Source organism: Catonella massiliensis (genome assembly GCF_016651435.1).
GTDB classification, from domain to species: Bacteria; Bacillota; Clostridia; order Lachnospirales; family Lachnospiraceae; genus Catonella; species Catonella massiliensis.
The window spans coordinates 1,671,139-1,728,809 of the sequence record NZ_JAEPRJ010000001.1 but is presented as its reverse complement, the minus strand read 5'-3'; the positions used below and the strand labels follow the sequence as shown (position 1 = coordinate 1,728,809).

The 57,671-nt window shown below is 37.6% G+C and carries 54 protein-coding genes, 1 tRNA gene, 2 pseudogenes and 1 other annotated feature (2 of these 58 only partly in view); of the genes and pseudogenes, 49 read left to right on the top strand and 8 right to left on the bottom strand.

Annotated elements, in window-relative coordinates; genetic code table 11:
- Window positions 1–1,431, top strand: the 3' portion of a protein-coding gene (locus JJN12_RS07850; RefSeq protein ID WP_208429154.1) for a glutamine--tRNA ligase/YqeY domain fusion protein. The gene continues 243 nt to the left of window position 1, outside the view; 1,431 of the gene's 1,674 nt are visible here — the last part of the coding sequence; its start codon lies off the left edge, out of view; it ends in the stop codon at window positions 1,429–1,431.
- 47 nt (window positions 1,432–1,478) lie between these two features.
- Window positions 1,479–2,201, top strand: coding sequence for a DUF2225 domain-containing protein (locus JJN12_RS07845; protein WP_208429153.1), 723 nt, complete (start codon window positions 1,479–1,481; stop codon window positions 2,199–2,201).
- Between the two features lie 116 nt (window positions 2,202–2,317).
- Here JJN12_RS07845 and JJN12_RS07840 read toward each other — a convergent pair whose 3' ends face one another.
- Window positions 2,318–2,953, bottom strand: coding sequence for a TIGR01906 family membrane protein (locus JJN12_RS07840; RefSeq protein ID WP_208429152.1), 636 nt, complete (start codon window positions 2,951–2,953; stop codon window positions 2,318–2,320).
- 113 nt (window positions 2,954–3,066) lie between these two features.
- Here JJN12_RS07840 and JJN12_RS07835 point away from each other — a divergent pair, with 113 nt between their 5' ends.
- From JJN12_RS07835 to JJN12_RS07810, 6 genes are all read left to right on the top strand, one after another.
- Window positions 3,067–6,054 carry an insulinase family protein gene (locus JJN12_RS07835; RefSeq protein ID WP_208429151.1) on the top strand — a complete coding sequence of 996 codons (2,988 nt, stop codon included), beginning with the start codon at window positions 3,067–3,069 and terminating at the stop codon, window positions 6,052–6,054.
- A 19-nt stretch (window positions 6,055–6,073) separates the two neighbouring features.
- The gene (gene era, locus JJN12_RS07830) at window positions 6,074–6,991 is read left to right on the top strand and encodes a GTPase Era (protein WP_208429150.1); all 918 of its coding nucleotides are present in this window, start codon (window positions 6,074–6,076) and stop codon (window positions 6,989–6,991) included.
- Window positions 6,992–6,994: 3 nt separating this feature from the next.
- Window positions 6,995–7,660: a DNA repair protein RecO gene (gene recO / locus JJN12_RS07825; protein ID WP_208429149.1), complete on the top strand. Its 666-nt coding sequence runs from the start codon at window positions 6,995–6,997 to the stop codon at window positions 7,658–7,660.
- Window positions 7,661–7,662: 2 nt separating this feature from the next.
- Window positions 7,663–8,274 carry a hypothetical protein gene (locus JJN12_RS07820; RefSeq protein ID WP_208429148.1) on the top strand — a complete coding sequence of 204 codons (612 nt, stop codon included), beginning with the start codon at window positions 7,663–7,665 and terminating at the stop codon, window positions 8,272–8,274.
- 49 nt (window positions 8,275–8,323) lie between these two features.
- Window positions 8,324–9,712, top strand: coding sequence for a glycine--tRNA ligase (locus tag JJN12_RS07815; RefSeq protein WP_208429147.1), 1,389 nt, complete (start codon window positions 8,324–8,326; stop codon window positions 9,710–9,712).
- 66 nt (window positions 9,713–9,778) lie between these two features.
- Entirely contained in the window at window positions 9,779–10,192 is a 414-nt protein-coding gene (locus JJN12_RS07810; RefSeq protein ID WP_208429146.1) for a hypothetical protein, read from the top strand.
- 113 nt (window positions 10,193–10,305) lie between these two features.
- On the opposite strand, the gene JJN12_RS07805 is transcribed toward JJN12_RS07810, so the two are convergent.
- Window positions 10,306–11,265 carry a DUF4846 domain-containing protein gene (locus JJN12_RS07805; RefSeq protein ID WP_208429145.1) on the bottom strand — a complete coding sequence of 320 codons (960 nt, stop codon included), beginning with the start codon at window positions 11,263–11,265 and terminating at the stop codon, window positions 10,306–10,308.
- Between the two features lie 207 nt (window positions 11,266–11,472).
- Window positions 11,473–11,823, bottom strand: a complete 351-nt coding sequence (locus JJN12_RS07800) for a hypothetical protein (RefSeq protein WP_208429144.1) — start codon at window positions 11,821–11,823, stop codon at window positions 11,473–11,475.
- Between the two features lie 417 nt (window positions 11,824–12,240).
- Here JJN12_RS07800 and JJN12_RS07795 point away from each other — a divergent pair, with 417 nt between their 5' ends.
- The 6 genes and pseudogenes from JJN12_RS07795 to JJN12_RS07770 all read left to right on the top strand — a co-directional run bounded on the left by JJN12_RS07795 (window position 12,241) and on the right by JJN12_RS07770 (window position 18,317).
- Complete coding sequence (locus JJN12_RS07795; RefSeq protein WP_208429143.1) at window positions 12,241–13,221, top strand: hypothetical protein; 981 nt, start codon at window positions 12,241–12,243, stop codon at window positions 13,219–13,221.
- Window positions 13,222–13,265: 44 nt separating this feature from the next.
- Window positions 13,266–13,451, top strand: a complete 186-nt coding sequence (locus tag JJN12_RS07790; RefSeq protein WP_208429142.1) for a hypothetical protein — start codon at window positions 13,266–13,268, stop codon at window positions 13,449–13,451.
- A 137-nt stretch (window positions 13,452–13,588) separates the two neighbouring features.
- Window positions 13,589–13,855, top strand: a pseudogene (locus JJN12_RS07785) (DEAD/DEAH box helicase family protein); the annotation flags it as partial.
- A gap of 469 nt (window positions 13,856–14,324) precedes the next feature.
- Window positions 14,325–16,097: an Ig-like domain-containing protein gene (locus JJN12_RS07780; protein WP_208429141.1), complete on the top strand. Its 1,773-nt coding sequence runs from the start codon at window positions 14,325–14,327 to the stop codon at window positions 16,095–16,097.
- Between the two features lie 49 nt (window positions 16,098–16,146).
- Window positions 16,147–16,332, top strand: coding sequence for a cystinosin-like protein (locus JJN12_RS07775; RefSeq protein WP_208429140.1), 186 nt, complete (start codon window positions 16,147–16,149; stop codon window positions 16,330–16,332).
- 53 nt (window positions 16,333–16,385) lie between these two features.
- Window positions 16,386–18,317 carry a YARHG domain-containing protein gene (locus JJN12_RS07770; protein ID WP_208429139.1) on the top strand — a complete coding sequence of 644 codons (1,932 nt, stop codon included), beginning with the start codon at window positions 16,386–16,388 and terminating at the stop codon, window positions 18,315–18,317.
- Window positions 18,318–18,698: 381 nt separating this feature from the next.
- Here the strand turns inward: JJN12_RS07770 and JJN12_RS07765 are convergent, their stop codons facing one another.
- Together JJN12_RS07765 and JJN12_RS07760 are read right to left on the bottom strand one after the other, a co-directional pair.
- Entirely contained in the window at window positions 18,699–19,040 is a 342-nt protein-coding gene (locus tag JJN12_RS07765) for a helix-turn-helix domain-containing protein (RefSeq protein WP_208429138.1), read from the bottom strand.
- A 119-nt stretch (window positions 19,041–19,159) separates the two neighbouring features.
- Window positions 19,160–19,532 (bottom strand): annotated as a pseudogene (locus JJN12_RS07760) (IS1380 family transposase); the annotation flags it as partial.
- 565 nt (window positions 19,533–20,097) lie between these two features.
- On the opposite strand from JJN12_RS07760, the gene JJN12_RS07755 reads away from it, so the two are divergent.
- From JJN12_RS07755 to rplQ, 15 genes are all read left to right on the top strand, one after another.
- Complete coding sequence (locus JJN12_RS07755) at window positions 20,098–21,039, top strand: DNA/RNA non-specific endonuclease (RefSeq protein WP_208429137.1); 942 nt, start codon at window positions 20,098–20,100, stop codon at window positions 21,037–21,039.
- Between the two features lie 121 nt (window positions 21,040–21,160).
- Window positions 21,161–22,243 (top strand): aspartate-semialdehyde dehydrogenase, encoded by a 1,083-nt coding sequence (asd, locus tag JJN12_RS07750; RefSeq protein WP_208429136.1) that lies wholly within the window; start codon window positions 21,161–21,163, stop codon window positions 22,241–22,243.
- A 196-nt stretch (window positions 22,244–22,439) separates the two neighbouring features.
- Window positions 22,440–23,582, top strand: coding sequence for a WG repeat-containing protein (locus tag JJN12_RS07745; RefSeq protein WP_208429135.1), 1,143 nt, complete (start codon window positions 22,440–22,442; stop codon window positions 23,580–23,582).
- 236 nt (window positions 23,583–23,818) lie between these two features.
- Window positions 23,819–24,355, top strand: coding sequence for a UPF0236 family transposase-like protein (locus JJN12_RS07740; protein WP_208430357.1), 537 nt, complete (start codon window positions 23,819–23,821; stop codon window positions 24,353–24,355).
- A gap of 124 nt (window positions 24,356–24,479) precedes the next feature.
- Window positions 24,480–24,677 carry a hypothetical protein gene (locus tag JJN12_RS07735; protein ID WP_208429134.1) on the top strand — a complete coding sequence of 66 codons (198 nt, stop codon included), beginning with the start codon at window positions 24,480–24,482 and terminating at the stop codon, window positions 24,675–24,677.
- A 380-nt stretch (window positions 24,678–25,057) separates the two neighbouring features.
- Complete coding sequence (locus JJN12_RS07730; RefSeq protein WP_208429133.1) at window positions 25,058–25,456, top strand: NusG domain II-containing protein; 399 nt, start codon at window positions 25,058–25,060, stop codon at window positions 25,454–25,456.
- An 8-nt stretch (window positions 25,457–25,464) separates the two neighbouring features.
- Window positions 25,465–25,959, top strand: a complete 495-nt coding sequence (locus JJN12_RS07725; protein ID WP_208429132.1) for a Gx transporter family protein — start codon at window positions 25,465–25,467, stop codon at window positions 25,957–25,959.
- Window positions 25,960–26,052: 93 nt separating this feature from the next.
- On the top strand, window positions 26,053–27,429 hold the full coding sequence (locus JJN12_RS07720) for a WG repeat-containing protein (RefSeq protein ID WP_208429131.1): 1,377 nt from the start codon (window positions 26,053–26,055) through the stop codon (window positions 27,427–27,429).
- Between the two features lie 13 nt (window positions 27,430–27,442).
- Window positions 27,443–28,753 carry an alpha-amylase family glycosyl hydrolase gene (locus JJN12_RS07715; RefSeq protein ID WP_208429130.1) on the top strand — a complete coding sequence of 437 codons (1,311 nt, stop codon included), beginning with the start codon at window positions 27,443–27,445 and terminating at the stop codon, window positions 28,751–28,753.
- 155 nt (window positions 28,754–28,908) lie between these two features.
- Window positions 28,909–29,022: a 50S ribosomal protein L36 gene (gene rpmJ / locus JJN12_RS07710; protein ID WP_023353537.1), complete on the top strand. Its 114-nt coding sequence runs from the start codon at window positions 28,909–28,911 to the stop codon at window positions 29,020–29,022.
- Window positions 29,023–29,275: 253 nt separating this feature from the next.
- Window positions 29,276–29,644 (top strand): 30S ribosomal protein S13, encoded by a 369-nt coding sequence (gene rpsM / locus JJN12_RS07705; RefSeq protein ID WP_023353536.1) that lies wholly within the window; start codon window positions 29,276–29,278, stop codon window positions 29,642–29,644.
- A gap of 21 nt (window positions 29,645–29,665) precedes the next feature.
- Complete coding sequence (rpsK, locus tag JJN12_RS07700; RefSeq protein WP_208429129.1) at window positions 29,666–30,067, top strand: 30S ribosomal protein S11; 402 nt, start codon at window positions 29,666–29,668, stop codon at window positions 30,065–30,067.
- A 32-nt stretch (window positions 30,068–30,099) separates the two neighbouring features.
- Entirely contained in the window at window positions 30,100–30,696 is a 597-nt protein-coding gene (rpsD, locus tag JJN12_RS07695) for a 30S ribosomal protein S4 (protein ID WP_208429128.1), read from the top strand.
- 37 nt (window positions 30,697–30,733) lie between these two features.
- The gene (locus JJN12_RS07690) at window positions 30,734–31,693 is read left to right on the top strand and encodes a DNA-directed RNA polymerase subunit alpha (RefSeq protein WP_208429127.1); all 960 of its coding nucleotides are present in this window, start codon (window positions 30,734–30,736) and stop codon (window positions 31,691–31,693) included.
- A 16-nt stretch (window positions 31,694–31,709) separates the two neighbouring features.
- Window positions 31,710–32,246 carry a 50S ribosomal protein L17 gene (gene rplQ / locus JJN12_RS07685; RefSeq protein WP_208429126.1) on the top strand — a complete coding sequence of 179 codons (537 nt, stop codon included), beginning with the start codon at window positions 31,710–31,712 and terminating at the stop codon, window positions 32,244–32,246.
- A gap of 320 nt (window positions 32,247–32,566) precedes the next feature.
- Here the strand turns inward: rplQ and JJN12_RS07680 are convergent, their stop codons facing one another.
- Entirely contained in the window at window positions 32,567–33,841 is a 1,275-nt protein-coding gene (locus JJN12_RS07680; RefSeq protein WP_208429125.1) for an IS110 family RNA-guided transposase, read from the bottom strand.
- A gap of 295 nt (window positions 33,842–34,136) precedes the next feature.
- Here JJN12_RS07680 and JJN12_RS07675 point away from each other — a divergent pair, with 295 nt between their 5' ends.
- The 8 genes from JJN12_RS07675 to JJN12_RS07640 all read left to right on the top strand — a co-directional run bounded on the left by JJN12_RS07675 (window position 34,137) and on the right by JJN12_RS07640 (window position 41,662).
- Window positions 34,137–34,832 (top strand): N-acetylmannosamine-6-phosphate 2-epimerase, encoded by a 696-nt coding sequence (locus tag JJN12_RS07675; protein WP_208429124.1) that lies wholly within the window; start codon window positions 34,137–34,139, stop codon window positions 34,830–34,832.
- Between the two features lie 92 nt (window positions 34,833–34,924).
- On the top strand, window positions 34,925–35,779 hold the full coding sequence (locus JJN12_RS07670) for an energy-coupling factor transporter ATPase (protein ID WP_208429123.1): 855 nt from the start codon (window positions 34,925–34,927) through the stop codon (window positions 35,777–35,779).
- On the top strand, window positions 35,767–36,618 hold the full coding sequence (locus tag JJN12_RS07665; protein ID WP_208429122.1) for an energy-coupling factor transporter ATPase: 852 nt from the start codon (window positions 35,767–35,769) through the stop codon (window positions 36,616–36,618). Before JJN12_RS07670 ends, JJN12_RS07665 begins: the two co-directional genes overlap by 13 nt.
- Before the next feature lie 106 nt (window positions 36,619–36,724).
- Window positions 36,725–37,546 carry an energy-coupling factor transporter transmembrane component T family protein gene (locus tag JJN12_RS07660; protein WP_208429121.1) on the top strand — a complete coding sequence of 274 codons (822 nt, stop codon included), beginning with the start codon at window positions 36,725–36,727 and terminating at the stop codon, window positions 37,544–37,546.
- Between the two features lie 3 nt (window positions 37,547–37,549).
- Entirely contained in the window at window positions 37,550–38,296 is a 747-nt protein-coding gene (gene truA / locus JJN12_RS07655; protein ID WP_208429120.1) for a tRNA pseudouridine(38-40) synthase TruA, read from the top strand.
- A gap of 29 nt (window positions 38,297–38,325) precedes the next feature.
- Window positions 38,326–39,270: an ROK family protein gene (locus JJN12_RS07650; protein ID WP_208429119.1), complete on the top strand. Its 945-nt coding sequence runs from the start codon at window positions 38,326–38,328 to the stop codon at window positions 39,268–39,270.
- A 65-nt stretch (window positions 39,271–39,335) separates the two neighbouring features.
- Window positions 39,336–39,408, top strand: a tRNA-Thr gene (locus JJN12_RS07645).
- A 991-nt stretch (window positions 39,409–40,399) separates the two neighbouring features.
- Window positions 40,400–41,662: a WG repeat-containing protein gene (locus JJN12_RS07640; RefSeq protein ID WP_208429118.1), complete on the top strand. Its 1,263-nt coding sequence runs from the start codon at window positions 40,400–40,402 to the stop codon at window positions 41,660–41,662.
- A gap of 378 nt (window positions 41,663–42,040) precedes the next feature.
- Here JJN12_RS07640 and JJN12_RS07635 read toward each other — a convergent pair whose 3' ends face one another.
- Window positions 42,041–43,807 carry an IS1634 family transposase gene (locus JJN12_RS07635; protein ID WP_208429117.1) on the bottom strand — a complete coding sequence of 589 codons (1,767 nt, stop codon included), beginning with the start codon at window positions 43,805–43,807 and terminating at the stop codon, window positions 42,041–42,043.
- A 650-nt stretch (window positions 43,808–44,457) separates the two neighbouring features.
- Between JJN12_RS07635 and JJN12_RS07630 the strand changes: the two genes are divergently transcribed.
- The 12 genes from JJN12_RS07630 to JJN12_RS07575 all read left to right on the top strand — a co-directional run bounded on the left by JJN12_RS07630 (window position 44,458) and on the right by JJN12_RS07575 (window position 57,306).
- Window positions 44,458–45,570 carry a WG repeat-containing protein gene (locus JJN12_RS07630; protein ID WP_208429116.1) on the top strand — a complete coding sequence of 371 codons (1,113 nt, stop codon included), beginning with the start codon at window positions 44,458–44,460 and terminating at the stop codon, window positions 45,568–45,570.
- Window positions 45,571–45,728: 158 nt separating this feature from the next.
- Window positions 45,729–45,867, top strand: a sequence feature (ribosomal protein L10 leader region).
- Between the two features lie 98 nt (window positions 45,868–45,965).
- Window positions 45,966–46,466 carry a 50S ribosomal protein L10 gene (gene rplJ, locus JJN12_RS07625; protein ID WP_208429115.1) on the top strand — a complete coding sequence of 167 codons (501 nt, stop codon included), beginning with the start codon at window positions 45,966–45,968 and terminating at the stop codon, window positions 46,464–46,466.
- Window positions 46,467–46,531: 65 nt separating this feature from the next.
- Window positions 46,532–46,897: a 50S ribosomal protein L7/L12 gene (gene rplL, locus JJN12_RS07620; protein ID WP_208429114.1), complete on the top strand. Its 366-nt coding sequence runs from the start codon at window positions 46,532–46,534 to the stop codon at window positions 46,895–46,897.
- A 124-nt stretch (window positions 46,898–47,021) separates the two neighbouring features.
- Entirely contained in the window at window positions 47,022–48,113 is a 1,092-nt protein-coding gene (locus JJN12_RS07615) for an HD-GYP domain-containing protein (protein WP_208429113.1), read from the top strand.
- A 188-nt stretch (window positions 48,114–48,301) separates the two neighbouring features.
- The gene (gene rpsB, locus JJN12_RS07610; protein WP_208429112.1) at window positions 48,302–49,027 is read left to right on the top strand and encodes a 30S ribosomal protein S2; all 726 of its coding nucleotides are present in this window, start codon (window positions 48,302–48,304) and stop codon (window positions 49,025–49,027) included.
- 42 nt (window positions 49,028–49,069) lie between these two features.
- Window positions 49,070–49,996 (top strand): translation elongation factor Ts, encoded by a 927-nt coding sequence (tsf, locus tag JJN12_RS07605; RefSeq protein WP_208429111.1) that lies wholly within the window; start codon window positions 49,070–49,072, stop codon window positions 49,994–49,996.
- A gap of 259 nt (window positions 49,997–50,255) precedes the next feature.
- Entirely contained in the window at window positions 50,256–50,939 is a 684-nt protein-coding gene (locus JJN12_RS07600; protein WP_328706796.1) for an MgtC/SapB family protein, read from the top strand.
- Between the two features lie 285 nt (window positions 50,940–51,224).
- Window positions 51,225–53,123, top strand: coding sequence for an ABC transporter substrate-binding protein (locus JJN12_RS07595; RefSeq protein ID WP_208429110.1), 1,899 nt, complete (start codon window positions 51,225–51,227; stop codon window positions 53,121–53,123).
- Between the two features lie 71 nt (window positions 53,124–53,194).
- A complete protein-coding gene (locus JJN12_RS07590) occupies window positions 53,195–54,199 on the top strand; it encodes an ABC transporter permease (RefSeq protein ID WP_236013732.1) in 1,005 nt (334 codons plus the stop codon).
- An 11-nt stretch (window positions 54,200–54,210) separates the two neighbouring features.
- A complete protein-coding gene (locus tag JJN12_RS07585; protein WP_208429109.1) occupies window positions 54,211–55,479 on the top strand; it encodes an ABC transporter permease in 1,269 nt (422 codons plus the stop codon).
- A 14-nt stretch (window positions 55,480–55,493) separates the two neighbouring features.
- The gene (locus JJN12_RS07580) at window positions 55,494–56,504 is read left to right on the top strand and encodes an ABC transporter ATP-binding protein (RefSeq protein WP_208429108.1); all 1,011 of its coding nucleotides are present in this window, start codon (window positions 55,494–55,496) and stop codon (window positions 56,502–56,504) included.
- Window positions 56,494–57,306, top strand: a complete 813-nt coding sequence (locus JJN12_RS07575; protein WP_208429107.1) for an ABC transporter ATP-binding protein — start codon at window positions 56,494–56,496, stop codon at window positions 57,304–57,306. The genes JJN12_RS07580 and JJN12_RS07575 overlap by 11 nt, the downstream gene beginning before the upstream one ends.
- Here the strand turns inward: JJN12_RS07575 and JJN12_RS07570 are convergent.
- Window positions 57,296–57,671, bottom strand: partial view of an AraC family transcriptional regulator gene (locus tag JJN12_RS07570; protein WP_208429106.1) — the final stretch only. Its footprint extends 524 nt past the window's final position; the window shows 376 of its 900 coding nt (coding positions 525–900); its start codon lies off the right edge, out of view; its stop codon occupies window positions 57,296–57,298. The genes JJN12_RS07575 and JJN12_RS07570 overlap by 11 nt on opposite strands.

The window sequence follows — 57,671 nt, the reverse complement described above, 5'->3', positions numbered from 1 at the left end:
TCTATCAAGGCTGATGTAGAGTGGCTGGGTGCAGACTTTGGTGATAGATGCTTTTTTGCGTCCAATTATTTTGAAAAGATGTATGAGGCAGCGATTAAGCTTATAAAGAAGGGAAAGGCCTTTGTATGCGATTTGTCTGCTGATGAAATAAGAGAATACAGAGGTACTCTTACAGAGCCTGGCGAGAACTCACCATATAGAGAGAGAAGCATAGAAGAGAATCTTGACTTATTTGAGAGAATGAAAAATGGTGAATTCCCTGATGGAAGCAAGGTTCTAAGAGCTAAGATAGACATGAGCTCTCCCAATATGAACATGAGAGATCCTGTCATATATAGAATTGCCAGGATGACTCATCATAATACAGGTGATGACTGGTGCATTTATCCTATGTATGACTTTGCGCACCCTATTGAAGACGCAGTGGAGGGGATTACACATTCCATCTGTACCCTTGAATTTGAAGACCATAGACCTCTCTACGACTGGGTGGTAAGAGAACTTGAGTACGAGAATCCACCTAAGCAGATAGAGTTTGCCAAGCTTTATCTTACCAATGTGGTAACAGGTAAGAGATATATAAAGAAGCTTGTAGACAATGGAATAGTTGATGGTTGGGATGATCCAAGACTTGTCACCATAAGCGCACTTAGGAGAAGAGGCTATACTCCTGAATCAATTAAGCTGTTTATGGAGCTTTCAGGTGTAACCAAGAGCAATGCATCTTCTGACTATGCCATGCTTGAGTACTGTATAAGAGAAACTCTTAAGCTAGAGAAGAAGCGTGTTATGGCTATACTTGACCCTGTTAAGCTTGTAATAACTAATTACCCTGAGGGTGAGACAGAGTGGCTGGATGCTCCTCATAACCTTGAAAATGAGGCTCTTGGCAGCAGAAAGCTGGCATTTACAAGAGAGCTTTACATAGAGCGTGAGGACTTTATGATAGATCCTCCTAAGAAATATTTCAGACTCTTCCCAGGCAATGAAGTAAGACTTATGAATGCTTATTTTGTTACCTGCACAGGCTATGATGTGGATGAAGACGGAAAAGTTACAGAAATAAGATGTACCTACGATCCTGAGACAAAGAGCGGAAACGGCTTTGAAGGCAGGAAGGTAAAAGGTACAATTCACTGGGTAAGTGCATCTCATGCTGTGCCTTGTGAAGTAAGATTATATGAAAATATAGTGGATGAGGAAAAGGGAGTTTACAATGAGGATGGTGAACTTAACCTAAACCCTAATTCATTGACAGTTATCAAGGATGCGCTTGTTGAAGAGAGCCTTAAAGGGACTACTGAAGTAGAACAGTACCAGTTTGTAAGAAATGGATTTTTCTGTCTTGATTCTAAGGATTCGAAGCCGGAAATGCCTGTATTTAACAGAATAGTATCACTTAAGAGCTCTTATAATCCTAACAAGGCTTAACCAATATATTGGTTAGGGCTTAAAGGGTGGATATAGGAGGTATAATTTTGGAAGTATCAGAAGAATCGATTCTTTTTGACAAAACTTATACTTGTCCGTGCTGTGCTACAAAGTTCAAGGCAAAAGCCGTAAGAGTGGGGAGAAACACCTTGGTACGGCTTGATGATGATTTACGCCCTATATATAAATATGTGGATGCGACCAAGTACGATGCAATTATCTGCACAAAGTGCGGGTATGCAGGACTAATCAAGAATTTTGATGCAATAAGTGATAGACATGTAAGGGACATCAGAGAGAAAATTACGGCCAAATTCAAGGGAATAGATGAAACAAAGACATATTATACTTATGAAGAGGCTATAGAAAGAACGCAGCTTGCCCTGCTTTCAACAATTATCAAATGTGCAAAAACCAGCGATAAGGCGTACATCTGCCTTAAGCTTGCTTGGCTTACCAGAGGGATGAAAGAGGCTCTGGATAAGGAGTCGGCTGATTATAAAGAAAAGCATGATGAGCTTGACAAAACTGAAATGAATTACCTAAAAAATGCCTATGACGGTTTTTCGGAAGCCTACATGAATGAGAAGTTCCCTATCTGTAGCATGGATGAAAATACCCTATGTATAATTATGGCAGAGACAGGCAGAAAACTGGGCAAGAACCATGATGCTTTAAGATATGCTGAAACTGTTATTCTGTCAAGGAATGCTACAGACAGAATGAAGGAAATGGCCAGGGCTATTCGTGCTAAGTGTAAAGAAGAATAATGCACATGATACAAGTGTCAAATCCCCGCTGTAATCAGTGGGGATTTTTCATCTTTCAATAGCCATTTTAGCGAAAATCAGTGCTTGAGGAAAAAAGTATAGCTCTAATGATTATTTTACTTCGCAGGTCTCTTAAAGTATGTTATAAGCATAATTAGACCTGATAGGAATACAAGACCTACTATACATACAGCGGAAAGCATGAAAAACTTTTCCGGTAAAAATAAGATAATTGGATCTTTTTTGTAGTCAAATATCCATAAGTCATTGTTAAAAGCAATCTTATGAAAGGTAATAAATACCTTGTTAAAGTTAGCATATATAAACAGAGCAATTGTAGATGGAAGACATATGGTAAAGATTCCGCCAATAAGCCTGTATTCATAGGATTTATAGAGCCTTTTGTAGAGTGGTATAAGCACTAAAAGTAAGATTATTCCTATAATCAGCACAATCTGAAAGGAAAGGAAGATGGCCTTTACCTCTTCAAAATGGGTAAGGGCATTTTCTGATGAAGGCAGGTGAGGGAAGCTAAGCTTATCAGCCCCCCAGAATGAGTTGTAGTCTATGAGGGCATCATAGTTTTCCTTTATTTCGGTATAAGTTAAGTTTAATTTACCTGTAAAATCTCCAATCATGCTGTAATACAGAGGTCTAAAGTACAATACAGCTGTTGTGGCAAAGGCTATAGATACTAGCATCATAAGCAGTGAAATAAAAATCGAAATTATCGGCTTAAAAAAGGTTTTCATCTATACTTCTCCTTGCAAAACTTCATAATTATGGTAAACTAGATGTTATTACAATATTTGATTTTAACATATTTCTTTTGAGAGTAAAAGAGATGAGGGAAAGGATATTTTAGATGAGTAGAAGCATTAAAAACATAAATGAGGTAGCAATCCCGGAGCAATATGAGTTAATTAGCACTAAGGAGCTGAAGGATATCAAGGCTCTGGGTATATATTTAAGGCATAAAAAGAGCGGGGCAAGACTTGCCCTTATTTCAAATGAAGATGAAAATAAGGTTTTCTGTATAGGATTTAAAACTCCTCCTGAAGATTCTACAGGAGTGGCCCATATAGTTGAACATACAGTACTTTGCGGTTCTAAAAAATACCCTTCAAAAGACCCGTTCATTGAGATGGCTAAGGGTTCACTTAATACCTTCTTAAATGCAATGACCTATCCGGATAAGACGATTTATCCTGTGGCAAGCTGCAATGACAAAGACTTTAAGAACCTTATGAGTGTGTACCTGGATGCGGTATTTTATCCGAATCTATATACTAACAAAGCAATATTTGAGCAGGAAGGCTGGCATTATGAACTGGATGAGGAGAGTGGCGAGCTTATCATAAATGGAGTCGTATACAATGAGATGAAGGGTGCTTTCTCATCTCCTGACGAGGTAGAGGATCTGCGTGTAAGAGAGGCTCTTTATCCTGATACACCTTATGGAATTGAGTCAGGTGGAGATCCGGAGGTTATTCCTGAACTTACTTACGAGAACTATGTGGCATTTCACAAGCGTTTTTATCACCCGTCAAATTCATACATCATTTTGTACGGAAATTTTGATATAGAGGAGAGACTTGAATTCCTTGATAAGGAATACTTAAAGGACTTTGATAAGATTGATCCAAGGTCTGATATCCCTCTTCAAAAGCCTGTAGGAGGTGATTTGTCCGATAGCTACTCACTTGCGGAAAGCGAAGACATGAAAGAAAAAACCTTCCTTTCCTACAATGTAGTTACAGGTGTGGTTACAGATACTTTCACTATGGGTGCCTTACAGCTACTGAGATTTGTACTTATGGATGCACCGGGGGCACCTGTTAAAAAGGCTCTCATAGAGGCAGGTATAGGCAAGGAAATCTCTTCAAGTCTTTCAAACCATATGCTTCAGCCTACATTTTCTATTCATGCGACAGGAACTGAGGCAGATAAGAAGGACGAATTTGTAAGGATAATAGAGACTGAGCTTAGAAAGATTGTAAATGAAGGAATAGATGAAAAGAAGCTTACTTCAGCAATCAACTATTCTGAGTTTAAGTACCGTGAACAGGATTCAGGAAGGTATCCAGCAGGCCTCATCCTTGGCATCAATATGTATACAAGCTGGCTTTATGATGACAATCTTGTGTTTGAGCTGGCAGATGCAGGCAAGAACTATGACCTGCTTAGAAGCAAGATTGGTACAGGCTACTTTGAGGAGCTGGTTAGAAAATACCTTCTTGAAAATGAACATAAGCTTATATTCACTCTCGTTCCTGAGAAGAATAAAAATGACAGGATTGAGGAAGAGTTAAAGAAGAAGCTCGCTAAGTACAAAGAAAGCCTAAGTGAAGACGATATAACTGCTCTTAAAAAGAGCAGTGAGAAACTAAGAGCCTTCCAGGAAGAGCCATCGTCTCAAGAGGATGTGGCAAAGCTTCCAACTCTTGAAAGAAGTGACATCTCTCCTGAGATAAAGCCTCTTAAGAACATAGAAAAAGAGATAAATGGCAGCCCGTTAATCTGGCACAAGGTAAATACAAACGGTATTATGTATCTCAGGCTTAATTTTGACATCAGCGATATGGAGGCTGATGAACTACAGTATTTTGGGCTGCTTACAGACCTTTTGGGACTCATTGATACTAAAAAAAGAGGCTATTCTGACTTTGTATCTGAAACCCTTATGTATACAGGAGGTGTTCATACCAATATCGAGGTATATACAGATAAGGCTGATAGAAACAAGGTGCTTACCAACTATTCAGTTAGCTTTAAATCGCTTGTTTCACAGGCTGAGAAGGGGCTTAATCTTATTCCTGAGATGCTCTATGAGTCAAGGCTTGATTCGCACAGTGATAAGAGAATAGTCGAGATACTAAGAGAAAATATATCAGGTATGGAAATGGACTTTGAGACAAGTGGAGACAGGGTATCTGCTCTGCTTGCGAAGTCATATTTCTCAGTTAATGGAAGGATGGGAGAGAGACTTTCAGGCCTTAGCTTCTACAAGTTTATAAAGGAATTGGCAGAGAATTTTGAAGAGGGGAAAGAAGAGCTCTATACTAAGCTAAATTCTCTCATTAAAAAATACTTTGTAAAAGAGCGTCTTATTGTAAGTCTTACTGTAGATGATGAAAACTATGATGCTTCTTGTGATAAGCTAACTAACATAGTTAAAGAGCTTCCTAGAGGTGAGAAGGCAGGAGATGACCTCCTTTGCGATAATATAAGGCATGAAATTAAAGAATTTAAGGCAAATAGAAAAGAAGGCTTATGTGCGAAAGGGTATACTGCCTCGGGTCAGGTACAGTATGTGACCAGAGCGGGTAACTTTGTGGCTTCAGGTCTTCCTTATACAGGTGTCCTAAGCGTCTTAAATGTGCTTCTTAGCTATGAATACCTTTGGGTAAATGTCAGGGTTAAGGGCGGAGCTTACGGCTGTTACAGCAAGTTTGACAGAAATGGAGATTCATCCTTCTCTTCCTACAGAGACCCTAAGCTTATGGAGACAAATGAAGTATATGAGAGCGTGACAGAATTTGTTGCGGGCTTTAACGCCGACGAAAAAGAGGTAACCAAGTATGTGATTGGAGCTGTAGGAAGTGCCGATATTCCGCTGACTCCTTTTGCAGACGGTGAAAGGTCATTTAACGCATATATGAGCGGTATTACGGAAGATGATATAAGAAAGTCAAGAAAGGAAATGATAGGAACTACTGCATCTGATATAAGAGACATGGCTAAATATGTAAAGGCTGTACTTGATGAGAAGATTATGGTAGTTATAGGCTCAGAGGCTAAAATAAAGGAAAACTCTGATAAGTTTGATGAAGTATCAAGTCTTTTGTCATAATGATAAACAAGGAGAATGAATGGGAAAATTTAAGTCAGGTTTTGTAACCCTTATAGGCAGGCCCAATGTAGGCAAATCAACTCTTATGAATAATCTTATCGGTCAGAAGATTGCAATTACCTCTTCTAAGCCGCAAACCACAAGAAACAGGATTCAGACAGTGTACACAGATGAGGTAGGGCAGATTATCTTCCTTGACACACCGGGTATCCACAAGGCGCAGAACAAGCTTGGTGAATATATGGACTCTGTAGCTGAGAGAACTCTTTCTGAGGTAGATGTGGTACTTTGGCTGGTTGAGCCTACTACCTTTATCGGCAAGGGAGAGCAGCATATAGCAAAGCTGCTTGAAACTACCAGGACACCGGTTATACTTGTGGTAAACAAGATAGACACAGTGGAAAAGGGAGAACTCCTCCCTGTCATTGACAAGTACAAAGACATAGTGGACTTTAAGGCCTGCATACCTGTATCTGCGGTTACGGGAGAGAATAAAGATGACCTTCTTAAAACTGTATTTGACTTACTTCCTGAAGGTCCTATGTACTATGATGAGGATGTGGTTACTGACCAGGCTGAAAGGCAGATTACAGCGGAGCTGATTAGAGAGCAGACTCTAAGGAGGCTGAAGGATGAAGTGCCTCACGGAGTTGCTGTTATGATTGAGAGCATGAAGGAAGAAAAAGATACTTCGGTCAGACACAGTCATAAGAATATAATGAACATTGAGGCAACCATTTTTTGTGAAAGAGATTCTCATAAGGGCATCATCATTGGGAAGAAGGGTGCTATGCTAAAGGAAATAGGAACAAATGCAAGGCATCAGATATCTGACCTTCTCGGAATGAAGGTAAATCTTAATCTTTGGGTTAAGGTTAAGAAAGATTGGAGAAATTCAGATTCCCTTATGAAGAACTTCGGGTATAAAGAGGAGTAATCTTTGACAGATGAGATAGAGGTTTCGGGAGTTGTTGTTTCCTGTATGCCAATAGGTGAATACGATAAGCGCCTTGTGATAATAACTGCAGAGCTTGGCAAGATTCATGCTTTTGCAAGGGGCGCAAGAAGAACCAACAGCAAGCTGCTTGCCGGCACAGATCCTCTTACTTTCGGCAAGTTCAAGCTTGTTTCAGGTAAGAATGCATATACTTTGCTTGAGGTAAAGATAGTAAATTACTTTAACGAATTGAAGATGGATATAGACAGGGTTTATTATGGTTTCTATTTTTTAGAGCTTGCATCCTACTTTTCTAGGGAAAATATAGGAGGCAAGAACCTTGTAAACCTTATATACATGGCGCTTAAAGCCCTTGAAGCAAAGGTGGATGAGTTAACTCCTGACTTTGTAAAGGCAATATTTGAGTGGAAAATATTTGAAATTGAGGGTATAATGCCTAGTATAGATGAAGGACGATTTTTGGGAAGACAGCTTAGACCTTCAACAATATATGCACTAAGAGTAGTCTCGGCAACTGATGTGACCAAGTTATTTTCTTTTAACCTGGAAGCTGAATCAAAAAAGGAATTTATTGAGCTTGCCGAAGAGTACAGGGATTTAAATACTGATACTAGGTTTAAATCCTTAGAAATGATAAGAGAGGTATGAGAATGAAGAAGAACACTCTTTTAGCTTTTGGAATGGTAATTACCACAGTTTTACTTTCCTCCTGCAATGGAATGCCGAAGGAAATAAAGGCGGATGAGGTTAAAGAAGAGACGATATACATGAGGTCTGACGGCAGCAGCCAGGTAGCCTATGTAGAAGATTTTAATGAAAAATATCTAAATCTTGACGAACTAAAGGGCTATATTTCCTCTGAGCTTAGCAGCTATAATAAGAAATACGGCGACAAGGCCGCAGTCCTAAGCGAGATTGAACTTAAAAGCGGTAAGGTAAAGGCTGTGCTTACCTTTAAGAGTTCTGAGATTTATGAGGCATTTAACAACAAAAAAGGGGAGAACAATGCCAGGTTCATTAAGGCAGATAAGGCTCTGTCTGAGTTTGGAGAGCTAAGCTTTACTGAGGCAGACTCTGATGCAGGAGAAAAGAAGGCTGCGGGGGAGGTTCTTTCAGATGAATACAATATTGCAGTAGTAAAGGGGCCGGTGCTTTTCCAGACCGGAGACAAGATTAAATACTATTCCGGGGGGAATCTTTACGATTCGCACCATATTAGGGTTGACGAGGGGAATGAAGCCGTGGTAGTATATTCTAAATGATTGTTAAGGTATTGACAATAAAGTGAATCAAAGAAAGAGAGGTAGACTTATGGAAAAAACTATGGAGAAGATTGTGGCTTTAGCTAAGGCGAGAGGTTTTGTGTATCCGGGCTCGGAGATTTATGGGGGACTTGCCAATACTTGGGATTACGGTAATTTAGGTGTAGAGCTTAAGAACAATGTTAAGAAGGCCTGGTGGAAAAAGTTTATTCAGGAGAGTCCTTACAATGTAGGCGTTGACTGTGCCATCCTTATGAATCCCCAGACTTGGATAGCATCAGGACATCTTGGCAGCTTTTCAGATCCTCTTATGGACTGTAAGTGCTGTCACGAGAGATTTAGAGCGGACAAGCTCATTGAAGGTTTTGCAAAAGAAAAGGACATAGCATTAAGATGCTCTGTAGATGGTTGGACCAATGAAGAGATGAAGAGCTTTGTGGACGAGCACGAAATCCCTTGTCCTAGCTGTGGAAAGCATGATTTCACTGATATCCGTCAGTTCAACCTCATGTTTAAGACCTTCCAGGGAATTACAGAGGATAGCAAAGCTGTTGTTTACCTTCGTCCTGAGACAGCTCAGGGTATCTTTGTTAACTTTAAGAATGTTCAGCGTACCTCAAGGAAGAAGATTCCATTTGGTATTGGACAGATAGGAAAGTCATTTAGAAATGAGATTACACCAGGTAACTTTACCTTCCGTACCAGAGAGTTTGAGCAGATGGAGCTTGAGTTCTTCTGTGAACCGGGTACAGATATGGAATGGTTCCACTACTGGAGACAGTTCTGTAAAGACTGGCTCATCTCACTTGGTATGAAAGAAGAAGAGATGCGTCTTCGTGACCACGATCCTGAGGAGCTTTCTTTCTATTCAAAGGGAACTACTGATATCGAGTTCTTATTCCCATTTGGCTGGGGAGAGCTATGGGGAATAGCAGATAGAACTGACTATGACCTTGGCAGACATCAGGAAGTATCAGGTGAGCCTATGGAGTATTTTGATGATGAGAAGAAGGAAAAATACATTCCTTATGTAGTAGAGCCTTCTCTTGGTGCAGATAGAGTTACTCTTGCTTTCCTTTGTGGCGCCTATGATGAAGAGGAACTTGAGGGCGGTGATGTGCGTACTGTACTTCGTTTCCATCCTTTTCTTGCACCTGTTAAGGTGGCAGTGCTTCCGCTTTCCAAGAAGCTTGGTGAGGGTGCTGAAAAGGTATATGCTGAGCTTTCAAAGGACTGGAACTGTGAGTATGATGACAGAGGAGCTATCGGTAAGAGATATAGAAGACAGGATGAGATAGGAACTCCATTCTGTATTACCTATGACTTTGATTCAGAGACAGACGGTATGGTTACAGTCAGAGACAGAGATAGCATGGAGCAGGAAAGAGTGGCTATATCAGAACTTAGAGAGTATTTTAGAAATAAATTTGAATTTTAATTACAGAATTTAAGATTAAAGGCAAGCATTAGTTTTTTTATAACTTATTTAAGCAAAGGATATTATATGAAAAAAGAGAATATGGATAAAAGATTACTTCTTACTATAGTGCTAGGAAGTGGAATGGGTATCTTTATTAATTCTGACAACCCTGTGTTTTTTGCATGGGGGATATTAGCGATTGCTGTAAGTCTGGTTTTAGCTGTAAAAGTCCTATATGAAGAACTGATACTTAAGAAAAAAGGAACTTATGTCGCAAAAGAATATGAAGAGTTTGATTTAGGCTCTAAATTTGCGACAATTCAGTTACTTGTGCTGATGTGTTTATCTGTATCCTATTTATTATTAGTATTAGTATCAAAACAAAATGTGATAATTACAGCAATATGCTATATTTTAATGCTTATAACTATTTTAATGGGAGCGTATGAAATTGTTATGAGATGTAAAAAAAGCAGTGAGATGAATAAGAACCAGTAAATAATAAACGAGGGTGGAATCCTTAAACCGGACTTCACCCTCGTTTTATAAACAACGGCTAAGATAAATATTAGTTTTGTAAACGATAAAATTTAAAGATTAGCAAAATGAAATTATTTATATCTTCTGAGACTTCCCTTATCAAAAGAATACTCGGGGGTTCTAAGGGGATATTTAATCTCCTCTTCAAAGTACCAAGGGTTATCCTCATGAAGAGGATTCTTAAGAAGCTGAAACTCTTGGGCAGGTAGATAGCCCTGTGCCAGAAGATAAGCCTTTTTACCTTTTTTGTTCTTACAGATGTCTGCAATCATAACCACATGGCCGGGACTCCCGCCCCTTACAAATATATCCCCAACCCGAGCTTCAGACAGCTTTATCTTCTTAGAGGAATAGTCCATATTCAAAGTACCTGAGTAGGCAAAAACTATCCTCATAAATCTCTTAAAAGAGTCATAACTGCTGTCATTTTTTGAAGAATAAACCCAAGCAATCTTATTACCGCTCACGCTAATTGAATATCCTCTTCTCCATTTATAAAAATCAGCTATAAAGCCATTTCCCAGAGGGAAGGTGATTTTATCATATGCTTTTTTGCCATAATAATATTCACCGTAAACCCTCATAATTGAATCTGCGCACTGCTGGAGGTCTTCGTTTTCTATAGGGAGCTTAAAGACTGCTATATGGGCAGACTGATTCCCTTTTTCACGCCCATCATATAAAAGTACGGGAGAACCGTCAGGCTTTAATTTATAGTTTCTAAGAAATGCTTCAAAGCTTCCTTTTTTAGCCTTTGTTCGTTTATAGCCCTTAGGAGTAAGTATTCGTTTTGCTAGAGTCTTACCGGAAGGATGCACAAATGACTGTGCTTCTTCCTCAGTTTTACTAGCATTTGCTAGAATAGAGGAATTGTTAGCTGTATCTGCCTGTGAAGCTGAATCAGAAACGCTACCTTGCTCTGCACCTGCTAAAGATGGCTCAGCCTGTGATGAAGCATTGGAAACAGCAGTTCCCTTACATCCATAGAGAATAAGTGTAAATGCACAAAGTGCGATAATTTTCTTAATCATAACAACCTCCTTTTAAAATGATAACATAAGATAAGGGAAATATCATTAATAATTTAATATCATTAGCTATCTACCCTCGCAGTGACGCTCCGAATGATAACATTTCAGACTCGCTCCGGCATCCGCTACGCTCCGCCTAATGCGCTCGCTTAGAATTTATCATTCGGAGCTGGCACCATAGATTTATGAATGTAATAAGTTGTAGGGCTATATAATGTGCTCACATAGAATTTTGTACGACTTATCTATCTTTAATGTCTTGCTCTTATTTTTTCTTGGACTCATTCTTACAGTGCGTGGCATATCAATGTTTCTGGCAGTAAACAGGCTGTTGTTAACGTATGAGTAAAGTGTTTTATCAGAAATCATGATTTCATCGGAATGGTTATTAAAAATATGTCTTATAGACTGACCTTTTAGCAAAAGCAGACTAACTATTCCGTCTAAATGTTTAATTTCTTCCTCAGTTATATTAACACCTGTTCTTGACTCAGATAACGTTTTCCTGTACCTGTTATCTGCATTTATTGCCCGATAGAGTATTTTTTTCAGTAGCACTTTTTTCTATCTTGGCATCCGTTGCATACATATGGAGGCTTAAGCATACAATCCTATTGAAACTAATTTTTTAGCAAGCATAACCTCTATATCGGAACGCATGCCTAAAGAAAGATGTAAGTATTTGCTCATAGTTAAAAACTCCTTTGGTTTATAATATATAACCCTAACCCAATGAGTTCTCACACCATATATATATTTAAAACATGTAATCAGTAAACTCCATAGCTATACATACAATCTTTAGAATTAGTAAAGTCCAGTGAGTTAATACTGGTATTCGGAATAAGTAAAATCCGTACCAATGCGGACTTTACTTTTTCAAATAACAAAGCTATTTGTTATTCATTTTTCAAGTTGCTTATTATCTAGATTTAGCTTATAATGATGTAAAGAAGGGTTAGGGGGAAAGTAATATTGAATACAGAGATAAAAAACGCAGTAAATGTCGCTGGAGACAAGGCACAGTATGATAATCGAGTGAAGAGAATATTGTCAGAGAAACACATATTGGCTCATATTTTAGCAAAAACAGTCGATGAGTTTAAAGGTATGAATCCTAATGATATAGTGACATACATCGAAGGAGAGCCTAAGATAGGTATTGTACCGGTAGAACCTGGACTAACCAATATAGAAAGAACAGATGAGTCAGGACAAAGAGTTAAAGGCTTGAACTCTGAGAATGTGGAAGCAAACGAAGGGTTGATTAGGTTTGATATTATATTTTATGTACGCTTAAAGAATGGACTTTCACAGATAATAGTGAATGTTGAGGCTCAAAAGGATGAACCTGTTTCATATAAGATACTAAATAGAGCAATCTTCTACGTGAGTAGACTTATATCGTCACAAAAGGAAAGAGATTTTGTAAATACAAACTATGACGATATAAAGCAGGTATTCAGTATCTGGGTATGTATGAATATGAGTAATAATAGTCTAAGCCATTTTCACCTTAAAAAAGATGAGATGTTAGAGCCTTGTGACTGGAAGGGAAACGAAGACTTGCTTAATATCGTAATGCTTGGAGTGACAAATGAGCTTCCTGAACATGATGAAAAGTATGAGTTACATCGATTGATAGGAGCTTTATTGTCAGACAGATTGAGAGAAAATGAGAAACTGGATATTATAGAAAAGGAATATAAGATTCCTCTTAGCAACGATTTTAGAAAGGAAGTGGATACTATGTGTAACTTAAGCCAGGGAATAGTGGATAGGGTAACAGCAGAAGTAACAGCAGAAGTAACAGCAAAGGTAACAGAAAAGAATTTGATAGACTTTATTATGAAGATGCATCAAAAAGGATATACTTTGGAGCAGATATCTGAAGTAGCAGAAAAAAGTGTCCCAGAAATCGAAGAGATTATAGATAATAATTCGGTTTTAGCGTAATAGTTACAAGTTATTTAGATGCTGTTGGTGAGGAAGTGGATACTATGTGTAACTTGAGCTTAGGAATTGAAGAAAGAGCTGCAGAAAAGGCTACGGAAAAGGCGATTGAAAATGTTGTGCTGAACATGCACAGTAATAATTTCTCATTAGAACAAATTTCAATCGCCACTGATAAGAGTGTAGAAGAAATAAAGAAGATAATTAACGAGCATGAGACAGCAAAAGCATAGCAATACAATGAATTATAACAAAACATAACATAGGAGCCTTGAAACCACAATTTTCCAGGCTCTTATTTTATATACTTTTTAACCTAAGTATACTATATTGATACTTAAATAGAAGATTGTTTTAGGAGAATTAAACCATGGACCACTTCATTTTACATAGCGAATATGCCCCAACGGGAGACCAGCCACAGGCCATAGAAGAGCTTGCCACAGGCTTCAAAGAGGGGAACCAGTTCCAGACCCTGCTTGGGGATACGGGTTCAGGCAAGACATTTACGATGGCAAATTTCATAGCCAAACTTAACCTCCCCACCCTTGTCATTTCACACAACAAAACCTTAGCAGCTCAGCTCTATGGTGAGTTCAAAGAATTCTTCCCTGAGAACGCGGTAGAATACTTTGTGTAGTAGCATGAATGGTACTGATTTGGTGGGTTTAACAGTCTGTTTAGGGGTATTTAGTACATTATTTTTGTACTATATGGTATTAGGTGTAATATATATGAGTAGTCAGGATATATGATACAGGTGACTTTTTGTAAGAGAAATAGATTTGAGAGTTATATTAGGGAGTTTTTGAATTTAGGAATATTAAATCTATAATAGGAACATTTTCCTATTATAGATAATGTTCAAGAGTTCTACATATATTGTAGGGCTTTTATTTTTTTGCTATAGAGTAAGAAAAATGTTTAATGAGTTAATAAAAGGTAACTATCAGCCGATATAACTAATAGGTCTATTATTATAATAAAAGTGCTGTAATAGGTCATAAGGATATAGTTGCACAAGTTTAAGATGTACAGGCTAAAGAAAGGAGGAAAGGAGCATTAAGCTATATCCTAAATAAGAAAAAACATGAAAGGGATAAAAGATGAAGAGATTTAGAGAAAGTAAAGTTATTTATTTTATTTTATCATTGTTAATGGTATTCGGAGTATATTCACTAAATACTATGGCTGTAGAAGCCTCAGAGACTGGAGTAAATGCCCCAACTGTCTTAGTACCATATCAAGAAGTGACTGAGTCAGGTACATATATTGTTCCAAGTCCGGGAAGGATTGAGTGCACACAAGGCTATAGGGACAGACTTTATCCTAAAAATAATAAAAAAGTATATGGAGTCATGGAAGGTGATGATAGTACTCATTTTAGGCGTGTTCCAGCAGGTGAATATGAGTTTGATATTTTAACTGGAGATAAAATGAAATTTATACCTGAACTGGCTTCAGAGTATGAGCAAGAGGATAATGATAGTTTTGATACTGCAAATGTAATTCTGCCTAATATGTTATACAAAGGTGGAATGGGTTCAGTGTTTGACAAAGATTATTATAAAATAGTTATTACAGAAAAAGGAAGTTTGTATACAGAATTAAGTATAGGAGCTTATAGCGATAATGATCGTTCTTATATGGGATACGAATTATATTTTGAACTACCTGATGGTAATCTGGAACAAATTGCAGGAATCAATGGTGCAAGCGCAAAAGTCAGGTTGAGAGAAAATTATGAAACCGAAAGAGTTAGAGTAGATAAAGGAGTCTATTATATCAAAATTTCAACTAATGTTTATAATTATTCGCTAAAGGCAGTTTATAAAGAAGAAGCAGGAGATGAATTTGAAGTAGAAAAAAATGATACTAAGGATACTGCTAATAAGATAACAGTAAATAAGAAGTATACTGGAAATTTGAATGAACTAGTTGAAACAGAAAGTAGAAAGATAATAGACGAAGATTATTATAAATTTACTTTAGAGAGTACAGGAAAAGCACAACTTCAAATGATTACCCCAAGACAAAAGGCAAAAGGGTTATTTACAGCAGAATTATTAAACGAAAATGGAAAAGTATTAGATATAATAAAATCAGAAGATAATCCTACTGTTTACGGAAAAGAAAAAGTCTTAGCTAAGGGTGATTATTATATAAGAGTTTATGATGGATATGATTATTTTAGTGACGATGCTAAACATGACTCTCATGTAGATTATTCTATTATGTGTGCATTTGAAGAGAAAGTTTTAGCAGATGAGGTTAAGATTACAAGCAAAAAAACTAACTTTAAGGTTGGAGATAAGTATACATTAACTGCTAAGATTTCACCTGAAAATGCAAGTGATAAGACGATAATCTGGAAGTCCATAGACAAGAAAATAGCAACAGTCTATAAAAATGGAGTACTAAAATGTAAAAAAGCAGGTGAAGTAATAATAAGAGCAACTTCTAAAGAAAGCCCTACAGTATATGATGAAATACATATTGTAGTGAAAGCGGTAAAGAAGAAAAAGACAACAAAAGTAAAATATGCAGTTCCTGAAAAAATCTATAATAAAATTAAAGGATGGTATAGTGAAAGTTCCTCAGCCGGATATGATGTGAAGGTGACTAGAGATTATTTTATAAAGTATGATAGGACAAATGGTAAGGTAAGTAGTCGTTGGAAAATAAAAAAAATGAATACGACGAAAAATAGCTATCGTTTTTGCGTAAAATATCAAAATTGGGAAGTAGCTTATGTTTGCAATAAAGGTAAATTAGGAGAAGGATTTGAGTTTTATGATGGTTGGGATGAGGATCCATATGGTATTGGTTACTCAGGTTCAGCAAGTTTATCTAAAGGGAAATGGGGAAGTTCGGAATAACCTAAAGCATGTACAGATTTAATCTAATAATTTGAAATGAGGTGAAAATATGGCAATTTTAGCGGTAGTTTATGTAATAGCGGGATATTGGGCTGTAAATAAAGTTTTCTATGAGAATAAGGTAGTGATATACTCAGATGGTTTTAATTTTTTTATTAAAAAATTGGGGTATGCACTTGTATTAGGCTGGGCGTTAATTCCTATAGCTATACTCAAAAGCATATTTAGTAAGTAATTACAAGGTGATACAAAGATTTCTGCCTGATGTTATGGAATAAATACCAAAATATGAATGATATCAGGCAGAATATAGATTACAGAAAGGTTATAAAGTTTATGCAGATTAATATAATAATGCTGCCATTTTTGGCAGCCCCACTTGGATTAATAGTTTACATGCTTTATTTAGAATATAAAAGCACTCAGTTGTTGACCACATTAATATATAAATATGCAGATGGAATTGATATTGGTTCTTCTTCACTAGAAATGTTAAAAGAGGCATTAGAAAAAGATCATAAATTAGCTGTAAAGCAATATTCAGATTACCTGATTGCTAAAAAAGGGAAAACAAAAGTTAAACTTTTTTTAAAGGAAGGTAAAGTATTTGCTGAGTATTCAGGAGAAAAATTTGGAATAACTAGAGGAACACTAAATTCAAACCGTCTGCTTAGGGGTATAAGGTTAAAAAAGGCTGTGGCAGCAAATGAAGTTATGGATAAACTTGCTATGAGTTTTAATCCAAGCCATTTAAAGAACGATAGTGGAGAATATAAACAGGCAAACAGTTATGCGAAGCAGTATGGTATAATATTTGGTGCAACTGCTGTAATAGGTTTGATATTAACTATGTATCAAGCTGTAAAAGATGCGGATAATGCAGTTGATACAGTAAAATTAGGAACTTTTCAGAATTATCCCGATAAAGAAATAGGTAAAACCTTTGATTCATACTTTAAAAATACAAAGTGGGCAGAAGCTGGGAAAAAAGATGGAAATGATGTAGTTGAGTTTACAGGATACTTTCCAATGAAAGATTCAGACGGTAAAGAAGTAGAGATGAGTATGGACTTCACTATAGTAAAAGATAATATAAATTTTGGAAATTTGACAATTTACAATAAGACAAGAGATGAAAATACCAGTAATATAGTCTTGCAAAAGATTATAGGAAAAGATGATATTCAGTTCTCTATGGAAGATATTTTGGAAATGATAAAGGCAAGTGATATAGAGAATGCAGAAAATAGTGAGGCTAAAGAAAATAATAAGGTTGAATCTAAGAAGAACGAAGAAGAATTAAATAATAAGAATAAAGCAGTAGACAGTAAAAAAATAGAAAATAATGATAAAATAGAAGACAACCCTGTAGAAGAGGAGATAGAAGAAAATATAGAAGATACTGCAAATGCAGATTATATAATCCCTTACAGCGATACAAGATATTTATCACAACAGGATTTGATGGGGATGAATAAAGGTACTCTTAGAGCTGCTAGAAATGAAATTTATGCCAGATATGGTAGGAAATTTAAAGCAAAAGATTTACAGGATTATTTTAACAGTAAAAGCTGGTATCATCCAACCATAGAGGCTGACCAGTTTACAGATAATATGCTTAGTGAGACTGAAAAGCATAATGCTAACCTTATTAAAGAGGCTGAGGCTGAAGCTCCGGCTGGTGAACTAACTATAGTGAATAATGAACTGTTAAGTTTAGGAGAAAAAGAAAAAATAGTTAAAAATATGGAAGCTTATACAACTTGGGAAATAGAAATGAAGGTTATGAATGAGCAGACAAATGAGTATGACCTATGGACAATTAAAGATGACCTTAAAAATAATGTTATAGCTGTTAAAAAGAATGGAAGTGATTGGGCATATTATGATGTTAATGCCGGCATGTCTGTAGGTGACCCAACTTTTAACATTGAAAAGGCTTTAATGGATGATGAGACTTATATATCAGGATTTTGGAATGCTAGAGAAAGTATATTTAAAAATTTCAAGCCTAATGATAAGTATGTAAACAATGGATATGTTATTTATGATAATAGACCTGAGGATGGACAAGGATGGTTTGTAAGCTATAGATTTAAAAAAGATAGTAAAGGAAAATTGCTTTTAAGGGAAATCTTTTCAACCCGCTCAAGCTTTAATTATCCCGATGAAGTAATTACGTATAAATATAGTAACGAGCCTATAAAAATCGCAGAATAAATGATATTTTTACATTTAGAACAAAATTACATAATAAGAGATATCTAGCTTATAAACTAAGTTAAATATCTCTTTTTTCTGATACCAAATTAGTCTTTAATAATTTGATTAAATATTATAACTGTGTCGATACTAGTATGGATGGGGCTGATAAAATCAAATATAAGGAGGAATAAGATAATGCCAGCATTAGTAAAAACAATGTTTAGTACAAGAGAAAAAAACGGCAAGGACTGGGATTACTGGTATCATGGGAAAATGGAGAAGTAAGCTTAATAAAATAGCTGTAAATAAGCTTTGAAATAGGTGGAATATTTGACATATTCTACCTATTTTAAAGTGGATTCTGAACATAAAGTCTAAGTTCATTATTGTATGAACTTATTTCTTTTGGCCTGAAATTTCTGCGAAAATTTCAAGATACCTGAAAAGCCTTTCCCTATCTTTTTCAGAGCCAACATTTATCAGCTCATTTATACCATCAGGCAAAGCAAAATTTGAAAAGTTCCTGCCAAAAATAAGATAGTCTAGGCTGCATGAAAATTCAGTACAGAATAAGATAAAAGCCTTCAAAGAAAGCATACTTGTACCATTCTCTACATGGCTGATATGTTTCGTTGTAACAGAGAGCATATTTGCAAGAGCTTCCTGAGTCATTCCATTTTTTTTACGTATTGCTGATATTCTCCTGCCAATGTCCTTATAATTCTCTTTTTCGTCCAATGCTTATCACCTCCATAATTAGATATAGTTTAAATGAGGAGGTGTAAGATTATAACTTAGTAAAAGGTTAAGTTAGAAGCGCATAGGTATGTTTAAGGTTAATAAACGATTAGCCGCTCCTGCTTTCCTTCATGGAGTTCAAAATTCACTGCATAGCCTGCCGTACCAATATAAGCCATCATTGGTGCATTGCCTTCAAAACCCTTATAGGTTCTTGAAACACACTGCTTTGAAGTATTTGAATTGTCCATAGGCGTAACATCAATGTCTAGAGGTACATGCCGATGTATGTAAGGATAATATCTCCATTCTTAATCTGGCGCTGTGAACGGTTCTTAGTCACATCCATATGGTTAAGTTTTTTGTGGAATTTCGTTTGCCAAGCAATGCGCCTACGACAGCTAGACCACTTGCAGGGATGAATTGCTCGTTTGTAAATTTAACAATTATGTTACTGTTTTCAAGTGTAATATGACGTTTATGATTAAAGATATTTTTCTCCCGAAACCATTGATTTACAGGACTATTATATCATGATATGGCTTCACCTTACAGGTAAATTGTAATAAAATATAAAACTTTTAATAAGCCATGGTATTGTAGGCATTTTCGTGAAAGCTAGATCTATAACTGCACGGATTCAGGAATTTTTTAATGTATTATCAGCTCAGGCTGTTTGATTGATAAGCCGACATAAACAAACACACCAGCCACATGGGGCAGGAGGTAGTGTCTGTCTTTCATTCGGTATTCTAGTTATTATTTGCATAAATTTAAGGTGCCAGCTTCGAATGATAAATTCTAAGCGAGCGCATTAGGCGAAGCGAAGCGGATGCCGGAGCGAGTCTGAAATGTTATCATTCGGAGCGTCACTTAGGTTAGATTATATAACTCCACAAATTAGAATTTGTTAACGGAATACTTAAGTTTATCATCTATAATCAAAAATCATTAGAGAAACACCTTCACCCTGTTGTAATATTGGGCTTAAACTGTTATAATCAAACTTATGTTTGGTGTCTGTTAGAGATAATATTTGTATTTAGGAGACAGTTTAATGCGAAGCTTTAGAAAAATAAAGAATAACCTGCTCATTCTGCTATCTGTAATTGGACTGGCATTTGCAGGCTGTAACATAAGTGACCTTGGTCTATTTGGTACTTCTGACAATGTAAAAGTATATGATAAAAATGATAGAAGTATACCTGTTGATATAAAGGATGTGCCAAAGTACAGAGGCATTCCTTATGTTGAAATAAATGACAATAAGCCGTCATTTTCAGAAAAGGACAAAGACAGAGTAGAGGAATACAGTAAGCTTGATAAGCTAGGCAGATGCGGCCCTGCATTTGCAAATGTAGGCAAGGAGTTAATGCCTACCAGCCCAAGAGAATCAATTAGAGATGTGCGCCCAAGCGGTTGGCATACAGTGAAGTATGATGATATACTTGAAGACAGGTATTTGTACAATAGATGCCACCTGATTGCCTTTATGCTTGCAGGAGAAAATGCAAATGAAAGAAACCTGATAACGGGAACAAGATATTTTAATGTAGAAGGAATGCTGCCTTTTGAGATTCAGGTTGCAGACTATGTGAAGTCTACAGGCAATCATGTTCTTTATAGAGTAAGGCCTATATTTAAGGGAAATGATTTAGTTGCCCGTGGTGTACAGATGGAAGCACAGTCTGTAGAGGATGGAGGCGAAGGAATTTCATTCAATGTATATTGCTACAATGTTCAACCCGGCATAAGGATTAATTACAAAGACGGCAGCAGCCAGCCTGAAAGTAAGGTACAGAAGAATAAGAATAAAAACAAGAATAAAAAGCCATACAAGTCTAATAAGACAAAAAAGGCAAGAAAGAAGTATGGTATGAATGTGTTTCAAAAGGACTGGTACATTACAGAACTTGATGACTATGATATAAGCTTTTTAGATGGTAATAGTACATCAAAAATAAAGAAATGTGAAATCACCTTTGTAAACATTTGCTAAAATTAAAATTATATTGAAAATAACCTTGAATTTCAGCCCTAAAAGTAGTACTATAGCCGTTATATCGATAAAAAGACAAATGTTCGTCTGAGAAAGACAGGCGAAGGACAAGGAGATAGATATGGAAAAATTAAAAGTTGGTGTGCTTGGCGCAACAGGTATGGTAGGCCAGAGATTTCTTTCTCTGCTAGAGAATCACGAATGGTTTGATGTAGTCTGCGTGGCAGCTTCTCCAAGAAGTGCCGGGAAGACTTATGAAGAAGCAGTTGGAGACAGATGGAAGCTTGATACTCCAATGCCTGAGAAGGTAAAGAAGTTAATTGTTGAAAATGTAAATGACGTAGAGAAGGTTAGTTCTCAGGTTGACTTTGTATTTAGTGCGGTGGATATGACAAAGGATGAGATTAAGGCTATAGAAGAGGCTTATGCAAAGACTGAGACTCCTGTAGTATCCAATAATTCTGCTCACAGATGGACACCTGATGTACCTATGGTTGTGCCAGAGCTTAACCCTGAGCACCTTGAGGTCATCAAGTTCCAGCAGGAAAGACTTGGTACTAAGAGAGGCTTTATTGCAGTTAAGCCAAACTGCTCAATCCAGAGTTATGCTCCTGCACTTCATGCCTTAAAGGAGTTCAATCCTGTAAGAGTAGTAGCTACTACCTATCAGGCAATCTCAGGTGCAGGCAAGAACTTTAGTGACTGGCCTGAAATGGTTGGCAATATCATTCCTTACATCGGAGGAGAAGAAGAAAAGAGTGAGCAGGAACCTCTTCGTATCTGGGGTAAGATTGAAAACGGTGTCATAGTTAAGGCTGAGGCTCCGCTTATTACGACCCAGTGTATAAGAGTGCCTGTACTTAACGGTCATACAGCTGCAGTATTTGTAGATTTTGAGAAGAAACCTTCTAAAGTAGAGATGATAGCAAAGTGGAGAAGCTTCAAGGGACTTCCACAGGAGCTTGAACTTCCAAGTGCTCCTAAGCACTTTATCCAGTATCTTGAGGAGGACAACCGCCCTCAGGTATCTCTTGATGTAAACTATGAGAGAGGAATGGGAGTTTCCATAGGAAGACTTCGTGAAGACAGTCTCTTCCAGTACAAGTTTGTAGGACTTTCCCACAATACGTTAAGAGGAGCAGCAGGTGGAGCAGTGCTTATAGCAGAACTCCTTGTAAAGCAGGGTAGAATTCAGAAAAAATAAAAAATAGAATATTTAAAAGAAAAATGCCTCAGACTTGACATAGATTTGAGGCATTTTTTATTTAGTATGATGTATCAATAGTTAAAGCTATAAACGATTTTTGCAAAAATTCAAAGTTTAAGGCTATAAAGAATTCAAAAGAGAGGTTGAGATAAGTATGAGAACTGTGATGAAAAAAATTTTGGTGTTATTAATTATGAGTATGATAGTAAATATATTTCAGATAGGAGAGGTGTTTGCAAAGCCTAAGTACAATTGTATATGGAGTTTTCATGAAGGTATGGCTACAATAATTAAAAATGGAAAGGTAGGTTTAATAGATAAAGAGGGTAAAGAGGTAGTGAAGTCCGGAAAATATAGTTATATAGGTAATTTTAGTGGAGGAGTAGCTTTAGTAATTAAGAATGGAAAGGAGGGGGTTATAAATAAAAAGGGAAAAGAAATAGTAAAGCCTGGAAATTATGATGAAATATGGAGTTTTAGTGAAGGACTGGCTAGAATAAGGGTAGGAGATGAGGAAACGGGTAAGTTCGGATTTATAGATAAAAAAGGGAAGGAGATAGTAGAACCTAAGTATGATGAGGCAGATGATTTTAGTGAAGGCTTGGCTAAGGTGAGAATAGGAGATGATGAAACAGGTGTGTATAGTTTTATAGATAAAAAGGGAGAAGAGGTAGTAAAGGTCGGAGCGTATGATTATGTAGGTAATTTTAGTGAAGGCTTGGTTAAGGTCAGAATAGGAGATTATGAAAAGGGCAAGTATGGTTTTGCAGACAGAAAAGGTAAAGAGATAATAAAGCCTAAGTATGATGAAGCAGGTAATTTTAGTGAAGGATTAGCTATTGTAAGAATAGGAAATTGGGAAAAAGGCTATTATGGATTTATAAATAAAAAGGGTAAAGAGATAATAAAACCTAAGTATGATCAAGTGGGTAATTTTAGTGAAGGACTGGCTAAGGTACGGAAAAAAGGTAAGTATGGTTTTATAGATAGAAAAGGTAAAGAGATAATAAAACTTAAGTATGATAAAGTAGGTAATTTTAGAGAAGGCTTGGCTAGAATACGGATAGGATATGATGAAACAGGCAAGTGGGGTTTTGTGGATAAAAAAGGAAAAGAAGTGGTAAAGCCCAAGTATGGTGAAGTAAATGATTTTAGAAACGGGCTTGCTCAGGTATGGATAGATGGTAAGTGGGGGTTTATAGATAAAAATGGGAAGGAGATAGTGAAACCTAAGTATGATGCTGCAAGTGATTTCAGCGAAGGAATCGCCCCTGTGAGTTTAGGAGATAACTGGTATATCATTAATAAAAAAGGAAAAGTTTTAAGGAAGCTTTAACAAAACCGAACTTTAACAGAAAATTGATTTACAAACGATTACTGAGTTAGTGTATAATTATAATTGGCAATAGCAAAAAGAAGGGGTTGCCCCCTTCCCAATCACACAGTTTTATTTTATTATTGATTTGCAAAAAAATAACATAAAGGAAAAACTGTATGACTGATGCTATTGCATAAGAAAAACTGATTTCATTCACGACCTTAGAACAAGAAATTTTTTAAAATGCCTGTAAGATTGCTAGGGAACACACGAAAAATATCCTTGAAAGTTATGATGATATGCTGTCAAAGGAGAGAGATGCCTCTAAATACAGGAATAAGGGAAAGAGAAATACTTCGGTCAAAACTGTATATGGAGAAGTCGAGTATGAAAGAAGGGTATATCAGACAAGACTGGCTGATGGAACGAAGGCACATGTGTATCTTTTGGACAGGTATATGGGAGTGGAGAAAATAGGCTTAATATCTACCAATCTGGCAGAAAAAATCGCTAATTCAGTTGCGGAACTCCCGTACAGGGCATCTGCGGAGATATTAAGTTCTTCAACAGGACAGGTTATAAGTGCCGGAGGTGTATGGAATGTAACCCAGGAGCTTGGCGTGAGAATATCATCAGAGGAAGAGCTTGATGTGAAGAAGATGAAGGCCTTTACAATGTATGAAGGCTGGGATGCAGAGAAAGAAAAAGAAGGCCGTAGTACTCTTGTAGAGAAAGTGGTATTTGCCGGAATGGATGGAAGCCGCGGATTCCCAAAAAGAGGGAAGCTGTGATACAGAAGAAGTATAATCCTGACGAAATAGAAAGAAGAATATTGAATGGAGATGTTCAGAGGCAGGAGCGGATAATCTTGCAAAGCTTCTGTGCAGGAAAGAAAACAAGAACCTAATAGAGACTGTGGAAAGGTACTCAGAGAGTTTGATATTTGATGAAAGCCTAAAGGAGATAAAAGAACCGCTTAGTGCTTCAAAATCACCATGTAGAGATGGTAAAGGGCTGCCTTATATGGAAGTAAGCAGGGGAAGTCTTCCACTAACTGGTACATCATTAACAGCGGGTAGAAAGGCATTAAGGAAATTTATACTTGGCAACTAAATAGAAAATATCAGTTCAGCATATAACCTGGGCTTGTTTATGGTACAAAAAAATAAAAAACAATGATAAAAGAAAAAGGTAAGGAAATTTGCCAACGAGTACTTGACACAAACCCGATTGATAGTCTTAATTGACTTTCAATCGGTTTTTTCGTATAATCCAATTAAAAATAAAACCTTATTAATCGTGAACTTAATATCAGTATATTAAGCTTTTTTATTTAATAGGAAATTTCTCCGAAATTACCTGTCAAATAAAAATCTCTCCGAGGGATCGCACTGCGGCGAATATGTAGATGTCGCTTACGTGGCCCGCCGCAGGCGGTGAATCCTGCAGTTCACTTCTTTGCGAGTTAAAGAAATACGGAGTTGTTTTTGACAATGGATAAATATAAGAAAAAAAGAAGACATGATGCCGTTTTGGGATTGGTTTTGCTTGTAATAGCAGCGGCTCTTTTTGCGGTCGATGTAATCGGGGCTTCAGGTAATGATGGAAATAAAACTGTGGTTATCTCAATTGACGGTGAAAAAAAGTCGGAATATCCTCTTAAAGAGGATGGAGTTTACCTTCTTGAAGGTTCTCATTTGGGCACGAATAAACTTGTAATAAAGGATGGGAAGGCTTATATAGAAGAAGCAAGCTGTCCTGACAAACAATGTATGAAGCAGGGTAAAATCAGCAAAGCAGGAGAAATGTTAGTCTGCCTGCCAAACAGGGTGGTAATTAAGATAGTGGATGCAAATGAAGAAGAGCCTGTGATTGACGGGGTTTCAGGTTAGGGGGTAAAGTGGCTAAAAAAGTTTCGTTGTATGGAATACTTGTGTCTCTTGCGTTCATAGCAAGCTATATAGAGGTACTTATTCCATTTAACTTTCACATACCGGGTATGAAGCTTGGACTGGCGAATATTGCTGTTCTCGTTGCCTTGTACACAGGTGGGGCAAAAGCAGGGATAACAGTATCAATTATAAGAATCATCCTTGTGGGACTTACCTTTGGCAATCCTTATAGTGCAATATATGGGCTTTCAGGTGGAGTGTTAAGCTTAGTTGTGATGATGCTCCTAAAAAGGACGGACTTCTTCGGAATGATAGGGGTAAGCATGGCAGGAGGGGTAGCACATAATATTGGGCAGCTTTTATGTGCTATGATATTACTTAAGCTGCCTGCGGTATTTACCTATCTATCTTATCTTATACTTGTTGGAACTGTTACAGGGGCACTGATAGGTATAATTGATGAGGAAGTCTTAAAGCGGTTGAAGATTAGGCTTATTATGTAATATTTTTAAAAATTACTAAAAGTGATACTCTAAAAGTATTATAAATTTCTTGTGCCTGATTCCGAGAAAAACATAAATAAAGGGAGAAAAACTATGTATAACAAAATATTAACAAAGGCTGTTGCCTTGGTTCCATTGACTGCATTACTTATAAACCCGGTTCAGACTATGGCTGGAAGCAATCACACATATGCTTCAGCGAACAACATAGTTGCTGCAAAAAAGGCGAAATACGAAAAGGAAATAGGGATATTTCCTGATGTAAAGGCTGTCAAGTCTAAGGGCAAATGGGCAATTGTAAAGACTAACGGAAAGAAGATTACAGGTTTTATATACCAGGATGTGAAGGTTGAAAAGCTAAATGATACCTATGGTACTATAGCCATAGCAGTTAAGAAAGACGGTAAGTGGGGCTTTGTAAATGAGCTTGGAAAGGAGACTGTGTCCCCAAAGTTCGATGAAGTTAAAGAAATAATGTTCACAGGTGTAAAGGTTAAGAAAGATGGCAAATGGGGACTTGTTACTACTGATGGGGATGTAATAATTCCTGTTAAATATGATGACATTGAAAAGTTTGACGGTGCTGTAGCAAAGGTCGTACTAGATGGAAAAAAGGGGCTGGTGGCTGATGGTAAGGAGATAATACCTCCTAAATATGATGATATAAATGATATAGCGCATGCTCCGTATCAGGTGAAACTCGGAGATAAATGGGGCTTTATTAGCGAAACCGGAAAAGAAATTACACCTGTAAAATATGATGCTGTGACTGCTTTTGCTGATGGACTTGCTGGAGTAAAGTTAGATGGTAAGTGGGGTTATATCAACCAAAGAGGTGAAGAAGTAATTACTCCAAAGTATGATGAAATAAAGGAGTTTAGTGAAAACAGAGCTGGAGTTAGACTTGAGGGTAACTGGGGATATATAGATGGATCAGGAGAAGAAGTTATATCTCCTCAGTATGATGAAGCAGGGAAATTTGACAAAGGACTTGCTAGTGTTAGTATCAATGGAAGATGGGGCCTAATAGACAAAAACGGTGAGTTGAAGTGTAAAATAATATACGATTCTATTTTCAACAATGAAGGTATGTCGCTTATTAGAGTTGACCTTGACGGTATGACAGGATATATAAACAGAGCAGGAAAGGTTGTTATCCCGGTAAGGTATGAGGAAGTAATAAACTATAATGATGAGGCTGTTGTAGTAAGAGCCGGTAAGAAATGGGGTGCTTATGACAGCACAGGTAAGATGGCTGTTCCTGTAAATTACGAGGGTATAGACAATCTTAACGTATACCATGATGACAAGAAGGGTGTTACAACCATCTATGTAAATGCAACCTTAAAGAAAAAGCCGGTTTTCTTCAGCGTTCAGGCTAAGAGCCAAAGGACAGTAAAAGGTGAGTATACATATGGTAAGTGGTCTAAACCTAAGACAAAAGCAAAAGTAAAATCGAACAGGAAATAGGAGAAAATAGCGAATGTGGGCTTATGAAAAAGTGTTTTATCAATTTTATCCGATGGGCTTTTGTGGTGCGCCATTTGAAAATGACGGGAATCTGGAGCATAGAATACTGAAGGTTATTGACTTCATCCCTCATCTTAAAAAAATAGGAATAGGAGCAGTATATTTTTCTCCTATATTTGAATCCGATACACATGGCTATAATACAAGGGATTATAGGAAGATAGATGTGAGGCTTGGAACCAATGAGGACTTCAAAAAAGTCTGCGAAGAACTTCATAAAGAAGGGATTAGGGTGATACTTGACGGAGTATTTAACCACGTAGGCAGAGGCTTCTTTGGCTTTAAGGATGTACTTGAAAAAAGAGAGAATTCACAGTACAAAGACTGGTTCAACATCAATTTTGGAGGTAACAGTAACTATAATGACGGACTATGGTATGAAGGCTGGGAAGGACATTATGACCTGGTTAAGCTAAATCTAAAGAACCCTGCGGTTACCGACTACCTTATAGAAAGTGTAAGGGGCTGGGTTAAAGAATTTGATATTGACGGACTCAGGCTTGATGTAGCTTATATGGTAGACAGGGATTTCTTAAAGAGACTTAGATACGAAACCAGTCAGATGAAACCTGAATTTTTCCTTGGCGGAGAAATGATAGGTGGAGACTACAACCAGATTATGAATGATGATATGTGCCACTCAGCTACCAACTACGAGTGCTACAAGGGAATTTATTCAAGCCTTAATAGTATGAATCTATTTGAAATAATGCATTCCCTAAACCGTCAGTTCGGTGATGAGAACTGGACCTTATACAGAGGCAAACATCTGATGAGCTTCGTAGACAATCACGATGTATCAAGGCTTGCCAGCATTCTTACTGAGGAGAAGCATCTTCCGCTAGCTTATGCACTTATGTTTACCATGCCTGGTATTCCTATGATATACTACGGAAGTGAATGGGGCTTTAAGGCAGACAAAAAGGAAGGCGACCCTGCACTTAGACCTGCCTTTGATAAGCCGGTATATAATGAGCTTACTGAATATATCACTAAATTAACGAAGATACATAATGCTTCACCTGTGCTCTGGTACGGAGGCTTTAAGTCTTTGCAGATAGCTAATAAGCAATGTGCATTTCTTAGAGAAAAAGATGGAAAGCGTATGATAATTGCAGTAAATGCAGATGGAAACAATGCAAGGCTTAACTTCCACATTGACAATGTGAATGGAAGCCTGACAGACCTTATTACAGGGGATAAAGTAGAGTTTAATTCAGGGCTTGACCTTGGGGGCTTTAGGGCATATATATTTGAGGCATAACAAAAATATCCTGTTTCGAAAGCTAGCGCAACTGCTTATTCGAATACAGGATATTTTATAGAAATCCGCAAAATATTTTTAAAATTTTTACTTGAAACTTGTAGTAGACTATGTTAGTATATAAAGTGGACTTTATTCAGAAAGGAGTTTTCGAAATGAAAGTTAGGTCATCTGTGAAGCCAATTTGCGAAAAATGCAAGGTTATCAAGAGAAAGGGTGCAATCAGAATTATCTGTGAGAACCCAAAACACAAGCAGAGACAGGGATAATTCTGATTAAGATTAATAATTAGGAGTCTTGCTTTCTGCGTTATGGATATCGCCGGAAATGTGAGCCGGTCATATCTGTGATACCGTATGTATAGGCTTTTGCTTATATTATGAAGATAAATACTTCTTCGCCTCGAAATTCATCATTTCGTTGTACGGTTTAAAGCGGCTGGGTAGAGGAAATCATCATTCCGATACCAAATTCACATATATTGTTACTATTAATTCAAAAAATAACGGAGGTTAAACGCTAATGGCTCGTATTAGTGGTGTCGATTTACCAAGAGAGAAGCGTGTAGAGATTGGTCTTACTTATATCTATGGTATTGGTAGAGCAAAATCTAATGAAATTTTAACAAAAGCAGCTGTTGATCCGGACATTCGTTGCAAGGATCTTTCTGACGAACAGGTTGGAAAAATCCGTGATGTAATTGAAGAATCCGTTCTGGTTGAAGGTGATCTTCGCCGTGAAGTAGCTATGAACATCAAGAGACTTCAGGAGATCGGTTGTTACAGAGGTGTTCGTCATAGAAAGGGGCTTCCTGTTCGTGGACAGAACACAAAGAACAACGCAAGGACAAGAAAAGGTCCAAAGAAGACCATCGCAAATAAGAAGAAATAATTAAAGGAGGATTCTTAGGTCATGGCTAGTGCAAAAGGTGCAGCAAAAAAAGTGACAAAGAAGCGTGTGAAAAAGAATGTCGAGCGCGGACAGGCACACATTCAGTCATCATTTAACAATACAATAGTTACATTAACAGATTCTGAAGGCAATGCTCTTTCATGGGCAAGTGCAGGCGGACTTGGTTTCAGAGGTTCTAGAAAGTCTACCCCTTACGCTGCTCAGATGGCAGCTGAAACTGCAGCAAAGGCTGCTGTTGTTCATGGATTAAAGTCTGTTGAGGTTATGGTTAAGGGACCTGGTTCAGGTAGAGAAGCAGCTATTCGTGCTTTAGAGGCTTGCGGAATTCAGGTAGTTAGCATAAAGGATGTTACTCCGGTACCTCATAACGGATGTAGACCACCAAAGCGTAGAAGAGTTTAATTCCAGGTAGATTATTTTAGGAGGAAAAATAAATGGCAAGAGATATGGTGCCTGTATTAAAGAGATGCAGGGCTCTCGGCATAGAACCAATGGTTATGGGACTTGATAAGAAGTCCAATAGAACTGCAGGTAACAGCAGAAGAAAAATCAGTGAATATGGTGCTCAGCTTCGTGAAAAGCAGAAAGCTAAGTTCATTTACGGCGTATTAGAGAAGCCTTTCAGAAACAATTTCGCAAGGGCTAAAAAGCTTAAATATGGTACAACCGGTGAGAACCTTATGATTCTCCTTGAGTTGAGACTTGATAACGTTATCTTCCGTCTTGGTCTTGCGAGAACAAGAAAAGAAGCAAGACAGATGGTTGGTCATAAGATGGTGCTTGTTAACGGCAAGCAGGTAAATATCCCTTCTTATACAGTAGCAGTAGGCGATAAGATTGAGATCAAAGAGAAGAAGAAGTCTATCCAGAGAATCAAGGATGTCCTTGAGGCAACTAACGGAAGACTTGTTCCGGCTTGGCTTGAGATGGATCGCGAGAACCTTACAGCAACTGTTAAGGAGATTCCAACAAGAGATCAGATAGATGTTCCTGTAGATGAGGTGTTCATTGTCGAGTTGTATTCTAAGTAATTAATTCGAATAACACACTTAAAGGAGGAGCCTGGTAATGTTTGATTTTAAGATACCGAATATTGAAATTGCTGAGATTTCTGAAGATAAGAAATACGGGCGCTTCGTAGTAGAGCCTCTTGAGAGAGGTTATGGTACCACTCTCGGGAATTCGCTCAGAAGAATTATGCTTTCATCTCTTCCGGGGGCAGCAGTAACAACTGTTAAAATTGAAGGAATTAAGCACGAGCTTAGTTCTATTCCCGGAGTGAAAGAAGATGTAACGGAAATTATTATGAACATCAAGAGTCTTGCTATTAGAAATGACAGTGAGACTGATGAACCTAAGACCGCATACATTGAATCTGAAGGAGAAGGTGTTGTAACAGCTGCCAACATTCAGGCAGATTCAGACATTACAATTACCAATCCTGACCAGGTGATAGCTACTCTTAATGGTGGTGATAATTGCAGATTATATATGGAACTTAGCATTGGACGCGGACATGGTTATGTTTCTGCCGATAAGAATAAGAACGATGAACTTGCAATCGATGTTATTCCTATTGATTCTATTTATACACCTGTAGAGAGAGTAAATATCAATATAGAAAATACCCGTGTAGGACATATGACAGATTATGATAAGCTCACGTTGGAAGTATTTACCAATGGTACAATGGGACCTGATGAGGCAGTAAGCCTTGCAGCCAGAGTAATGAGTGAGCATCTCAATTCTTTCATTGACCTATCTGAAAATGCTAAAGTAGTAGATGTTATGGTAACTAAGCCTGACAATGAAAGAGGCAGGGTTCTTGAGATGAGTATAGATGAACTTGAACTTTCAGTTCGTGCATTTAACTGTCTTAAGAGATCAGGCATCAACACTGTTCAGGAGTTGGTTGGAAAAACGCATGAGGATATGATGAAAGTCAGAAATCTTGGCAGCAAGTCTCTTGAGGAGATTAAGGCTAAGATTAAGGCACTTGGACTTTCACTTAATGAAGGCGATGAATAATTAGGAGGATATAGGAATGGCTGGCTATAGAAAGCTTGGTAGAACATCAAGTCAGAGAAAGGCTTTACTCAGAAGTCAGGTAACAGAGCTTTTATATCATGGCAAGATTGTTACCACTGAGGCTCGCGCTAAGGAGCTTCGCCGTATAGCTGAGAAGCTTATCACACTTGCTGTTAAAGAAAAAGATAATGTTGAAACAGTTACAGTTAAGTCAAAGGTTATCCGCAGAGATGCGGGTGGCAAGATTGTTAGAGAAGTAGTAGATGGCAGAAAGGTAACTGCTTATGATGTAGTAGAAAAAGAGGTTAAGAGAGACCTTCCTACACGTCGTAATGCAAGAGTTCAGATGAACAAGGTACTTTACTCAGTTACAGAGCGTCCTGAGAAGGCTGCCGGAAGAAAGAAAAACACCAAGGTTGTTGATCTTGCAAACAAGCTCTTCGATGAGATAGCTCCAAAGTATGTTGACCGTAAGGGTGGATATACAAGAATAGTTAAGATTGGTCTCCGTAAGGGAGATGCAGCTATGGAAGTTCTTATCGAGCTTGTATAATATGAATATCAAAGAGAAACTGTAAAAGGTTTCTCTTTTTTTTAGAAAATATTTTCAAATAATTGTCTATCTTGTATAAAAATATAATGATTATACTGAGGAAAGCAATGAATTAATGTAAGTTAATGAAAGTGCTTTCTAGATACAATAAGATTATTGAAAATAATTTTAACTAAGTTATAATACTAGATAGATTCAAAATAATAATTATAAAGAGGCATAGTGTGAAAGAAAGTATAGGAAAGCCATAGATTGGCGCACTTAACTAAGCTGTCTAAGGCAGGCAACTTTTTGAAGTGTTATTGAGTTAGAAAATTCGATTAAGAAGCTACTGGCTCATCAGGAGGAAGTAGTCCCTCTCGTTGCAATAGTTTCTTGGCTTGCTTGATAGCTTTTGCCTTTTGTTTTTCAATAAGAGCTTCAGGCACATCGATTTTATAAAGGTCGCTCGGATTCCACTGCTCGCCAGTAGACAGCATTTGGTAGATGGCAGTAAGAATCATACGGGCAATAGCGATAATGGCTCTTTTCTTGCCACGACGTTTAACAAGAGATTCATATTTCTTTTTGTAGTAAGGAGATTGGTCAGATTTTACGGCTGCATGAGCACACTGTACTAATGCAGGTTTGAGGTAGACTCCGGCACGTGTAATCCGAACAGATTTCTTCTTACCAGCAGATTCATTGCTGCCAGGTGTTAAACCAGCCCAACAGCATAAACGTTTGGAACTTGAGAACTGAGACATATCCGTACCGATTTCGGAGATGATAGTTATTGCACTATCACATTTGACACCCGGAATGGTACAGAGGAACTGGACAGCATTTTCAAAATCAGGATTAGAAGAAATCATATTTTCTATCATTTTATCAACATCTTTGATTTCTGCTGTGATATAATCCATATGTGCGCGGACGAGGCGCATACGGTATTTTTGGGCATCAGTCATCTGATATCCTTCGACGGATTCTATAACAGCATCTTCTTTGGATTTGAGGCTCCGAAGAAGCTTAGATGCGATTTCTTCGTGGTTAATGGATGTACCCGATTGTTCAAGTAGATAGTCGATAATGGACGTGGATGACTTCCCAAAGATATCGGAAACAACAGAATCTAATGCAACATTACAAACAGTAAGAGCATTCTGGTATCGATTCTTTTCACTTGAACGGCAGGAAACAAGCTTGCAACGATAGCGAGTGTATTCCCTGAGAATACGGACTATCTTACAAGGGATATAGCTGCCTTTGACAAGTCCGAGACGGAATAAATCCCCAATCCATTTAGAATCTTTGGTATCATCTTTGTTGCCTTTCACAGCCTTTACCCACTTGGGATTGGCAATGACAACATTGATCTCATCTTCCAGAAGATTAAAGACAGGAACCCAGTATTTGCCTGTGGATTCCATACAAACATCATGGCAGTCATTGTCAAGAAGCCATTGCTTGAATTCAAGAATTGAATTGTTAAAGGTGGAAAAGCGTTTCTTTTGGTAAGATGGTTCAATGCCACCGGTGGTTTTGACGATTGTGGCAACGAGAAAAGATTTGTGAACATCGACACCACAACAGATTTGGTAAGTAACTTTCATAGTCAGACTCCTTTCGTAAATGATAAGAAGCCATTGACTGAACTGCCACACAATTAAACTAAGGCGCTTAAACAATTCTTAGTGTACGGATTCGTAATACCACTCATTTGTGCTTGAAAAGGCAGAACTTACACTGATTATTATGCTGTCTAAAACGAAGAAAGTTATTACAACTCCTCCTCACGTGCTTTGTAGTATAGCTTCTTGCAAACCATTTTAAAGCAAAACGTAGAGAGTTGAAACACTTTCATTACTATTTGTGCCGCCAGCCGAAGGCGGCGGAATGGAGATTATTATGAATGAAAGAATAAGCTCGTTAAGAGGTAAGTTAATAGTATCCTGTCAGGCTCTTCCGCACGAACCGCTTCATTCATCCTTCATTATGGGAAGAATGGCACTGGCGGCAAAGGAAGGCGGAGCAGCAGGGATAAGAGCAAATACCAAAGAAGACATAGCTGAGATACAGAAGAATGTTGACCTTCCTATAATCGGTATAGTAAAAAGAGATTATGAGGGCTCAGATGTGTATATAACCCCTACAATGAAAGAAATTGAGGAACTGATGGAGGTAAAGCCTGAGATAATAGCTATGGATGCAACCATCAGCAAAAGGCCTGGAGGGCTTACGATAGATGAGTTCTTCAAGGAAGTTAAGGCTAAGTATCCTAATCAGCTTTTTATGGCAGACTGCTCTACAGTTGAGGAAGCGCTTCACGCAGACGAGCTTGGATTTGACTTTGTGAGTCCTACTATGGTGGGATATACTAAGCAGAGCGAGCATCTTAAAATTGCGGATAATGACTTTTTGATACTTCGTGAAATCATTAAGAATGCCAGGCACCATGTAATTGCAGAAGGAAATATAAATACGCCTGAAAAGGCCAAAAGAGTTATAGAACTCGGCGCTTTCAGCGTGGTGGTTGGCTCTATTATCACCAGGCCACAGCTCATTACGAAATCTTTTACAGAGGCTCTCTCTACAGTTAAATAAATATAAAGACAGACTTATCATTTCAGAAGTTTTGTGTTATACTTTCATCGAAACAGATTGATTAAGGTCTGTAAGATGAAAAGGATGACTAAATGGGAATAATAGATATTAAAAATCTTGTATTTGAGTATATAAGACGGGACGAAGAGGGAAATACAGAAGAGATAGAGCGTGCTATAGACGGTGTTGAACTAGAAGTTGAAGAGGGCGATTTTATTGCCATTCTAGGACATAACGGCTCGGGAAAATCAACACTTGCCAAGCACCTTAATGCCCTGCTTGTACCTACTGAGGGCACAGTATGGGTGAATGGCTTTGACACGAAGGATGTAAGCAATTTGCTAAATATCAGGCAGAGCGCAGGCATGGTATTTCAAAATCCTGATAATCAGATAATTGCTTCTGTTGTAGAAGAGGATGTTGGCTTTGGCCCTGAAAATATGGGAGTGCCTACTGATGAAATTCTTACAAGGGTAAAGGACAGCCTAGCTGCTGTGGGGATGTCTGGTTATGCCAAGCACTCCCCTAATAAACTGTCAGGTGGACAGAAGCAGAGGGTTGCAATTGCAGGAATAATGGCAATGAGGCCAAAGTGCATAGTGCTTGATGAACCTACGGCCATGCTTGATCCTATAGGACGAAAAGAGGTGCTTAAAACAGTTCATAAGTTAAATAAAAACGAAAATATAACCATCATCCTCATCACTCACTATATGGATGAGGTTATAGATGCCGATAAGGTCCTTGTTATGGAAGAGGGAAAGGTAGTATTGCAGGGCACTCCAAGAGAAGTCTTTTCCGAGGTTGAAAGACTTGAAAACTACAGGCTTGATGTGCCTCAGGTGACAAAGCTTGCCTATGAACTTAAGAAAAGTGGAGTTCCTATAGATGAAACAGTGCTCACAGTTGAAGAATTTAGGGAGGCTATCAAAAAATGTTACTCATAGCAGATCATATTAGTTATGTATATAGCCCCGGCACAGCCTACGAAAAAAAGGCTCTTGATGATGTAAGCCTGACTATAAATAAAGGTGAATTTATCGGAATCATAGGGCATACTGGCTCTGGGAAATCAACCCTTATCCAGCATTTTAACGGACTTGAAAAGGCAACGAGTGGAACCATATATTTTGACGGACAGGACGTATATGATAAGGACTTCAATATGAAGAGTCTTAGAAGCAGAGTAGGACTGGTGTTTCAGTACCCGGAGCATCAGCTTTTTGAGACAACTGTGCTTGAAGATGTAAAGTTTGGGCCTAAGAACTTAGGCCTTAGCAAGGTGGAAGTTGACCTTCGAGCCTTTGAAGCCATTAAACAGGTGGGGCTTTCTGAAAAATGTTATGATGATTCGCCTTTTGAGCTATCAGGCGGACAGAAGAGAAGGGTTGCAATCGCGGGAGTACTGGCCATGAAGCCTGAAATACTTATATTGGATGAGCCTACTGCAGGACTTGACCCGAGGGGAAGGGATGAAATCCTAGACCAGATAGCAAAGCTCCACGAAGAGGGACTAACAGTAATTTTAGTTTCACATAGTATGGAAGATGTGGCTAAGTATGCAGACAGGATTATAGCCATGAACTCAGGCAAAGTCGCATTTGATGGAACACCTAAGGAAGTGTTCAGGCATTATAAGGAACTTGAGAGGATGGGGCTATCGGCTCCTCAGATTACATATGTTATGCAGGCTATGAAAGAATTAGAACTTGATGTGGATACGGATGTTTCTACTGTAGAAGAGGCAAAAGAAGAAATATTAAAGGCTTTTCATAGCAAAAAATAAAGGTTAAAACGGTATAATAAAAGCTTTACAAGACTGAGCTTTGAAGAGAGTGTAATAAAATCAAAAGCCTGATATTGTGAATGCTTTAACATAGATAGGATGTATAATGATTAGAGATATAACAATAGGGCAGTATTATCCTGCAGATTCGGTCATACACAGGCTTGATCCAAGAGTTAAGCTTGCGGGAACCATAATCTTCATTGTATCACTGTTTTTATTCAGCAGTTTTACCGGCTACATAGTGGTAGCCTTGTTTTTGGGTACAGTTATCAAGCTATCAAAAGTACCCTTTAAGTTTATAATCAAAGGTCTCAGAGCAGTATTTATATTGCTCTTATTCACTGTGGTCTTCAATATGTTTTTAACTCCGGGTAAGGAGCTTATACATTTATTTGGAAATGTTAGGATAACGGAAGAAGGCCTGAAAACGGCTATATTTATGGGAATAAGGCTTGTACTTCTTATAATAGGCTCATCTGTGCTTACTCTTACTACCAGCCCAAACCAGCTTACAGACGGTATGGAAAAAGGATTATCGGTATTTGGGAAAATAGGTTTACCTGTTCACGAAATAGCCATGATGATGTCGATTGCACTTAGATTCATACCTATACTGCTTGAAGAAACAGATAAGATAATGAAGGCGCAGTCAGCCAGAGGCGCTGATTTTGAAAGCGGAGGTTTTATAAAAAAGGCAAAAGCACTCATACCTATCCTGGTTCCTCTCTTTGTATCAGCATTTAGGAGGGCAATTGACCTTGCCATGGCTATGGAGGCTAGGTGTTATCACGGTGGAGAAGGCAGAACCAAGATGAAGCCCCTCAAGTATAAAAGGCGTGACGGGGTTGCCTATATCACCTGTTTTGCCTATGTGGGACTTATAATAGTCGTGAATATACTGGCTAACAAATACATTGGAGTCTGAGTAATGAAGAGATTTAAACTGACGGTTGCTTATGATGGATCCGCTTACTGTGGCTATCAATATCAACCTGAACTACCTACAATTGAGGGCTTTATAAATGATGCACTCTCAGGCCTTTTGAGAGAGGATATTGTCACAATAGGCGCAAGCAGGACTGATGCAGGTGTACACGCCTATGGTAATGTGGCTGTATTTGACTCAGACACAACAATTCCTGCAGAAAAATTGGCTCCTGCGCTTAATACTAAGCTTCCTGACAGTATCAGAGTAATGGACAGTATAGAAGTCGAATCTCTATTTCATCCACGAAGAAATGTAATAGATAAGACTTACGAATACCATATCAATACTTCCAGAATCCCGTTTCCGACAGACAGGCTCTACAGCCATAATGTGAAACATACTTTAGATATCAAGGCTATGAAAAGGGCGGCTTCATTCATAGAAGGAAGGCATGACTTTACCTCTTTTTGTTCAGCCAAGACTGATAAGGAGGATAAGGTAAGGACTGTATTTCAGATAGACGTGGAAGAAACCGTAAGGAATGGCCTTATTATAAGGGTTAGGGGTGATGGCTTTCTCTACAATATGGTTAGAATAATTGCGGGAACACTTGTAAAAGTCGGGGAAGGAAAGATAAATCCTTTGGATATTCCCGATATCATAGAAAGAAAAGACAGAGGACATCTTGGTACAACACTGCCTGCTAAGGGACTGTTTTTGATGGGTATAAGGTATAAAGAGGAATAAAAGAGGCTGCCATCCGGGAGGTAGAGGAAATGGCTGATAAGATGTACTTAGGAATAGATATTGGCGGTACAGCAGTAAAGTTAGGGCTTGTAGATGAAGATGGAAATATGGTAAGCAGGGTTTTAGAATACCCTGTAAAATTCGATAATTATGAAACGCCCATTATTGAAACTGTAGTTAAGAGCACAAGGCTTTTTATGGAAGATAATAATAAGAACTTTGCCGAAATTGCGGGAATTGGTGTGTCAGCTACAGGAGGTATAAACACTAAGCTTGGCATAGTAGAGGGCTCCGCAGGACATATAAAGAACTGGGAGGGAACTAACATCAGGTCAAGATTTGAGAATGAATTTGGCGTAAAGACTGCTGTATTAAACGATGCCAATGCTGCAGCCCTTGGAGAAATGTGGAAGGGTGCCGCAAGAGGTAAGGAAAATGTGGTTGTCATGACAATAGGTACAGGAGTTGGCGGAGGGATAATAGTAGACTCCAAGATTTTGCTGGGTACAAAGGGCTTTGCTGGCGAAATAGGCCATATACCTGTTAATGTTGACGGAGAAGACTGCTCTTGTGGTAATAAGGGCTGTATAGAGCACTATGGCTCTACAAGCGCCCTCGTAAGAAAGGTGAAAGAGGCTGTTATCTCTGGAGAGATAAAAGGAATTGAAGCTGGTAAGGTAGATGGAAGATTGATATTTAAGGAGGTTGCAGCGGGAAATGAAGTTGTTATAAAATATGTAGATGAATGGATAAACTACATATCAGCGGCACTGGTAGGACTTGTTCATACCTTCAATCCTGAAATGATAATCTTAGGCGGAGGAGTATCCGGGCAGAAGGAACTTTTCGTTGATAAAGTAAAAGAGAAAGTTCTTAAAAGTGTAATGCCTAATTTTGCCATTGGGTTAACAGTAGAGTCAGCAAAACTTGGCAACGATGCAGGTATTATAGGGGCCGTAAGGTTTATAAAATGATACTTGACATTTAGGCTAAAATTTAGTAGAATGTCTAAGGTTGCTCTAAAAAAGAGTAACGTGTTGCTGGCGTGGCTCAGGTGGTAGAGCGTCGCATTGGTAGTGCGGAGGTCACGGGTCCGACTCCCGTCGCCAGCTTATATAAACTAAGAAAAAAGACTAGTCATTTTTTGATTGGTCTTTTTTTTATAAAAATAATATGTATTGTATTGTTTATGGAGAAGGATATTGCCGATTATGTAAATTAGATTTACATAAGGGGAAAAGCAAAGAGATAACAAGCAATTGGTACTTCGATTTTGGGATAAAAAAATGTTATTTTAGTAAAGATTATCTACTTTTTAAAATAGGAAACAGCGATGGAGATGCAGGAGGTTTTGGTGTAAATGTTAAAAATGATAATGTAAAAGATTATAGATTTATATTAAAAAAAGATAATAACATTTATTATGCTTTGAGAAAAGGTAAATATCTAAAAAATATTACGAAAAATTTGCATCTAAATTCAAGGAATTTAAGTATGATTTGCCACTTAAACAGCTTACAATCGGTAATATAGAAAAGTATGTATCTATCCGTAAACACTCCATAAAGCAGCGCCGACTTAAATAAGAAACTAACTCTCTTTTGTATAGGGTGAGGTTTCACATCTATTGTATTCTTACATATTGCAAGGGTGAGGGAGATTTTAGACTCTTTACAAAAGGATAAAGATTTGGTAAAATAAATTCGTTGAAATACTTAGCTGAATTATAGCCTATTGTGTGATAAATTTGGGGGTTGTTATCAGAAAAAGGGGTTGACAGGGGAATGAGAGAGAATATAATTTTGACAGACAGACAGACAGACAGACAGACAGACAGACAGACAGACAGACAGACAGACAGACAGGTGTAACTCTGTTTGGTTTGATTGTCTGTTTTTATAGAAAAAAGAAGAAGAACTGCTTAAAGATGCTATCTTTAGGCGGTTTTTTTGCTATTTATAGGGAAAGGAGGGGCGAAGGTTAGAATCAGGCGGCATGAAACGGCGCTCTGAAAGGATAGATATATGTCCTTGAGAGAGAGCTTATATGTCGGGAAGAAGGAAAGAAAGATTAAAAGTTTAATGAGATGAAAGGAAAAAGAAAATGAAGAAAATGTTAAAAAAGATTTCAGTGTTGTTAATTCTGGCTATGATAGTGGGGATATTTCAGACAGGAGAGGTGTTTGCCAAGGCTAAGTATGAACTTGTAGGAGCTTTCAGCGAAGGACTGGCTTGGGTAACAACAATAGATGATTATTGGGTAAACCGTAAGTATGGATATATCAATAAAAAAGGGGAAGAGGTAGTAAAGCCTAAGTATGATGATGCAGGAGACTTTAGTGAAGGACTGGCTTTGGTAAGGAAGGACGGCAAGTATGGATATATCAATAAAAAGGGGGAAGAGGTAGTAAAGCCTAAGTATGATAAGGGAGAAGCTTTCAGTGAAGGACTGGCTAGGGTAGAGAAGGACGACAAGTATGGATATATCAATAAAAAAGGGGAAGAGGTAGTAAAGCCTAAGTATAGTATTTTAGAAGCTTTCAGTGAAGGGCTGGCTGGGGTAAAGAAGTACGGCAAGTGGGGCATGGGCAAGTGTGGTTATATCAATGAAAAAGGGGAAGAGGTAGTAAAGCCTAAGTATGATGGAGTAGGAGATTTTAGTGAAGGACTGGCTATGGTAGGGATAGGTAGTTTGTTTAGCTGGGTTAAGTTTGGTTATATCAATAAAAAAGGGGAAGAGGTAGTAAATCTTAAGTATGATCATGCAGGCGATTTCAGTGAAGGACTGGCTTTGGTAAAGAAGGACGGTAAGTATGGTTATATCAATGAAAAAGGGGAAGAGGTAGTAAAGCCTAAGTATGATGGTGCAGGAGATTTCAGAGAAGGACTGGCTTTGTTAGAGAAGGACGGTAAGTGGGGTTATATCAATAAAAAATGGAAAGAGGTAATAAAGCCTAAGTATGATTATGCAGGCGATTTCAGAGAAGGACTGGCTTTGGTAGAGAAGGACGGCAAGTGGGGAGTTATCAATAAAAAAGGGAAAGAGGTAGTAAAGCCTAAGTATGATGAAGTAGGAGATTTTAGAGAAGGACTGGCTTGGGTAGTTAAGGACGGCAAGGATGGTTATATCAATAAAAAAGGGGAAGAGGTAGTAAAGCCTAAGTATGATGAAGTAGATGATTTCAGAGAAGGACTGGCTAGGGTATTGAAGGACGGCAGGTGGGGTTTTATCAATAAAAAAGGGGAAGAGGTAGTAAAGATTAAGTATTATGGTGCAAATGATTTCAGTGAAGGAATCGCCCCTGTAAAAGAGAGAGATAACTGGTATATCATAGATAAAAAAGGGAAAGTTATAAGAAAAATTTAAGCTTAGTGTATCATAAAAAGATGCGTTAAAGTAGGGCTTGCCGAGGCAGCCCTATTTTAATGCCGATTTTAGGGAGGGGGGTATGAAGGGAAAATCTAGATTTTCAAGGTAAGTGCAACGATATCTTTCAATGTAAATGCAACAGAGGTATCTGTCAGAGTAGGTGTAACACCATGTTGCATTTAAGTTGAAAAACTACATCTTACAATTGCAAGGGTGAGGGAGATTTTAGAGTCTTTACAAAAGGATAAAGATTTGGTAAAATAAATTCGTTGAAATACCCGTCTTTGACAGCTTTTTAAGAAAAAAAGCCTTGTAATTCACTATAGAAGCGAGTTACAGGGCTTTTGGAAAATTCACATATGCACGTTACACTATCTATTTTTTTGTTTGTGAAAAAATATTCCTCATTTTTTTTATTGGAACTATCTGTTTAGATGTACAGAATCCAAATGCATCGTGCAGTGCATCTGTGATTTTTGTTCTGGTGTAAATGGGCTGATAACCTTTACCCTCGTACTTTATGAAATCCATTTCCTGAAGGGTAGGAAGTATCTGGTCTATGGTATATTTATTATTAAGTTTCTTTTCAAGATACCTGTATACAATAAGCGAAATAAAACAGGTTATGAAATGGGCAAGTATCCTGTCTTTCCTGTTTAAATATACAGGACGTGCTTCAAAATCAGTTTTCATTATTCTAAAGCATTCTTCAATCTCCCAACGTCGCTTGTTTGCCCTGACTATACTACCTATGTTGTCATTAAGGTTGGTGCATACAGCATAGAAACCATCATATTTTTCTTCATTTTCAATATATGACTGGTCTATGCTGTTTATGGATACATCTGCAATCTCCCCGTACTTTGTTGTATGGTCGGTTTTTATAAATCGTTTAGGATCATTCTGTTTTTTTCTTTCTATCGATGAGCGTCCTTTTTCAATCATTTTCGCAGCTCTTTCAATCTGTCCTTTACGCACATGGCGCTGGAAATCACGGTATTTTAAGGAGTATGAAACAATAAGCTTCTGTTCGATTATTTGCTTTCTGTCGCCACTGTCTGTATGGACGATACCTTCCTCTTTAATCCATCGCGATCTGTAGAAAATCTTGTCTCTATCCTTTTCATTGTCTAATTCTGATATCCTATATTTTTTGCCGCTTCTATCACCATCGAGAAGCCATCCATCATCAGCCATACACCACTCTTGTAAGAAGTCTTTAAGTATTTTGATAGGCTGTGTTGTTATATACCCGCGCATGCCGTTTTCGCTGTCGTAGGAATTAAACACCCGGTTTGTTGCAGATGACAGCCCTGAATCTGTACAGACAACAAACTTGGACATATCAAATCCAGAAAGCATCTTCTTTTCAAGCGGAATCATAGTGGTCTGTTCATTGCGGTTTCCGGGATAAATGCAAAAAGATATAGGAATACCATCGCTATCCATAAACAGCCCCATTCCTACTATAGGAAGTGGGCGGTTTTCCTTACTTTTGCCAAACTGCTTATCATCCTCTTCATTGTCGATCTCAAAGTAGAAATTTGTACAGTCATAATAGATTACTTGAGTATTTCGTTTTTGCACTGCAGTGCTATTTTTAAAAATGCGGCTCTGAATATAATCAGCCTCTTCTGCTATCACTGATAATGAGCGGTAAACATCATGTAGTTCAAAAGAGGGCTGTTCAATAAAGCGCTTTGACTCTTCAAAGCTATTCCTTTTTGATGACGGGAAAAGTATTCTGCTGTATATAAGACGTGAAAGTATGTCATTCAGGTCGTACTCAAATGGGTGTCTCGCAGAGATTGCACGGCAAATCTTATGCATGCCTAATTCATAATAAATATCCTGAAGGAAAAGATATCCGCCATTAAACCTATGCTGTTCATTACTAACAAGGTCATTAGCGGCACAGAGCTCAATATTAAATGTTGCGGAATCTTCTTTTTCAGCTTCATTCATAATACGCACCTGTTCTTTAGCCCAGGCTTTTGCATCTTTCACGCCATACATCTCGCAGATTTGTTTTTCTGAACCGAAAGTTTTAACAATCTGAGTTTTGTTTTTCCCATTGATTCTAACTGTTTTAACAGCACGATAGGTAATTGAATATTTTCCGGTAGTCCATCCTAATCTCATAGTATTATCCTCCAATACTATTATAACGTATCGGAGTGGAACGTGCAAGCATAAATTTAAGATTTGACAAAAAAAATAAGCCATATCTGGCTTTGATGAACCTCATAACGGATTAGGTTGTCAAACTCCCGAGGTATCTGTCAGAGTAGGTGTAACACCATGTTGCATTTAAGTTGAAAAACTACATCTTACAATTGCAAGGGTGAGGGAGATTTTAGAGTCTTTACAAAAGGATAAAGATTTGGTAAAATAAATTCGTTGAAATACTTAGCTGAATAATAGCTTATTGTGTGATAAAATCGAGGGTTTTTATCAGAAAAAGGGGTTGACAGGGGAATGAGAGAGAATATAATTTTGACAGACAGACAGACAGACAGACAGACAGACAGACAGACAGACAGACAGACAGACAGGTGTAACTCTGTTTAGTTTGGTTGTCTGTTTTTATAAAAAAAAGAAGAAAAAATGCTTAAAGATGTTATCTTTAGGCATTTTTTTGCTTTTTATAGGGAAAGGAGGGGCGAAGGTTAGAATCAGGCGGCATGAAACGGTACTCTGAAAGGATAGATATATGTCCTTGAGAGAGAGCTTTTATGTCGGAGAGAAGTAAAGAAAGATTAAAAGTTTAATGAGATGAAAGGAAAAAGAAAATGAAGAAAATGTTAAAAAAGATTTCAGTGTTGTTAATTCTGGCTATGATAGTGGGGATATTTCAGACAGGAGAGGTGTTTGCCAAGGCTAAGTATGATGATGTAGGAGCTTTCAGGAAAGGAATGGCTAGTGTAGGTAAGGACGGCAAGTATGGTTATATCAATAAAAAAGGGGAAGAGGTAGTAAAGCCTAAGTATGATTCTGTAGGATATTTCATCGAAGGACTGGCTGGTGTAACGAAGGACGGCAAGTATGGTTATATCAATAAAAAAGGGGAAGAGGTAGTAAAGCTTAAGTATGATGATGTGGGAGATTTCACCGAAGGACTGGCTGGTGTAACGAAGGACGGTAAGATTGGTTATATCAATAAAAAAGGGGAAGAGGTAGTAAAGCTTAAGTATGATGGTTCATGGGGTTTTAGAGAAGGACTGGCTGGTGTAAAGAAGGACGGTAAGTGTGGTTATATCAATAAAAAAGGGGAAGAGGTAGTAAAGCCTAAGTATGATGAAGTAGGAGATTTTAGTGAAGGACTGGCTGGGGTAGGTAAGGACGGCAAGTGGGGTTATATCAATAAAAAAGGGGAAGAGGTAGTAAAGCTTAAGTATGATGGTTCATGGGGTTTCATCGAAGGACTGGCTGGTGTAAAGAAGAACGGTAAGATTGGTTATATCAATAAAAAAGGGGAAGAGGTAGTAAAGACTAAGTATGATGATACACGGGGTTTTTGGGAAGGACTGGCTAGTGTAAAGAAGGGCGATAAGTGGGGTTATATCAATAAAAAAGGGGAAGAGGTAGTAAAGCCTAAGTATGATGATGCATGGAATTTTAGAGAAGGACTGGCTAGGGTAGGTAAGGACGGTAAGTGTGGTTATATCAATAAAAAAGGGAAAGAGGTAGTAAAGCTTAAGTATGATGATGCATGGAGTTTTAGTGAAGGACTGGCTAGGGTAGGTAAGGACGGCAAGTATGGTTATATCAATAAAAAAGGGGAAGAGGTAATAAAGCTTAAGTATGATGATGCAATTTTTTTCAGCGAAGGAATCGCCTCTGTAAGAGAGGGAGATAACTGGTATATCATAGATAAAAAAGGGAAAGTTATAAGAAAAATTTAAGTTTAGTGTATCATAAAAAGATGCGTTAAAGTAGGGCTTGTCGAGGCAGCCCTATTTTAACGCCGATTTTAGGGAGGGGGTATGAAGGGAAAATCTATATTGGTCTTTTTTTAGATTGTTACTTGACAAATGCTTTCAACTATGTTATAAATAGTAACGTTCGTTAAGAACAACTGCCGAAGACAGCAGGTACATCAGTTAAGATGTGTAAGTGGAAACGCCTGCCGAGGGATGTAATTATTTTTAGGAATATTACGGTCTGAACTCTCGCAGTTTCAGGCTTTTTTATTTGTGTATATTCAATAATTCATCTGACTTCAAGCAGTAAGGGGATATTACTAGAAACGCTCTATCCCAGCCTTTAGGCTACAGGCGTTTCGGAATGGAGGAAGATTATGCCTAAAGTTGAAATCAAACAGCCAATAGTTGACGAGATTAAGGGACATGTTGAAAAAGCAAGCTCTATAGTATTAGTTGACTATCGTGGACTCACTGTTGAGCAGGACACAAAGCTCCGTAAGGAGTTAAGGGAGGCAGGAGTTGTATACAAGGTATACAAGAACACTCTCTTAAAGCGTGCCTTTGAAGGAACTGATTTTTCACAGTTAGATGTGGATTTGGAAGGACCTTCAGCTGTTGCATTTTCTTATGAGGATGCTACTGCCGCTGCAAGAATTATGTCTAATTTTGCAAAGCAGGCAAAAGAGCTTGAGATTAAGTCCGGCGTTGTAGAGGGAACTTACTATGACGCAAAGGGAATGAATGTTATTGCTACCATTCCTTCAAGAGAGGAGCTTATTTCCAAACTCCTTGGCAGCTTACAGTCATCTATTACCAACTTTGCTCGTGTTCTTAACCAGATTGCAGAGAAGCAGGGTAACGGAGCTGAAGCTTAATTTTGTTATCAGATGGTCAAAAAATATGACCGAAAAATCATTTAATTTTAATGGAGGTAATTAATATGACAACTCAGGAATTTATCGATGCCATTAAGGGCATGAGCGTACTTGAATTAAACGATCTCGTAAAGGCTTGCGAGGAAGAATTTGGTGTATCTGCAGCAGCAGGTGTTGTAGTTGCAGCAGCAGGCGCTGGCGCAGCAGCAGCTGAAGAGAAGACTGAATTTGATGTAGAGCTTACAGAGGTAGGCGCAGAGAAGATTAAGGTTATCAAGGTTGTTCGTGAGCTTACAGGCCTTGGTCTTAAGGAAGCTAAGGAAGCAGTTGAGGCTGCTCCAAAGGTAATCAAGGAAGCTACTTCTAAGGAAGATGCTGAGTCTATCAAGGCTAAGCTTGAAGAGGCAGGAGCTAAGGTTACACTTAAGTAATCATGTATTAAGATTATTAAGGCAGGTATTGCGTTATTGCAATATCTGTCTTTTTTTGGTTGATAATCATTATAAAAATAGGTATAATAGAAGTATAACTAATAACTTTTGATGAGGGACAATTATGGTATTAAAAAGATGTGGAGAATTACAGCCCGGGATGGTTATAGCCAAGGATGTGCATACAAGAGCAGGTTTGCTTCTTATCACTTCAGGAGAAGAGATAGATAATGAAAGTATAGAAAAGCTCAAAAATAATGAAGTTTCTTTTGTATTTGTTAAGGAAAAGAAGGACTTAGAAAAGGCTTCTGCAAAACCGGTGTCATATTCAGATGAAAGATACTCATACTATGAAAAGGTTCTGCAAAGTCCTGACTATAAGCTCTTTAGAGGTAAGTTCTCCTCTGGAGTTGTCAAGTTAAGAGGTACATTGAACCGTATAGTTGACGGCAATCCGGATGCAGACTTAGAGACAACGGCAAAGAAGATAATGGGAGATTTGATTATGCCGGAAGGGAGCCTTCCGATCTTTGACTTACTTTCAAACTTACGCCGTTTTGACGATGTATGCTATGTGCACAGCCTCAATGTTGCTCTGCTTGCAGGGCTTCTTGCTGAATGGCTCGGATGTTCTCCAAAGGAAATAGCTCTTGCACAGCAGTGTGGCCTCTACCATGACATTGGAAAGCTAACTATTCCATCTGAGATTATTACCAAGCCTGGTAAGCTCACAGACGAAGAGTACGAAATTGTATGTAATCATCCGGTAGCCGGATATGAGATTCTTAAGGAGATGAATGCCAACCCTCATGTACTAAATGCTGCACTGCAGCATCACCAGAAGGTAGACGGAACAGGGTATCCAACCCCATTTAATCCTAAAAAAATCGATCCTTATGCCAGGTTGATTGCACTTGTTGATATTTACGATGCCATCACTTCTGAGAGACCTTACAGAGGTATGATTTGTCCGTTTAAGGTTATCAGGATGTTTGAAGATGAAGGTATACAGAAGTACGATGCAGGCATGTATACAGTATTCTTAAAGCATATTGCTGATAATTTTATTGGAACCAGAGTTGTCTTAAATGACGGACGCGAGGCAAAGGTGCTAATGACCAATAAAGTATATTTGTCTAAGCCTATGATTGTAGCAGGCAGCGATTTTATAGATCTGTCAAGGAGAAAAGATTTATATATTGATGAAGTCATCTAAACTAATGCAAACGGGTGCTTGCAATATACAGTATTTTATGCTAAAATATACCTTGCGCTAAAAATGTGCAGGGTATTTTTATGAATACCTAAACTATTAAATCATGTCTGTTTTATACTGATGGTGCCCTAAGGGGTATGGCAGTTAGACGCTGAAACAGGCAGAAGAAAAACCATGGAGGTAGAAAAATGAGCGTTATTTCAATGAAACAGTTACTTGAAGCAGGTGTACATTTTGGACACCAGACCAGAAGATGGAACCCTAAGATGGCTCCATACATCTATACCGAGAGAAACGGTATCCACATCATTGACTTACAGAAGTCAGTAGGAATGGTTGATACAGCTTATGAGGCTATTAAGAACATTGTAGCTAATGGAGGAACCATCCTCTTTGTTGGTACAAAGAAGCAGGCTCAGGAAGCAGTTAAGGATGAGGCTATTCGTTCAGGTATGTACTATGTAAATGAGAGATGGCTTGGTGGTATGCTTACTAACTTTAAGACAATCAAGAGCCGTATCGCAAAGCTCAAAGAATATGAGAAGATGAGCGAAGACGGTACATTTGATGTCCTTCCTAAGAAGGAAGTTATCCAGATAAAGAAGGCTTGGGAGAAGCTTGAGAAGAACCTTGGCGGTATTAAGGAAATGAAGAAGCTTCCTGACGCTATCTTCGTAGTAGATCCTAAGAAGGAAAGAATCTGTATTCAGGAAGCACATACACTTGATATTCCTGTTATCGGTATCGCTGATACTAACTGCGATCCTGATGAACTTACCTACGTAATTCCTGGTAATGATGATGCTATCAGAGCTGTAAAGCTCATCGTTGCTAAGATGGCTGATGCTGTTATCGAGGCTAATCAGGGTGAGCAGGTTGGTGATGCAGCTGAAGAAGTTGCAACAGAAGAATAATATGATAGTTATTTAGATAAAGAATAATAGGAGGAAGAGAAAATGGCAGCAATTACAGCAGCTATGGTTAAAGAGCTTCGTGAAATAACAGGCTCAGGTATGATGGATTGCAAGAAGGCACTTGGTGCAACTGACGGAGATATGGATAAGGCAGTTGAATGGCTTAGAGAAAACGGCTTTATGAAGGCTGCTAAGAAGGCTGAGAGAATCGCAGCTGAGGGCGTTTGTGCAGCAGCAGTTGCAGAAGACGGAAAGAGTGCAGCGATTGTTGAAGTTAACTCTGAGACTGATTTCGTTGCTAAGAATGAGAAGTTCACTACATTTGCTAATCAGGTAGCAGCTAAGGCTCTTAAGACAGCTGCAGCTGATATAGAGGCTTTCCTTGAGGAAGAGTTTGAGACAGGAAAGTCTATAAAGACAGCTCTTACAGAGCAGATTGCAGTTATCGGTGAGAACATGAACATCAGAAGATTTGCAGTGCTTGTAGAGAATGATGGCTTAGTTGAGTCATACATCCACGGCAGCAGAATTGGTGTACTTGTAGCTCTTAAGACTAACGTAGTTAATGAGGCTATTAAAGAAGCTGCAAGAAACGTAGCTATGCAGATAGCAGCTATGCGCCCTACATACCTTAATAGAGATGCCGTTTCTAAAGAATATCTTGACCATGAGTTAGAGATTCTTAAGGCTCAGGCAGCAAATGATCCTAAGTTATCAGGTAAGCCTGCTAACGTTCTTGAGAACATTCTTAAGGGACAGCTTAACAAGGAACTTAAGGAAATCTGCCTTGTTGACCAGGTATATGTTAAGGATAGCAGCATGACAGTTCAGAGCTACATCGATAGCGTAGCTAAGGCTGAGGGAGCAGACATGGCTCTTACAGGTTTTGTTCGTTTTGAGACTGGTGAAGGTCTTGAGAAGAAGAGCGAGAACTTTGCTGCTGAAGTTGCAGCTCAGATGGGCAACTAATTCTATAATTTAATTAAGTAATACATAGGTCTCTCTGCAAATGTTGTGGAGAGACTTTTAATTATACTGCTATTGTCAAATAACACTAATTTATACTAATTATACTTGAAAGATAGTATCATCTTTTGTTACACTGATATGGATAATAGGCTGGTTGTGGAAAAGTTTGGCTTGGATTTATTTAAAAGATTTTGGTGATTTTGTTGATAATATATGGATATTTGCCGATATTATTAGTTGGTGATATTATTTTTAGGAGGTGGACGCTATACTTGACTTGTTGAGGGATCAGATTATCTTTCAGGGAGAATTTGCTTTAAGAATACTTCTAGCAGGACTCTTGGGAGCCGCAATCGGCTTTGAGAGAAAGAACCGTAATAAGCTGGCGGGAGTGCGTACACACGCAATAGTGGCACTTGGAGCAGCTCTAATTATGGTAGTATCCAAATATGGTTTTTATGATATGGATAAGTTTGATGCATCTAGAGTTGCTGCTCAGATAGTTAGTGGAGTAGGTTTCCTTGGTGCGGGAATTATATTTGTAAGAAATAATAATTCGGTAAGCGGTCTTACAACTGCTGCAGGCATCTGGGCTACAGCCGGCATGGGAATGAGTATGGGGGCAGGACAGTATTTTATTGCCACCATAAGTACAGTGATGATTCTTGTAATGCAGGTAGTATTCCATAGAGTGAGATTCCTGTCCAATGAGGCCTTTCAGGATAATCTGAGAGTTGTATTACAAAAATCAGATGGAGCAGTAAAAGAGCTTGAAGAGTATATGACAAGAGAGAAAATAGAAATCAAAGCGATTAAGATAACCAAGGGAGATGGCAACAATCTCAAGATTGATTTTGAGCTGTTGTTCCCAGCTGGTTACGACAGAACCAGCTTTATAAACAGGCTGGTAGAAAAAGAGAATATTGTGTCGGTTAGAGGATGAGAATAATACCCCTATAAAAGGCTTTAATAGGCTAATTATAGGGGTATTTATATTGTACTCTTTGAATTTGATGATATATGTTTGTTTCAATCATTTTAGCTTTCTACATTATAGCAGATTTAGTTAAATGGTATAATTAATAGTAGAATGTATACTAAAATATGACTAATTTATACATAAAATTGATTAAAAAATTATATTATAAAGTTATAATATACAATATAATTAAGTAATCATATAAGTTTTAAGAAAAGTGATTAATATTTATGGGTGAGGAGGAGTACAATGAAAACAAAACGTTTATTAGCTTTATTTCTGTCAATTGCAGTAACTTGTACATTTGGGGCTTGTGGTAACTCTAATAAGGATTCTGCTCAGAAGAATTCGCCTCAAAAGAGTGTAGGAAGCGTATCTGACACCAAAGATGAAAACAATAGTGCGTCTGTAAGTAAGTCAGAAAGCTCCGCCGAAAAAGATACGAATACAACACCTCGTAAGGAAACACTATATTTTGCTGGACAGCAATGGGGGACAATTGGTGACTGGAATCCTATGTCTTCAAATTCTAATAACGGAATGGCATTAGCACAAGCAGGAAGTGCCAGGGAAATAGTGTGGGAAACACTTTTTATGTATAATATGCTTGATGGCAAACTATATGGACTCCTTGGTACGGACTATTCTTGGAATGCCGATAATACTGAGTTAACTGTTAATTTAAATAAAGATGCAAAATGGAGTGATGGAAGCAGTTTTAAAGCATCTGATGTAGTGGCAACGTTTGACGCACATATAAAGTACGAAACGCCTGCAGGTGCAGACTATAAGCCGTATATTGAAAAGGTAAAAGCTGTAAATGATAATACTGTAGTATTTGTTGCAGTTAAAGATAAAAAGGGGAAAGCGGTCAACCCTTTGAAAGTTCTTGACTTTATACCTAAAATCTATATTATGCAGGAGAAGTACCTTAAGACTGTTGCAGACCGTAACGCAGGTAAGGCAAATGCAATAAAACAGGATAAAATGGAAGACCTTGTTAACACTGGTGCATATAAACCTTATTATTCTGATGACCAGAAGGTAGTACTAATTAGAAGGGATGATTATTGGGGCCAGGCTAAATCTATGTGGGGGAAGCTACCTGCTCCAAAATATCTAGCACACACAATATTTAGTGGAAATGATACAGGACTGGTTGCTCTTAAGGTTGGTGAAGTTGATGTTGCTCAAATGTTTGTCCCTGATGTACAGAATTTATGGTTAAAGGATAAACTACCTATATCTACTTATATTGAAGAAGCACCTTATGGTATTTGTGCAGCAATGCCAACAATATGGTTTAATACAAAGAAAGAAGGGTTGAATAAAAAAGAAATACGTAAGGCAATAGCTATGGCTGTGGATTTTGATCAAATTAATAAAGCAGCTATGACTGGTCAATCGCCTACTTTTGAAGAAGTTCCTAGAAGTGTAATGAATGCGACAGATGCGGAACAAGAGATGATAAATAAAGATAAGCTTAAATCATATCAGTTCGGTAGTGATATTGAAGGCGCTAAAAAATTATTGGATAAAGCAGGCGTAATAGATAGTGATGGTGATGGAATTAGAGAGTATCCTAAAGGAAAAAATCTTAGCTACAAGGCAGAATGCCCTGAGGGATGGTCGGATTGGAATGCAACTCTTGAGATTATTGCGGCAGCAGGTAAAGAAATTGGAATAAATATTGAGACATATTTTCCAGATGCCCCTACTTATACAGAGGATTATACAACAGGAAACTTTGATATCGTAATGATGACACCTAATGGAACCGCAGCAATATCCTGTCCTTGGCAAAGATGTTTGGAACTGATGAGTTCAGAATTGAATAATCTTGATATTGTAACTAGAGGCAACTATGGAAAATGGGAAAACAAACGCGCAGATGAGTTGATAGCATTAATCCCAAATGAGAATGATAAAGCAAAACTAAAAGAATATTACACAGAACTATCGCAGATTTACTTGGATGAAGTGCCTTCTTTTACCGCGATGTATAGACCTGCAGCGTTTCATATTGTTAATGAATCAGTGTGGACGAACTTCCCGCAAAAAGATGATGGAAAAAATATTCCTCCATACGATTGTACAGATGGATATGGTGTGGCAGCACTTTACGATTTGACTTTGGTTGAGGAATAAATATCTTGGAAGCCGGTAGTGGGAACTACCGGTTTCTGCTTTTATAAAAGTATAAGGAAGGTGATCATAATTTGAAAGGATATAAAAAATATTACTTAAATAAAGTAATCTGGTATCTTCTTACTTTTTTTGTGGCAATAATACTTAACTTTACATTACCTCGGTTAATGCCGGGTAATCCTGTTTCAGCTATAGCTACGCAGACAGCACAAGGATTAACAGATGCAACAGCTATACAAAAGGTTTATGCAGAATATGCAGAATCATTTGGAGTTAATAAACCTATATATCAGCAATTTTTTATTTGGATAGTAAATATGTTTAAAGGGGATCTTGGTGTATCATTTAGTCAATATCCCAGAAAAGTAGGAGATATTATTAATAGTAGTATATGGTGGACAATAGCTTTACAATTACCGGCTATAATTGTTGGTTGGATTTTAGGAAATGTGCTGGGAGCAATTGCCGCATATATTAGAAAAGGCTTTGATAAAATGATATTACCGCTTTTTTTGTTCCTTAGCAATATACCGGCATTTGGAATGGCAGTTATCTTACTTACGCTATTTGCAGTAAAACTACATTTGGCACCTACAAGTGGAGGATATGGATTTGATTTAATACCTAGTTTTAGTCCTACTTTCATATTATCGGTATTAGACCACTATAAATTACCATTCTTTTCTATAGTGCTTGTGACTATTGGGGGACAAGCTATTGGAATGCGGTCAATGTCAATATATGAGTTAAATGCAGATTATGTGAAATACAGCCGTTTCTTAGGCATCAAGGACAGTAAGATAGTATGGTATGTTTTTAGAAATGCCATGCTTCCACAGATAACAGGATTAGCTATGAGCTTAGGTACTATAGTGGGTGGGGCTTTAGTTGCGGAGATAATTTTTTCTTATCCGGGAATTGGAACAACACTGCTATCTGCTATAACAGGAAGGGACTATCCGCTTATATCCGCTTGCACTTTGATTATAACAATAATGGTGTTGGTTGCGAACCTATTAGTGGAATTGCTATACGGTTTAATAGATCCAAGAATTAAGGCAACACAATCTGATTAAGGATGGTGAAAATGAAAAATATATTAAAACAGCTGACGAAATCATCTCAATTTAAAATAGGTTTTATAATACTCTTCTTCACATTATTAATTGTAATACTATATCCTTTAATAGTTTCAACCAATCAACTTGAGATGATAGGAAAAGGAATATTCTACAAGCCTGGAACTTATATTTGCGCTGTAGATACAGTAAAGCAAAGTATATCAAAAGACAAAAGCTATGTACTTAATATTGATGGGTCAATTAACAGACTTAGTACTATAATAAATAAAGAGACTAGAATTGATATGATTGCCTGGCTTGAGAAATATGGTGGTGTTGAAAAAGGTGTTATAACTGATTCAGATGCAGATATTAGTAAGCTTATAAATGCTTGGCATGAACGGTATGACGTAAAAAATACACAAAAAGGCTTAATTGCAGCTAAAAAAAAGTATTATGCACGATTAGATAAATCGCTTAAAGAACTTCTAAATAAGCAAAATGTTATAATTGCAGAAAAGGATGAAGAAGGTAAATTAAGCGAACAGGCAGAAATTAGTGATGACATCTATGTAAATGTCACTGATGTACCGAATCGTAGGACTTTTTGGTTAGGCACAGATAATTTTGGAAGAGATGTACTAACTGAACTTATATATGCTATTGGTACTTCATTAAAGATTGGTTTGATAGCAGGAATAGTAGCAACCGGTATAGGACTAATTTTTGGGCTTTTTGCAGGGTTTGTAGGAGGAATCGTTGATGATTTAATTATGTTTATTACAAATCTTTTTACTGTTATCCCTTCATTTATTATACTCATACTGATTTCTTACAGTGTTGGGCAGCAAGTAAGAGGTGTAGGTATAGTAGCTGTTATTATTGGGTTAACATCTTGGCCTTGGACAACAAGAAGTGTTCGCTCACAGGTAATATCGTTACGTAATCGTGATCATGTAAATATGTCAAAGTTGTCTGGGCATGGTCTGATTAGAATTATTTTTGTGGATATTTTGCCTTATATGGCATCATATGTTGTCATGGCATTTATATTGCAGATTTCATCGGGAATTTTGGCTGAAGCTCAGCTTTCTATGTTGGGATTAGGACCTGCAACGACTACAACCGCAACACTTGGTCTGATGATGAATTGGGCTATGACATATACAGCGCATTTAAACGGATCTTGGTGGGCATATTTTCCTGTTATTTTTGCAATTGCTATAATATCATTTTCTCTTAATCTTATGAATACAGGCATGGATCAGGTATTCAATCCGACATTGAGAGAATAAGGAAGGAGAAAATAATGGGTAAAACTATTTTAGAAGTTATAGGATTGAGAACAAAGTATGTAACTCGCTCTCAAGAAGATGTTTATGCTGTCGATGAAGTATCATTTAAAATTGAGGAAGGCAAAACTCTTGGAATAGCAGGGGAGTCCGGATGTGGTAAGTCGACATTAGCACTTAGTTTAATGGGTTATTATTTCTCTCCATTACATTATATTAGTGGGAAAATAATAGTTGATGGTAAAGATTTAACAGGTATGAAACCAGATGAAGTTAGAAGACTAATGCTTGGAACAGAAATTGCATATATTCCTCAGGCAGCCATGAATGCTCTAAATCCTACTCAAAAAATAATTAAATTGATATGGGATGTAGTTCATACACATGACAAAACTAAGACTAAAACTGAAGTAAGAAAAATGGCTGTAGAGAGATTTGAATCGTTAGGACTACCGGAAGAAGTTTTAGATAAATATTCAGTTGAATTGTCTGGTGGTATGAAACAGAGAACTGTCATTGCAGTATCAACAATATTGAATCCTAAGGTTTTAATTGCAGATGAGCCTTCATCAGCCTTAGATGTATCAAGTCAGAAGTTAGTTATCAAAATGTTACATGAGCTGATGTCAAAGGGTTATATCAAAACGATGATATTTATTACTCATGAATTACCTTTATTATACAATGTCACAGATGATATTTTGGTTATGTATGCTGGACAAATTGTTGAAAAAGCAAAGGCAAAAGACATGGTTTTTAATCCTATACATCCTTATGCAAAAGGCTTAATGGATTCTATTCTTGTACCGGAATCAGGTACGAGAGAGAAGAAACTAAGGGCTATTCCGGGAACACCTCCCAATCTGAAAAATCCACCAAAAGGCTGTGCATTTGCTGAAAGGTGTCGTTATGTACTTCCACAGTGTCATATTGTTAGACCCAATATGGTAGAAACCGGCAATGGGCGTTGTTATCGCTGCCTGTTAAATGAAAATGAATTAAAGGAGGTGTATGAAAATGACAAATGATATTAAACCCTGTATCAGCGGTAAGGGAGTTACCAAGATATTTGGGATAGGGAATAAATGCAATATGGCTGTAGACCATGTTGACTTTGAATTTAGACAAGGAGAAGTAGTTTCTATAGTTGGAGAATCAGGAAGTGGTAAGACAACTCTTTTTAAAATGATATTAGGAATACTAGGTTCAAGTGAAGGTGAATTTTTATTTGATGGAAAACCTAGGGATCTTACTACAGGAAAGAAGAGGAGAGAATATTGGAAAAATATACAAGCTGTATTTCAGGATCCATTTGCATCATTTAATATGTTTATTAAGGTAGATTCAGTGTTGAGAGATTGTATTAATCTAAAAGGAAATAAACACATTACAAATGATGAAAAAAGAAAGCTTATGGAAGATGCTTGTAGCTTTGTGAATTTAAAATATGAAGAACTATATAACAAGTATCCTTTTGAATTATCAGGTGGTCAGATGCAAAGATTAATGATTGCGCGTATATTTTTATTAAAACCAAGAATTCTGATGGCTGATGAGCCTACATCAATGGTTGACGCCTGCTCACGAGCAACCATATTGGATATGCTATTGAAACTTAGAGATGAAACCAAGATGACCATCGTATTTATTACCCACGATATAGGTTTAGCATATTATATTTCTGATACAATTTATATCATGGAGCATGGCAAATTTGTTGAAAAAGGTTTAGCAAATAATGTAATACTAAACCCTCAGGAATCATATACAAAACGTCTAATAAGTGATGTGCCTAAGCTCCATGAAGAATGGGATATTTCTATGTCTTGATATCTGCTGAAGACATGATATCTGAAGGGAGGGATTTGCGTTGCTGATTTGGAGTTATACCAAATAATTTTTTATAAGTTTTAATAAAGTGACTACAGTCCGAAAAACCTGTTTCACATGCAATACAGTTTAATGATTTACTTGTAAACAGAACTAGGTCCTGAGCTTTGCTTATACGCATATATTCAATATACTCTTTGCAACTACGTCCTGTCTGTTGTTTAAAGAGGCGGGAAAATGTTGAATAACTCATATTACATTGCTTAGCAAGACTTGGGATAGCAATGGATTCGCACGAATGATTTGATATATATTCAAGCACCTTAAATATTTCAGAGCAGTTATTGCTTTGTTTAATGATGGTA

Bases quoted from the DNA above. Each gene is read 5' to 3' on its own strand.
- JJN12_RS07840 (WP_208429152.1), bottom strand. From the start codon at position 2,953: ATGAAAACCTTTTTTAAGCCGATAATTTCGATTTTTATTTCACTGCTT.
- JJN12_RS07835 (WP_208429151.1), top strand. From the start codon at position 3,067: ATGAGTAGAAGCATTAAAAACATAAATGAGGTAGCAATCCCGGAGCAA.
- era (WP_208429150.1), top strand. From the start codon at position 6,074: ATGGGAAAATTTAAGTCAGGTTTTGTAACCCTTATAGGCAGGCCCAAT.
- JJN12_RS07820 (WP_208429148.1), top strand. From the start codon at position 7,663: ATGAAGAAGAACACTCTTTTAGCTTTTGGAATGGTAATTACCACAGTT.
- JJN12_RS07815 (WP_208429147.1), top strand. From the start codon at position 8,324: ATGGAAAAAACTATGGAGAAGATTGTGGCTTTAGCTAAGGCGAGAGGT.
- JJN12_RS07810 (WP_208429146.1), top strand. From the start codon at position 9,779: ATGAAAAAAGAGAATATGGATAAAAGATTACTTCTTACTATAGTGCTA.
- JJN12_RS07805 (WP_208429145.1), bottom strand. From the start codon at position 11,265: ATGATTAAGAAAATTATCGCACTTTGTGCATTTACACTTATTCTCTAT.
- JJN12_RS07790 (WP_208429142.1), top strand. From the start codon at position 13,266: ATGTGTAACTTGAGCTTAGGAATTGAAGAAAGAGCTGCAGAAAAGGCT.
- JJN12_RS07780 (WP_208429141.1), top strand. From the start codon at position 14,325: ATGAAGAGATTTAGAGAAAGTAAAGTTATTTATTTTATTTTATCATTG.
- JJN12_RS07775 (WP_208429140.1), top strand. From the start codon at position 16,147: ATGGCAATTTTAGCGGTAGTTTATGTAATAGCGGGATATTGGGCTGTA.
- JJN12_RS07770 (WP_208429139.1), top strand. From the start codon at position 16,386: ATGAATGATATCAGGCAGAATATAGATTACAGAAAGGTTATAAAGTTT.
- JJN12_RS07755 (WP_208429137.1), top strand. From the start codon at position 20,098: ATGCGAAGCTTTAGAAAAATAAAGAATAACCTGCTCATTCTGCTATCT.
- asd (WP_208429136.1), top strand. From the start codon at position 21,161: ATGGAAAAATTAAAAGTTGGTGTGCTTGGCGCAACAGGTATGGTAGGC.
- JJN12_RS07745 (WP_208429135.1), top strand. From the start codon at position 22,440: ATGAGTATGATAGTAAATATATTTCAGATAGGAGAGGTGTTTGCAAAG.
- JJN12_RS07730 (WP_208429133.1), top strand. From the start codon at position 25,058: ATGGATAAATATAAGAAAAAAAGAAGACATGATGCCGTTTTGGGATTG.
- JJN12_RS07720 (WP_208429131.1), top strand. From the start codon at position 26,053: ATGTATAACAAAATATTAACAAAGGCTGTTGCCTTGGTTCCATTGACT.
- JJN12_RS07715 (WP_208429130.1), top strand. From the start codon at position 27,443: ATGTGGGCTTATGAAAAAGTGTTTTATCAATTTTATCCGATGGGCTTT.
- rpmJ (WP_023353537.1), top strand. From the start codon at position 28,909: ATGAAAGTTAGGTCATCTGTGAAGCCAATTTGCGAAAAATGCAAGGTT.
- rpsM (WP_023353536.1), top strand. From the start codon at position 29,276: ATGGCTCGTATTAGTGGTGTCGATTTACCAAGAGAGAAGCGTGTAGAG.
- rpsK (WP_208429129.1), top strand. From the start codon at position 29,666: ATGGCTAGTGCAAAAGGTGCAGCAAAAAAAGTGACAAAGAAGCGTGTG.
- rpsD (WP_208429128.1), top strand. From the start codon at position 30,100: ATGGCAAGAGATATGGTGCCTGTATTAAAGAGATGCAGGGCTCTCGGC.
- JJN12_RS07690 (WP_208429127.1), top strand. From the start codon at position 30,734: ATGTTTGATTTTAAGATACCGAATATTGAAATTGCTGAGATTTCTGAA.
- rplQ (WP_208429126.1), top strand. From the start codon at position 31,710: ATGGCTGGCTATAGAAAGCTTGGTAGAACATCAAGTCAGAGAAAGGCT.
- JJN12_RS07680 (WP_208429125.1), bottom strand. From the start codon at position 33,841: ATGAAAGTTACTTACCAAATCTGTTGTGGTGTCGATGTTCACAAATCT.
- JJN12_RS07675 (WP_208429124.1), top strand. From the start codon at position 34,137: ATGAATGAAAGAATAAGCTCGTTAAGAGGTAAGTTAATAGTATCCTGT.
- JJN12_RS07670 (WP_208429123.1), top strand. From the start codon at position 34,925: ATGGGAATAATAGATATTAAAAATCTTGTATTTGAGTATATAAGACGG.
- JJN12_RS07665 (WP_208429122.1), top strand. From the start codon at position 35,767: ATGTTACTCATAGCAGATCATATTAGTTATGTATATAGCCCCGGCACA.
- JJN12_RS07660 (WP_208429121.1), top strand. From the start codon at position 36,725: ATGATTAGAGATATAACAATAGGGCAGTATTATCCTGCAGATTCGGTC.
- truA (WP_208429120.1), top strand. From the start codon at position 37,550: ATGAAGAGATTTAAACTGACGGTTGCTTATGATGGATCCGCTTACTGT.
- JJN12_RS07650 (WP_208429119.1), top strand. From the start codon at position 38,326: ATGGCTGATAAGATGTACTTAGGAATAGATATTGGCGGTACAGCAGTA.
- JJN12_RS07640 (WP_208429118.1), top strand. From the start codon at position 40,400: ATGAAGAAAATGTTAAAAAAGATTTCAGTGTTGTTAATTCTGGCTATG.
- JJN12_RS07635 (WP_208429117.1), bottom strand. From the start codon at position 43,807: ATGAGATTAGGATGGACTACCGGAAAATATTCAATTACCTATCGTGCT.
- JJN12_RS07630 (WP_208429116.1), top strand. From the start codon at position 44,458: ATGAAGAAAATGTTAAAAAAGATTTCAGTGTTGTTAATTCTGGCTATG.
- rplJ (WP_208429115.1), top strand. From the start codon at position 45,966: ATGCCTAAAGTTGAAATCAAACAGCCAATAGTTGACGAGATTAAGGGA.
- rplL (WP_208429114.1), top strand. From the start codon at position 46,532: ATGACAACTCAGGAATTTATCGATGCCATTAAGGGCATGAGCGTACTT.
- JJN12_RS07615 (WP_208429113.1), top strand. From the start codon at position 47,022: ATGGTATTAAAAAGATGTGGAGAATTACAGCCCGGGATGGTTATAGCC.
- rpsB (WP_208429112.1), top strand. From the start codon at position 48,302: ATGAGCGTTATTTCAATGAAACAGTTACTTGAAGCAGGTGTACATTTT.
- tsf (WP_208429111.1), top strand. From the start codon at position 49,070: ATGGCAGCAATTACAGCAGCTATGGTTAAAGAGCTTCGTGAAATAACA.
- JJN12_RS07595 (WP_208429110.1), top strand. From the start codon at position 51,225: ATGAAAACAAAACGTTTATTAGCTTTATTTCTGTCAATTGCAGTAACT.
- JJN12_RS07585 (WP_208429109.1), top strand. From the start codon at position 54,211: ATGAAAAATATATTAAAACAGCTGACGAAATCATCTCAATTTAAAATA.
- JJN12_RS07580 (WP_208429108.1), top strand. From the start codon at position 55,494: ATGGGTAAAACTATTTTAGAAGTTATAGGATTGAGAACAAAGTATGTA.
- JJN12_RS07575 (WP_208429107.1), top strand. From the start codon at position 56,494: ATGACAAATGATATTAAACCCTGTATCAGCGGTAAGGGAGTTACCAAG.